Annotated in this window: 52 protein-coding genes, 2 pseudogenes and 1 riboswitch (2 of these 55 running past the window's edge); of the genes and pseudogenes, 28 read left to right on the forward strand and 26 right to left on the reverse strand. The window is 74.1% G+C overall.

The features are described from left to right. Positions 1–1155, forward strand: the end of a protein-coding gene (locus ACH499_RS18920; RefSeq protein WP_399017027.1) for an HAD-IC family P-type ATPase. 1248 nt of this gene lie to the left of the window's left edge; only the last 1155 of its 2403 coding nucleotides appear in the window; its start codon lies beyond the left edge, outside the window; it ends in the stop codon at positions 1153–1155. Positions 1156–1190: 35 nt separating this feature from the next. On the opposite strand, the gene ACH499_RS18925 is transcribed toward ACH499_RS18920, so the two are convergent. Together ACH499_RS18925 and ACH499_RS18930 are read right to left on the reverse strand one after the other, a co-directional pair. Beyond that, the gene (locus ACH499_RS18925; RefSeq protein ID WP_399017029.1) at positions 1191–4319 is read right to left on the reverse strand and encodes a sacsin N-terminal ATP-binding-like domain-containing protein; all 3129 of its coding nucleotides are present in this window, start codon (positions 4317–4319) and stop codon (positions 1191–1193) included. 158 nt (positions 4320–4477) lie between these two features. Further along, positions 4478–5404 (reverse strand): DUF3027 domain-containing protein, encoded by a 927-nt coding sequence (locus ACH499_RS18930; protein ID WP_356198841.1) that lies wholly within the window; start codon positions 5402–5404, stop codon positions 4478–4480. 740 nt (positions 5405–6144) lie between these two features. On the opposite strand from ACH499_RS18930, the gene ACH499_RS18935 reads away from it, so the two are divergent. The 4 genes from ACH499_RS18935 to ACH499_RS18950 are packed head-to-tail and all read left to right on the forward strand — an operon-like array spanning position 6145 to position 9637. After that, positions 6145–7533 carry an MFS transporter gene (locus tag ACH499_RS18935; RefSeq protein WP_356198843.1) on the forward strand — a complete coding sequence of 463 codons (1389 nt, stop codon included), beginning with the start codon at positions 6145–6147 and terminating at the stop codon, positions 7531–7533. A gap of 58 nt (positions 7534–7591) precedes the next feature. Beyond that, complete coding sequence (locus ACH499_RS18940; RefSeq protein ID WP_356198845.1) at positions 7592–8080, forward strand: DUF2771 domain-containing protein; 489 nt, start codon at positions 7592–7594, stop codon at positions 8078–8080. Between the two features lie 11 nt (positions 8081–8091). Next, positions 8092–8799, forward strand: a complete 708-nt coding sequence (locus tag ACH499_RS18945; RefSeq protein WP_399017032.1) for a futalosine hydrolase — start codon at positions 8092–8094, stop codon at positions 8797–8799. Further along, entirely contained in the window at positions 8789–9637 is an 849-nt protein-coding gene (locus ACH499_RS18950) for a 1,4-dihydroxy-6-naphthoate synthase (RefSeq protein ID WP_399017034.1), read from the forward strand. Before ACH499_RS18945 ends, ACH499_RS18950 begins: the two co-directional genes overlap by 11 nt. 7 nt (positions 9638–9644) lie before the next feature. Here the strand turns inward: ACH499_RS18950 and ACH499_RS18955 are convergent, their stop codons facing one another. After that, positions 9645–10028 (reverse strand): cold-shock protein, encoded by a 384-nt coding sequence (locus ACH499_RS18955; RefSeq protein WP_399017036.1) that lies wholly within the window; start codon positions 10026–10028, stop codon positions 9645–9647. 150 nt (positions 10029–10178) lie between these two features. Here ACH499_RS18955 and ACH499_RS18960 point away from each other — a divergent pair, with 150 nt between their 5' ends. Continuing rightward, on the forward strand, positions 10179–10439 hold the full coding sequence (locus ACH499_RS18960) for a hypothetical protein (RefSeq protein ID WP_356198850.1): 261 nt from the start codon (positions 10179–10181) through the stop codon (positions 10437–10439). On the opposite strand, the gene ACH499_RS18965 is transcribed toward ACH499_RS18960, so the two are convergent. Both ACH499_RS18965 and ACH499_RS18970 read right to left on the reverse strand, forming a co-directional pair. Next, positions 10406–11050: an HAD family hydrolase gene (locus ACH499_RS18965; RefSeq protein WP_399017039.1), complete on the reverse strand. Its 645-nt coding sequence runs from the start codon at positions 11048–11050 to the stop codon at positions 10406–10408. The genes ACH499_RS18960 and ACH499_RS18965 overlap by 34 nt on opposite strands. 350 nt (positions 11051–11400) lie before the next feature. Continuing rightward, the gene (locus ACH499_RS18970; protein ID WP_399017041.1) at positions 11401–12432 is read right to left on the reverse strand and encodes a hypothetical protein; all 1032 of its coding nucleotides are present in this window, start codon (positions 12430–12432) and stop codon (positions 11401–11403) included. A 130-nt stretch (positions 12433–12562) separates the two neighbouring features. Here ACH499_RS18970 and ACH499_RS18975 point away from each other — a divergent pair, with 130 nt between their 5' ends. Next, complete coding sequence (locus ACH499_RS18975; RefSeq protein ID WP_356198856.1) at positions 12563–15145, forward strand: helicase C-terminal domain-containing protein; 2583 nt, start codon at positions 12563–12565, stop codon at positions 15143–15145. Positions 15146–15257: 112 nt separating this feature from the next. Then, entirely contained in the window at positions 15258–16901 is a 1644-nt protein-coding gene (locus ACH499_RS18980) for a DNA repair helicase XPB (RefSeq protein WP_356198858.1), read from the forward strand. Between the two features lie 3 nt (positions 16902–16904). Here ACH499_RS18980 and ACH499_RS18985 read toward each other — a convergent pair whose 3' ends face one another. Continuing rightward, a complete protein-coding gene (locus ACH499_RS18985; protein ID WP_189233941.1) occupies positions 16905–17090 on the reverse strand; it encodes a hypothetical protein in 186 nt (61 codons plus the stop codon). Between the two features lie 310 nt (positions 17091–17400). Between ACH499_RS18985 and ACH499_RS18990 the strand changes: the two genes are divergently transcribed. Continuing rightward, complete coding sequence (locus tag ACH499_RS18990) at positions 17401–19452, forward strand: HelD family protein (protein WP_399017044.1); 2052 nt, start codon at positions 17401–17403, stop codon at positions 19450–19452. 287 nt (positions 19453–19739) lie between these two features. On the opposite strand, the gene ACH499_RS18995 is transcribed toward ACH499_RS18990, so the two are convergent. Both ACH499_RS18995 and ACH499_RS19000 read right to left on the reverse strand, forming a co-directional pair. Next, on the reverse strand, positions 19740–20429 hold the full coding sequence (locus ACH499_RS18995; RefSeq protein ID WP_399017046.1) for a copper homeostasis protein CutC: 690 nt from the start codon (positions 20427–20429) through the stop codon (positions 19740–19742). Positions 20430–20536: 107 nt separating this feature from the next. Beyond that, positions 20537–21220: a maleylpyruvate isomerase family mycothiol-dependent enzyme gene (locus tag ACH499_RS19000; RefSeq protein WP_356204509.1), complete on the reverse strand. Its 684-nt coding sequence runs from the start codon at positions 21218–21220 to the stop codon at positions 20537–20539. Positions 21221–21373: 153 nt separating this feature from the next. Here ACH499_RS19000 and ACH499_RS19005 point away from each other — a divergent pair, with 153 nt between their 5' ends. Both ACH499_RS19005 and ACH499_RS19010 read left to right on the forward strand, forming a co-directional pair. Continuing rightward, the gene (locus ACH499_RS19005; protein WP_399017048.1) at positions 21374–22036 is read left to right on the forward strand and encodes a hypothetical protein; all 663 of its coding nucleotides are present in this window, start codon (positions 21374–21376) and stop codon (positions 22034–22036) included. 10 nt (positions 22037–22046) lie between these two features. Next, positions 22047–23114, forward strand: coding sequence for a GNAT family N-acetyltransferase (locus tag ACH499_RS19010; protein WP_399017050.1), 1068 nt, complete (start codon positions 22047–22049; stop codon positions 23112–23114). Here the strand turns inward: ACH499_RS19010 and ACH499_RS19015 are convergent. Then, positions 23096–23377, reverse strand: coding sequence for a DUF4031 domain-containing protein (locus tag ACH499_RS19015; RefSeq protein ID WP_399017052.1), 282 nt, complete (start codon positions 23375–23377; stop codon positions 23096–23098). The genes ACH499_RS19010 and ACH499_RS19015 overlap by 19 nt on opposite strands. Before the next feature lie 10 nt (positions 23378–23387). Further along, complete coding sequence (locus ACH499_RS19020; protein ID WP_356204501.1) at positions 23388–23771, reverse strand: hypothetical protein; 384 nt, start codon at positions 23769–23771, stop codon at positions 23388–23390. A 55-nt stretch (positions 23772–23826) separates the two neighbouring features. Here ACH499_RS19020 and ACH499_RS19025 point away from each other — a divergent pair, with 55 nt between their 5' ends. From ACH499_RS19025 to ACH499_RS19040, 4 genes and pseudogenes are all read left to right on the forward strand, one after another. Next, positions 23827–24783 (forward strand): MurR/RpiR family transcriptional regulator, encoded by a 957-nt coding sequence (locus ACH499_RS19025; protein WP_399017055.1) that lies wholly within the window; start codon positions 23827–23829, stop codon positions 24781–24783. Positions 24784–24831: 48 nt separating this feature from the next. After that, positions 24832–25767 (forward strand): N-acetylmuramic acid 6-phosphate etherase, encoded by a 936-nt coding sequence (murQ, locus tag ACH499_RS19030; RefSeq protein WP_356204496.1) that lies wholly within the window; start codon positions 24832–24834, stop codon positions 25765–25767. 15 nt (positions 25768–25782) lie between these two features. Then, positions 25783–27260: pseudogene (locus tag ACH499_RS19035) on the forward strand (PTS transporter subunit EIIC). After that, positions 27208–27771 carry a hypothetical protein gene (locus ACH499_RS19040; RefSeq protein ID WP_356204491.1) on the forward strand — a complete coding sequence of 188 codons (564 nt, stop codon included), beginning with the start codon at positions 27208–27210 and terminating at the stop codon, positions 27769–27771. The pseudogene ACH499_RS19035 and the gene ACH499_RS19040 overlap by 53 nt, the downstream one beginning before the upstream one ends. A 51-nt stretch (positions 27772–27822) precedes the next feature. Here the strand turns inward: ACH499_RS19040 and ACH499_RS19045 are convergent, their stop codons facing one another. The 6 genes and pseudogenes from ACH499_RS19045 to thrC all read right to left on the reverse strand — a co-directional run bounded on the left by ACH499_RS19045 (position 27823) and on the right by thrC (position 33248). Beyond that, positions 27823–28395 (reverse strand): dihydrofolate reductase family protein, encoded by a 573-nt coding sequence (locus tag ACH499_RS19045; RefSeq protein WP_365596761.1) that lies wholly within the window; start codon positions 28393–28395, stop codon positions 27823–27825. Positions 28396–28490: 95 nt separating this feature from the next. Next, positions 28491–28817: pseudogene (locus tag ACH499_RS19050) on the reverse strand (12-oxophytodienoate reductase); the annotation flags it as partial. A 138-nt stretch (positions 28818–28955) separates the two neighbouring features. Further along, entirely contained in the window at positions 28956–30578 is a 1623-nt protein-coding gene (gene groL / locus ACH499_RS19055; protein ID WP_356204487.1) for a chaperonin GroEL, read from the reverse strand. A gap of 331 nt (positions 30579–30909) precedes the next feature. Beyond that, positions 30910–31113 carry a cold-shock protein gene (locus ACH499_RS19060; protein WP_004929928.1) on the reverse strand — a complete coding sequence of 68 codons (204 nt, stop codon included), beginning with the start codon at positions 31111–31113 and terminating at the stop codon, positions 30910–30912. 439 nt (positions 31114–31552) lie between these two features. Beyond that, the gene (locus ACH499_RS19065; RefSeq protein WP_356204485.1) at positions 31553–31828 is read right to left on the reverse strand and encodes a MoaD/ThiS family protein; all 276 of its coding nucleotides are present in this window, start codon (positions 31826–31828) and stop codon (positions 31553–31555) included. A 118-nt stretch (positions 31829–31946) separates the two neighbouring features. Next, on the reverse strand, positions 31947–33248 hold the full coding sequence (thrC, locus tag ACH499_RS19070) for a threonine synthase (protein WP_399017058.1): 1302 nt from the start codon (positions 33246–33248) through the stop codon (positions 31947–31949). Positions 33249–33266: 18 nt separating this feature from the next. Continuing rightward, positions 33267–33422: riboswitch (SAM riboswitch) on the reverse strand. Positions 33423–33564: 142 nt separating this feature from the next. Here thrC and ACH499_RS19075 point away from each other — a divergent pair. After that, on the forward strand, positions 33565–34509 hold the full coding sequence (locus ACH499_RS19075; protein ID WP_356204481.1) for a glucosyl-3-phosphoglycerate synthase: 945 nt from the start codon (positions 33565–33567) through the stop codon (positions 34507–34509). A 57-nt stretch (positions 34510–34566) separates the two neighbouring features. Further along, positions 34567–35964, forward strand: a complete 1398-nt coding sequence (locus ACH499_RS19080) for a trehalose-6-phosphate synthase (protein ID WP_399017060.1) — start codon at positions 34567–34569, stop codon at positions 35962–35964. A 94-nt stretch (positions 35965–36058) separates the two neighbouring features. On the opposite strand, the gene otsB is transcribed toward ACH499_RS19080, so the two are convergent. From otsB to ACH499_RS19095, 3 genes are read right to left on the reverse strand one after another with little or no spacing between them, the layout of a single operon-like run. After that, a complete protein-coding gene (otsB, locus tag ACH499_RS19085; protein ID WP_356204477.1) occupies positions 36059–36937 on the reverse strand; it encodes a trehalose-phosphatase in 879 nt (292 codons plus the stop codon). A 35-nt stretch (positions 36938–36972) separates the two neighbouring features. After that, a complete protein-coding gene (locus ACH499_RS19090) occupies positions 36973–37197 on the reverse strand; it encodes a DUF3263 domain-containing protein (RefSeq protein WP_356204475.1) in 225 nt (74 codons plus the stop codon). A 39-nt stretch (positions 37198–37236) separates the two neighbouring features. After that, on the reverse strand, positions 37237–38523 hold the full coding sequence (locus ACH499_RS19095) for an ABC transporter substrate-binding protein (protein WP_399017195.1): 1287 nt from the start codon (positions 38521–38523) through the stop codon (positions 37237–37239). Positions 38524–38660: 137 nt separating this feature from the next. Here ACH499_RS19095 and ACH499_RS19100 point away from each other — a divergent pair, with 137 nt between their 5' ends. The 3 genes from ACH499_RS19100 (at position 38661) to ACH499_RS19110 (ending at position 41857) form a co-directional block, all read left to right on the forward strand. After that, entirely contained in the window at positions 38661–39578 is a 918-nt protein-coding gene (locus ACH499_RS19100) for an ROK family protein (RefSeq protein WP_399017197.1), read from the forward strand. Beyond that, positions 39578–40723, forward strand: a complete 1146-nt coding sequence (gene nagA, locus ACH499_RS19105) for an N-acetylglucosamine-6-phosphate deacetylase (RefSeq protein WP_399017063.1) — start codon at positions 39578–39580, stop codon at positions 40721–40723. Before ACH499_RS19100 ends, nagA begins: the two co-directional genes overlap by 1 nt. Before the next feature lie 201 nt (positions 40724–40924). Further along, complete coding sequence (locus tag ACH499_RS19110; RefSeq protein ID WP_356204469.1) at positions 40925–41857, forward strand: 1-phosphofructokinase family hexose kinase; 933 nt, start codon at positions 40925–40927, stop codon at positions 41855–41857. Between the two features lie 15 nt (positions 41858–41872). Here the strand turns inward: ACH499_RS19110 and ACH499_RS19115 are convergent, their stop codons facing one another. Together ACH499_RS19115 and cdgB are read right to left on the reverse strand one after the other, a co-directional pair. Continuing rightward, positions 41873–42835 (reverse strand): carbohydrate-binding protein, encoded by a 963-nt coding sequence (locus ACH499_RS19115; RefSeq protein WP_399017066.1) that lies wholly within the window; start codon positions 42833–42835, stop codon positions 41873–41875. A 117-nt stretch (positions 42836–42952) separates the two neighbouring features. Next, the gene (gene cdgB, locus ACH499_RS19120) at positions 42953–44611 is read right to left on the reverse strand and encodes a diguanylate cyclase CdgB (protein WP_356204465.1); all 1659 of its coding nucleotides are present in this window, start codon (positions 44609–44611) and stop codon (positions 42953–42955) included. Positions 44612–45031: 420 nt separating this feature from the next. Between cdgB and ACH499_RS19125 the strand changes: the two genes are divergently transcribed. After that, the gene (locus ACH499_RS19125) at positions 45032–45523 is read left to right on the forward strand and encodes a flavin reductase family protein (RefSeq protein WP_399017199.1); all 492 of its coding nucleotides are present in this window, start codon (positions 45032–45034) and stop codon (positions 45521–45523) included. A 47-nt stretch (positions 45524–45570) separates the two neighbouring features. Further along, the gene (locus ACH499_RS19130; RefSeq protein ID WP_399017068.1) at positions 45571–46146 is read left to right on the forward strand and encodes a GNAT family N-acetyltransferase; all 576 of its coding nucleotides are present in this window, start codon (positions 45571–45573) and stop codon (positions 46144–46146) included. Here ACH499_RS19130 and arfB read toward each other — a convergent pair. Further along, on the reverse strand, positions 46070–46507 hold the full coding sequence (gene arfB / locus ACH499_RS19135; RefSeq protein ID WP_365596722.1) for an alternative ribosome rescue aminoacyl-tRNA hydrolase ArfB: 438 nt from the start codon (positions 46505–46507) through the stop codon (positions 46070–46072). The genes ACH499_RS19130 and arfB overlap by 77 nt on opposite strands. A gap of 154 nt (positions 46508–46661) precedes the next feature. Here arfB and ACH499_RS19140 point away from each other — a divergent pair, with 154 nt between their 5' ends. After that, positions 46662–47237: a TerD family protein gene (locus ACH499_RS19140; RefSeq protein WP_356204457.1), complete on the forward strand. Its 576-nt coding sequence runs from the start codon at positions 46662–46664 to the stop codon at positions 47235–47237. 60 nt (positions 47238–47297) lie between these two features. Here ACH499_RS19140 and ACH499_RS19145 read toward each other — a convergent pair whose 3' ends face one another. After that, a complete protein-coding gene (locus tag ACH499_RS19145; protein WP_399017070.1) occupies positions 47298–47957 on the reverse strand; it encodes a response regulator in 660 nt (219 codons plus the stop codon). Further along, entirely contained in the window at positions 47954–49180 is a 1227-nt protein-coding gene (locus ACH499_RS19150; protein WP_356204451.1) for a sensor histidine kinase, read from the reverse strand. Before ACH499_RS19150 ends, ACH499_RS19145 begins: the two co-directional genes overlap by 4 nt. Before the next feature lie 254 nt (positions 49181–49434). On the opposite strand from ACH499_RS19150, the gene ACH499_RS19155 reads away from it, so the two are divergent. Continuing rightward, positions 49435–49992 (forward strand): heme-binding protein, encoded by a 558-nt coding sequence (locus ACH499_RS19155; protein WP_399017072.1) that lies wholly within the window; start codon positions 49435–49437, stop codon positions 49990–49992. Between the two features lie 150 nt (positions 49993–50142). Then, complete coding sequence (locus ACH499_RS19160) at positions 50143–51552, forward strand: M1 family metallopeptidase (RefSeq protein ID WP_399017074.1); 1410 nt, start codon at positions 50143–50145, stop codon at positions 51550–51552. Between the two features lie 19 nt (positions 51553–51571). Here the strand turns inward: ACH499_RS19160 and ACH499_RS19165 are convergent, their stop codons facing one another. Continuing rightward, positions 51572–52531, reverse strand: a complete 960-nt coding sequence (locus ACH499_RS19165; RefSeq protein WP_399017076.1) for a GNAT family N-acetyltransferase — start codon at positions 52529–52531, stop codon at positions 51572–51574. 98 nt (positions 52532–52629) lie between these two features. Here ACH499_RS19165 and ACH499_RS19170 point away from each other — a divergent pair, with 98 nt between their 5' ends. Then, positions 52630–53130 (forward strand): hypothetical protein, encoded by a 501-nt coding sequence (locus ACH499_RS19170; protein ID WP_399017078.1) that lies wholly within the window; start codon positions 52630–52632, stop codon positions 53128–53130. A gap of 84 nt (positions 53131–53214) precedes the next feature. Here the strand turns inward: ACH499_RS19170 and ACH499_RS19175 are convergent, their stop codons facing one another. Continuing rightward, positions 53215–53904: a pentapeptide repeat-containing protein gene (locus tag ACH499_RS19175; RefSeq protein WP_399017080.1), complete on the reverse strand. Its 690-nt coding sequence runs from the start codon at positions 53902–53904 to the stop codon at positions 53215–53217. 151 nt (positions 53905–54055) lie between these two features. Between ACH499_RS19175 and ACH499_RS19180 the strand changes: the two genes are divergently transcribed. Then, positions 54056–55216, forward strand: coding sequence for an NAD(P)-binding protein (locus ACH499_RS19180; protein ID WP_399017082.1), 1161 nt, complete (start codon positions 54056–54058; stop codon positions 55214–55216). Positions 55217–55264: 48 nt separating this feature from the next. Further along, positions 55265–55575: the beginning of a zinc-binding dehydrogenase gene (locus tag ACH499_RS19185; RefSeq protein WP_399017084.1), read on the forward strand. 670 nt of this gene lie beyond the right edge of the window; the window shows 311 of its 981 coding nt (coding positions 1–311); the start codon lies at positions 55265–55267; the stop codon falls past the right edge of the window.

Genomic DNA, 55575 nt, shown 5'->3' on the forward strand with positions numbered 1-55575 from the left:
GCCCCCGCCCTCGCCGAGACGGTACGGCTCAACGAGCAGGGCATGCGGGTGCTGCTGCTCGCCCGCGCCACCCGGGACCTCGACGACGCCGAGCCGGCCGAGGGCGCCGTTCCCACCGCGCTGGTGGTGCTGGAGCAGCGGCTGCGCCCGGACGCCGCCGACACCCTGCGCTACTTCGCCGAGCAGGACGTGCACGCCAAGGTCATCTCCGGGGACAACGCGGTCTCCGTCGGCGCGGTCGCCGCCAAGCTCGGGCTGTCCGGCACCGCCGTCGACGCCCGCCGGCTGCCCGCCGAACGGGACTCCATGGCCGAGGAGCTCGACGGGGCCACGGTGTTCGGGCGGGTCACCCCGCAGCAGAAGCGGGACATGGTGGGCGCCCTCCAGTCGCGCGGGCACACGGTCGCCATGACCGGCGACGGGGTCAACGACGTCCTCGCGCTCAAGGACGCCGACATCGGCGTGGCGATGGGCTCGGGCTCGGAGGCCACCCGGGCGGTAGCGCAGATCGTGCTGCTCAACAACAGCTTCGCCACCCTGCCGTCGGTGGTGGCCGAGGGCCGCCGGGTCATCGGCAACATCACGCGGGTCGCCACCCTGTTCCTGGTGAAGACCGTGTACTCGGTGCTGCTGGCGGTCCTGGTGGTGTGCTCGCGGGTCGAGTACCCCTTCCTGCCCCGGCATCTGACCCTGCTGTCCACCCTCACGATCGGCGTCCCGGCCTTCTTCCTGGCCCTCGCGCCGAACAGGGAACGGGCCAGACCTCACTTCGTCCGGCGGGTGATGCGGTACGCCGTCCCCGGCGGCGTGGTGGCCGGGGCGGCGACCTTCGTGACGTACCTGGCCGCCCGGCACCACTACAGCGGGCCGGGGGCGCTGGACGCGGAGACCAGCGCGGCGACGCTGACGCTGTTCCTGGTCTCGATGTGGGTGCTGGCGATCGTCGCCCGGCCCTACACGTGGTGGCGCGTGCTGCTGGTGGCGGCGATGGGCGCCGCGTTCCTGGTGGTGCTGGTGGTGCCGTGGCTCCAGGACTTCTTCGCGCTGAAGCTGGTCGGTGTCACGATGCCGTGGACCGCCGTCGGCGTGGCGGTCGCCGCGGCGGGCCTGCTGGAGCTGCTGTGGAAGTGGGTCGACCGGCGCTTCCCGGCCTGACCGCCTCTCGTGGTCCGGCCGGGTCCGCCCGTGGCTCAGTCGAACCAGCGGTCCCTGGCCAGTTCCTCCGTGCGGGACGGGTCCTCCAGGAGGGCCGCGACCTCGAAGCGGCGGGGCCACTGGCCGGCCGCCCAGGCGAGACCGGCGGCGACGCCCTCCAGGGTCGCGGCGTGCAGCACGCCGTCGGCCGTGAGCCGCCAGTCGATCTCCACGCCGTCGACCACCAGTTCCTCGTGCTCCACGTACGACGCCGGGGTCCGCGCCCCGAGCAGCACCCGGACCGGCTCCGGAACGTCGTGCTCGGTGCCCTCGGAGTGCACCTCGCCAGTGACGGACTCGCTCAGCCGCCGCACCTGGAACAGCTCCGCCAGCTCGGCGGCGAGCACCGGGCGGACCGGCAGCAGCGGCACGCCCGAGGTGAAGGGCAGCAGGTCGGGCGAGTCGACCACCACGGCGTCGGCGGCGTCCACCACCTCGACCCGGCCGTCGCGCACGGCCCGCAGATCGTCCGGCAGGGTGACCTGCTCCGGGTCCAGCCCGGCCAGCGCGCCGTACAGGGCGTGCAGTTGGGCGGCCGTGACCGGGCGATCGGGGTCGGCGAGGCGGTCCAGCAGTTCGGCCGCGCCGCCGGGCTCGTCGAGGAGCGCCGCGACGGAGGTGCGCACGCCGAGCGCCCGCAGCACCTGCTCGTCCTCGAACCCGGTCGCGTCGGCCTCGTCGTACAGGCCGCGCAGCAGCGGGTCGCCGCCGGCCGCGCGCAGTCCGGCCGGGCGCCGCCCGTCGAGCACGGGGTGCCCGCGCAGCCACCACGCGGTGTACGGCGGTACGACCTCGTGGGTGCCGTCGGGCAGCAGGACGCGCACCGGCTGCACCAGCGCGTCCCGCAGCGGGGGCTGGGACAGCAGGGCGAGGGCCTGCGGCCAGCGGTCGTCGGCCACGAGGTCCAGGTCGCGGACGGCGACGATCTCGGTGGCGACCGGGGGGACGGGGCTGTCCGGGAAGCGGTCGAGGACGTCCTCGCTCCACACGTCCACGGCGTCCAGCAGACCGGGGTCGTCCGGCTCGGCGAAGTCGCCCTCGCGGGGCTCCAGTTCGTCCGGGTCGAGGACGACGTCGGTGGCACGGACGAGGGCGAAGGTCACGAGGACGCCGCAGGCGGCGAGCGGCCCGGGGCCCCACCTGTCCGCCAGTTCCGCGTCCACGGCGGCCAGTTCGTCCTCGCGCATCACCTCGGCGAAGGGACCGCCGGGGAAGACGAGTTCGCAGGCCGGGGAGAGTTCGCCGTCCTCGTCGGGCAGGGCGAGCGCGCCGAGCCAGGGCTCGTCGCCCGCGTCGAGCCCGGCGTCGCGGACGAGGCCGAGGACCGTGTCGGCCAGTTCCTCGGCGTCGGGCGCGTCCTCCTCCCAGTTCATGCCGCCCGCGTCGTCCAGGGAGGCGGCGACGGCGGCCCGGACCTGCGGGGTGGTGAGCACGGCCCGCGGGGTGGCCGGGAGGGCGCCGAGCTTCTCCAGGAGCGGATGGGCGGCGTCCGGGTGGGCGACCTTGAGGCCGAGGCGGGTGAGGACGCCGGGGTCGAGGACGGCACCGTCCGGGGACGGCAGCAGCACCTGCCGGGGGCCGATCGTGGTCCGCCCTCCCCCGGCGAGCGGCACCGGCAGCCCGGACAGGCGGTCGGGGTCGACGCCCGCGAGGCTGTCGTAGAGCCGTCGCCACCAGGAGGGGGGCTTCTCCAGTCCGGCCAGCCGGTCGATCGCGTCGGTCAGCGGCACCCGGGCCACGCCCAGCGTGCGCAGTTCGGCGCGGCGCTCCAGGCCGGCGGGGAGCAGGGTGGGCAGCACCTCGGCGAGGACGCGCACGGTCTCGGCGCCCGCGCCCTCGGCCACCTCGGCGTCACGGGGACGCAGGGACCCGGGCAGGCCGTCGGTGTCGTCGTCGCGCGGTTCGGCGGCCGGCGGCAGGAAGGAGGTGCGCGGCAGCCGGTCGAGGATCGCCTGCCGCAGCGCGCCGTCCAGTTCCCCCTTGCCCAGCGGGCCGGGCACGAGGTCGATGATCCCGGCGGTGACCGGGGTCCAGTCGGCGAGGAGAGCGGCGTAGGCGTCCGCCGCGCGCTGGGTCAGGAAGTCGGTCAGCGGGCCCGGCGCGGCGTGCCGGCGGGTGGAGTCCAGCGGGAACGACGCGATGAGCAGGGCGGGGACGCCGAGGGGCTCGTCGCTCGGGGTGGGGGCGTGCACGACGGGGCTGGTGCGGGGCCGGGCGGGGCCGCCGTCGGCGTCCACGGGCACGGCCCACGTCACGGACCAGTGGGGGCGCAGCCGCTCCTCCACGGGCCGGTCGGCGAGGAGGTCGGGGGTGAGCGGGCCGTGCGCGGCGGCGGTGCGCCAGCGGGTGGTGCCCTCCCGCGAGTCCTCCACGACGGTCAGCGGGCCGTCCGTGCCGCGGCGCAGGGTGCGTACGTCGTCCCCCGCCTCGATCACGACCTCCTCGAGGCCGGGCAGGGTGAGCAGCAGCGCGTCGTCCACGGCGCGCAGCAGCCGCTCGGCGAGGTCGGCGGCGGCCGTGTCGCGCAGCGGCAGGATGACGGCGGTGTCGTACGGGCCGGGGGCGCTGCCCTCGGCGGGGAACGGCAGCCTGAGCAGCGGGACGTGGCCGTCGCGGCGGCGGATCTCGTCGCCGAGGCCGGGGCTGTGCCGTGCGGTGCCGGCGGCCAGGTCCCGCGCCTCGGCGAGGGACCAGCGCACGCCGCCGTGCCGGCCGACGACGGCGGGCTCGTCGGTGACGGCCAGGACGGCGGCGAAGCCGACCCCGAACCGGCCGACGGCGCTCTCGGCGGCCCCGCGCTTGGCGGAGGCGCGCAGCGTCGACAGCGACTCGGCGCCCGCCGCGTCCAGCGGGGCGCCGGTGTTGGCGGCGACGAGGACGTCGTCCCGCAGGGTGAGCCGGAGCCGGCCCGGCACGCCCGCGCGGGCGGCGGCGTCGGCGGCGTTCTGGGCCAGCTCGACGACCAGCCGGTCGCGGTAGCCGCCGAGGACGAGGTCCTCCTCGGCGTTGGCGTCCTCGCGGAACCGGGCGGGGCTCGTCACCCAGGCGTCCAGCACCCCGCGCCGCAGACGTGCCGTACCGAACGGGTCGGCGCCCTCCTCGGCGGGCCGCACGAACATACTCACGGGCACTCTCCTCATCGACGGACCATGAAGGTACCGCCCCGGGCCCCGCCGGACGGAACGCCGTCGGGTCCCGGCGCACACCGGCCGGCCCGGGGGCCGGAGCGCTTGCCGGGTGCCCCGTGCCCGCGGTGCCTACGAGTGGTGCCCGCGGAAAGGGCCTACGAGTGGCCGAGGTCGGCCGACGCCTCGTCCTCGGTGACCGGGACCGAGCCGGAGTCCGACGCCGGGCGCAGCGGGAACGGGTCGATCCGCGTCTCGTCGATCACGGGCGGAGCGGGCTGCGGCGCCTTCGGCATCACGGCGGCCTCGGAGTGCCCCCCGCAGCCGTACGCGAGGGACACGACGCGGCCGTCCGCCGGGGAGAACTCGTTGGCGCACACCCCGAAGGCCTGGCCCAGCGATCCGCCGATGCGGGTGAGGAAGCCGCAGGACTCGCAGCTCGCGGGCGCCGCCTGGGCCATCGGCGTGTTGGGCCCGAAGGCGTCCTCCCAGCGGTCGGCGGCGATGCGCAGGCCGTAGCGGGAGAGCACCCGCGCCCGGCGCAGGCCCAGTTCCTCGGCGACGGCCGAGATGGTGCCGCGGGCCGGGACGGTGGGCAGCTCGGCGGGCGGCCCGGACGTCACCTCGGCGTCCTCGGCCTCGACCAGGTCGGCCATCTCGTGGGAGACGGCGGAGTTCGGCGGCGGCTCGTCCTCGCCGGTCCAGCCCGGTTCCAGCCGCAGGTCCTCGGCGTCGGTGGGCAGCAGGTCGCCCGGTCCCATGTCGCCGGGACGCAGCCGCTCGCTCCACGGCACCCACTCGGGGGCGAGCAGGGCGTCGGGGCCGGGCAGCAGCACCGCCTCGTCGACGGTCACGATCCTGGCGCGGGAGGCGCGGGCCACGGTGACGGCCCAGCGCCAGCCCCGGTAGCCGAGCTCCTTGGAGGCGAAGTAGTGGGTGACGACCCGGTCGCCCTCCGACACCATCCCCTCGTGCTCGCCGACGACGCCGGGGGCGGCGGCCTCCTCGGCTGCGGCGCGGGCGAGGTCGACGGCCTCGGCGCACAGGCGGTCAGGGGTGCGGCTTCGCGTTGTCGCTGCGCTCACAGGTATCGCTTCTCTCCATACGCCGTCTCACGAGTGCGCCGCTGCCTGCGAGGGGGCGGACGGAGCGGACCTGTGGACCGCGTCGACGTCCGCGCCCGATCGCGCTCGGGCACACCTACGTCATCCATTCTGCGGGATGGCCGTACGGCGCGCGGCCGAGAACGTTCGCCACGGCGCGCTACGCACGCTACCTGCTCATGTGCGCTGGGCCTACACCGACGGAGGTTTCGGCGAGGGCACGATCCCGCACCGCCCGGCACCCGCGCCCTCGCGCAAGCACCCCGGCCCCCGCGACAGAGCCCCCCAACCCCGCGCCCCGGCACCGGAATTCCCCCCACGACAACGTCACACGCCCCGCACGACGGCTCCCGCAAGCGGCCCCCACCCCCAGCGGGACACTCGGCCGCCCACCGCGAAGCCGGCCCGCCCTGCGGGGCGCGAGGCCCGCCGCCCCGGCGCGGTGGCGGCGCCGCCGGCCGAACCCCGCACCCGCCCCGCACGCGTCCCCGGACCACGCACGCGGCCCCGGCCCCGGCCCGCGAGCCGCCGGGGCCCGAGTCCGGTGCACGGGCGCCTGCCCGAGGGCCTGCCGGGCGCGGCACCCGGGGGCTCGCCGGGGGCGCGACACCCGCCCCCGGCAGTCACCGGCCCCGGCCCCGCAGGGACCCCGCTCGACCCGATCAGCGCCATCCGGGCCGTGACAAGCGCTAGAGCCACGGTTCACGGGGCACTATGACGGGGTGGCAGCCGCACGGACGGAGTTGAAGGGCGGGAGCCGGGGACGTGGGCCCGGGCGGTTCCGCGCGGTCGGCCGTGCTCTGCGCCTGCCGGTGACCGGGACGGTGCGGGGCATCCGCCGGGCGACCCACGCGCACGGCGCCGGCGAGTCCGGCCTCGGCAAGCTGATCGAGCTGCACGGAGTGAACGGCGCCGGCGACGTCATGATCACCGTCGCCCTCGCCTCCACCGTCTTCTTCTCCGTGCCCACCGACGAGGCGCGGGGCCGCGTGGCGCTCTACCTCGCCATCACCATGGCCCCGTTCACACTCCTCGCGCCGGTGATCGGCCCGATCCTGGACCGCGTCCCGCACGGCCGGCGCGCGGCCATGGCGACGGCGATGGGGGCCCGCGCGCTGCTCGCGCTGGTGCTGTCCGGGGCGGTGATCACCGGCAGCATCGAGATGTACCCCGCCGCGCTCGGCGTACTGGTCTCCTCCAAGGCGTACGGAGTGGTGAGAAGCGCCGTGGTGCCCCGGCTGCTGCCACCCGGCTTCTCCCTCGTGAAGGCCAACTCCCGCGTGACCCTGTGCGGGCTGCTGGCCACCGGCGTCGCCGCGCCCGTCGGGGCCGGGCTCCAGCAGCTCGGCCCGCGCTGGCCGCTCTACGGCGCCTTTGTGATCTTCGTCGCGGGGACCGTGCTGTCGTTCACGCTGCCGCACAAGGTGGACTCGGCACGGGGCGAGGACAAGGCACTGCTCGCCGCGGACGAACGGCACCTGCACGGCCCGCACCGCAAGACAGCCAAGCGCCCCGGGCTGCGCACGGTGGGCCCGGCGGTCACCCACGCGCTGGCCGCCAACGCCGCCATCCGCTGCCTGACCGGCTTCCTGATCTTCTTCCTCGCGTTCCTGCTGCGCGTCCACCCGATGACGGGCCAGAGCGCCGCCGTGTCCCTCGGCATCGTGGGCGTCGCGGCCGGCGCGGGCAACGCGCTGGGCACGGCGGTCGGGGCGTGGCTGCGCTCACGGGCGCCGGAGATCATCATCGTGACGGTCGTCGCGCTCGTGCTGGGCGCGGCGGTCACGGCCGCGGTGTTCTTCGGCGCGGTGGTGGTGGCGTGCCTCGCGGCGGTCGCCGGGTTCGCGCAGGCACTGGCCAAGCTGTCCCTGGACGCGCTGATCCAGCGGGACGTGCCCGAGCTGGTCCGCACCTCGGCGTTCGCCCGCTCGGAGACGCTGCTCCAGGTGGCCTGGGTGCTCGGCGGCGCGGTGGGCATCGCGATGCCGCTGAACGGCACGCTGGGCCTGTCGGTGGGCGCCGCGATCGTCGCCGCCGGATGGCTGACCACCGTACGGGGGCTGATCGGCTCGGCCCGGCACGGGCGTACGGCGCGGACGAGGGTGGCGTGACCACGCCACGCCGCCCCCAGGTGGGGGGACGGCCGGAGCCGCCATATAGCCTTCGGCCATGACCACGTTGCAATCCGTTGTGCGACGCCGCCGCGCCGTCGCCGCCGCCGGCGCCGTATCCGCCGGACTGCTCCTGATTTCGGCCTGTGACAAGCCGACCGCCATGTCGACGATCACCGTCGGCAGCTCCTCGGTCAGCTCCGAGGCCACCTGCGGCGGGGAGGGCAAGGCCCTCTCCGACGACCAGATCACCAACTGCCTGAAGGACAAGGACGCCAAGTCCATCACCGTCGGCCAGGACGAGACCGTCCGCTTCGGCGTCGACCCGGAGATCGCCGACGACCACTGGACGATCCTGATGAACGGGCAGCAGCTCCTCGACGACAGCGAGAAGACCTACCGGGCCATCCCGGGCAGCGTCTTCTTCAACGCCCAGTACGGCGCCCAGGGCAACTCGACGAACGTCGCCATCGCGGCCCGGGACGGCAAGGACGGCAGCCAGAAGATCACCGGCGTGTGGGTCTTCAAGCTGAAGAAGGGCGACTGACCACGTCCTCCGTGCGCGTCCTCGTGGCCACCGCGGTCCCCGTCGAACGGGACGCGGTGGCTCGGGCGTTTCCGGGACCGGCCGCTCCGGCCGCCCGGCCCGGCGTGGCGCTCCACCGGCTCCCGGACGGCCCCGACCTGCTGGCCGCCGGAGTAGGCCCCGCGCTCGCCGCCGCGTCCACCGCCGCCGCCCTGACCGCCGCGGCCCTGGAGGGCGCCCCGTACGGCCTGGTCGTCTCGGCCGGCATCGGCGGCGGCTTCGCGCCCGATGCGCCCGTCGGCTCCCTCGTCGTCGCCGACGAGATCACCGCCGCCGACCTGGGCGCCGAGACCGCCGACGGGTTCCTGCCGGTCACCGAACTCGGTTTCGGCACCGTCACCCACCGCCCGCCCGCGGGACTCGTCCGCGCCGTCGCCGCCGCGACCGGGGCCCGCCCCGGCACCGTCCTGACCGGGTCCACCGTCACCGGCACCGCCGAACGCGCCGCGCTGCTGCGCGCCCGCCACCCGTGTGCCCTCGCCGAGGCCATGGAGGGCTTCGGCGTCGCCGAGGCCGCCGCCGCGCACGGGGTGCCCGTGCTGGAGCTGCGCGCGGTCTCCAACCCGGTCGGCCCCCGCGACCGCGCCGCGTGGCGCGTCGGCGACGCGCTCACGGCCCTGACGGACGCCTTCGGGAAGCTCGCACCCGTCCTCGGAAGTTGGAACTCCCATGAGCAGTGACACCTTGCGGATCGCGTACTCGCCCTGCCCGAACGACACCTTCGTCTTCGACGCCCTGGCCCACGGCCGCGTCCCCGGCGGCCCCGCCCTCGACGTGACGTTCGCCGACATCGACATCACCAACGGCATGGCCGAGCGCGGCGAGTCCGACGTGCTGAAGGTGTCGCACGCGGTACTGCCGTACGTCCTCGGCGAGTACGCGCTGCTGCCCTGCGGGGGCGCGCTGGGCCGCGGCTGCGGGCCGCTGGTGCTGACCCGGGAGGCGGGCCTCGACCTGAGCGGCCGCGCGGTCGCGGTGCCGAGCGAGAAGTCGACGGCGTACCTGCTGTTCCGGCTGTGGGCGGCGGACGTGGTGCCCGGCGGGGTCGGGGAGATCGTCGTCATGCCGTTCCACGAGATCATGCCGGCCGTGCGGGACGGGAAGGTCGACGCGGGCCTCGTGATCCACGAGGCGCGCTTCACGTACCAGAACTACGGGCTGCACAAGCTCGCCGACATGGGTGAGCACTGGGAGCACACCACCGGGCTGCCGATCCCGCTCGGCGCGATCATCGCCAAGCGGTCGCTGGGCGCGGAGGCGCTGACCCGGCTCGCCGACTCCGTCCGGGCGTCGGTCCGCGCGGCGTGGGACGACCCGGAGGCGTCGCGCCCGTACGTGATGGAGCACGCCCAGGAGATGGACCCGGCCGTCGCCGACCAGCACATCGGGCTGTACGTCAACGAGTTCACGGCCGACCTCGGCGAGGACGGCTACGCCGCGGTCCGGGGTCTGCTGACCCGCGCCGCGGCCGAGGGCCTGGTGCCGGCCCTCGGCCCGGACGCGCTGGCGTTCCCGTAGCGCGGGGTCAGACGTCGAGCTGGTCGGCCACCGCGCGGAGCAGGCCGGCGATCTTCTTGCCGGCGGCCTTCTCGGGGTAGCGGCCCCGCTCCAGCATGGGGGTGATGTTCTCCAGGAGGGTGGTCAGGTCCTGGACGATGGAGGCCAGTTCGTCGGGCTTCTTGCGCTGCGCGGCGGCGACCGACGGGGCCGGCTCCAGCAGGGCGAGGGACAGGGCCTGGTCACCGCGCTGGCCGGCGACGACGCCGAACTCCACGCGCTGGCCGGGCTTCAGTGTCTCGACTCCGGCGGGGAGGACCGAGGAATGGACGAAGACGTCACCGCCGTCGTCGCGGGAGAGAAAGCCGAAGCCCTTCTCACTGTTGAACCACTTGACCTTGCCGGTAGGCACGTCTGTCCTCGTCCTCGTACTCGTCGGAAAACTGCTCTTGATAGCACTCGGGCGGGTCGTGGGACCCGCCGGTACCCAGGCTAATGGTCTTCAGGCCGGTGACAAGACGTCCCCCGGCCGTTCCTTCGCGCAGGGAACTACCCTGGTCGGGTGCGTGACAAAACCCGAACGAATTCCGCCGCGCCCGGTGACCGGTTGATCCGCGCCGGTGCGATCGTCTTTTTCGCCGGCGCCGTGGCCACCCTCGTCACGGTGGCCCCGCTGTTCCTGGGGACGACGCCCTTTCCCACCTACATGTTCGGGCTGAGCATGCTGATGGGAGTGGGGTTCCTGATCGCCGGGGCGGGCGTGCTCCGGTCGATCGCCGCGGGGCGGCGTCAGGCGCGGGCCGCGGCGGCGCCGTCCCGGTAGCCGGCGAGCCAGTCCGGGAACTGCGTCAGGTCGGCGAGGACGACGTCGGCGCCTGCCTCGCGCAGCTCGTCCGCGCCGCACGGCCCGCTGGCCACGGCGACGGCCAGGGCGTCGGCCGCCCGCGCGCCGCGTATGTCGCCGAGGTGGTCGCCGACGTAGACGTCCGCGCCGTGCTCGCGCAGCGCCACCGCCTTCTGCTCCGCCCACAGGTCGCCGATCACGGCGTCCGGCCGGATGCCGAGGTGCTCCAGGTGCATCCTGGCGTTCGGCTCGTACTTGGCGGTGACGACGATCGCCCGTCCGCCGGCCGCCCGCACCGCCTCCACGGCCTCCCGGGCGCCGGGCAGCGCGGGCGTCGCGCCGACGGCGTACGCCGGGTACATCTCCCGGTACAGCTCGGCGGTGGCCGCGATCCGCTCCGCCGGGAACCAGTGCGCCAGCTCCTCCTCCAGCGGCGGCCCGAGCCGCGTGACGGCCAGGTCGGCGTCGACGTACGTCCCGGTCCGCTCGGTCAGCGCCAGGTAGCAGGCACGGATGCCGGGCCGGGAGTCGATCAGCGTCATGTCGAGATCGAAACCGACGGTGGGCGCGGGACGGGTCGCAGAAGCCATACCCGCCATTGTGCCGGGGCCTCCGGCACACCGACCGGGCCCCGGGCGCCCGGCGGAGGGGCGCCCCGGGGCGGCGGGGCGGGCGAGGCCCGGGCCCCCGGCGGGGTGATGCGGGCCCGGAGGACCGGCGGAGGCGGGCCCGCGGACCGGAAGGGGTCCGCCCAGGCCAGCGGGGGTCACGTGATCCCGGCAGCGCGCGGGCCGGGCGCGCGAAGGGGCGGACGCGGGCCGGGAGGCGCGAAGGCGGACGCGGGGTTGCCGCACCGGCAGACGCGGGCCGGGGCGGCAGACATCAGGCTCTGACCGTGCCCGGTGCCCTGTGGTTGTGGGCGGGGGGCCGCCGGTGGGGGTCAGGATGCCGGGCGGCGGGAGCGCCACAGGAGGTACAGGGCCGTGGCGAGGGCGGCGCAGCGGAGGACCCAGGGCCAGGTCTCGGTGACGGCGTCCGCCATGTGGCCCTCGGGGATCGGGTCGCCCCAGCGGCCCTCCCCGCGGCCCCAGAGCCAGACCACCCCGGCCGCGGCGACCGTGCCGGGCAGCCCCAGGACCGCCCACTTCGACTGGACGGGGGTCAGACGGCGGGAGAGGTAGGCGATCAGCCAGCCCAGGCCGAGCGGGACCAGGCTGCCGACGACGGCGCCGCCGATCAGCAGGGACGCGGCGAGCAGCAGGAGCGGGTTGTTCCAGCCGCCCTCGGGCCACAGGCGGGGCAGGCCGCGCCGGGCCCCGCCCCTGCCCGCCTCGGCCGGCTTCCCGGCGGCGGCGTCGGCCACCGCCTCCGCCTCGGCCTCGGGCTTCGCCTCGGGGGGCGTCTTCCCGTCCCGCTCCTTCGGCGGGGGCTTGAGCAGGTCCGGGATCTCCACGCCGCCGACGAACCCGGGCACGCTGTCGCCGCCGTCCCCGAAGCCTCCGCCCCCGAACGGCCCGTCGTCCACCCGCCACCAGTCCGGCTGCACGGCGCTGTCCCCCAGTTCGTGCGCGCTCGCCAGGTGGGGCGGGGAGGCGGCCGGCTCGGGCGCGGGATCGTGCGCCGCCGGGCGCGGGCGCGGCACGGCGCGCCGCAGGCCCTTGCGCCTCCCGGCGTCGCGCCGCTCGCCGCCCTCCCGCTGCACGGGCACCGCGGCGGACGGTTCCGGCGCCGCCGTCCGCGGTCCACCGCCCCCCGCCGCGTCGACCACGTCGTCCGGGCTGCCCAGCCGGTCCAGGATGCGGCGGACGGCCGCCGGACTGTCGACGGTGGTCCTCGCACGCCGCCGGTCGATCTCGTTGCGCAGCTCGGAGACCAGCCGCATCCGCGCCGCCGACGGAAGCTGACGCTGCTGGGCCACGTCGCCGACACGGCTCAGGTACTCGTACACGACCTGGTCGCTCTCGATCCCCACGGACAACCCCTCCGGGGCGGATGAGTGGTGACACCCCGTCGGACGACGGTACCGAATGTTCCCGTGCCCGGCGGGCCTCCCCCGCGCACGTGCCGCCCCGCCGTCGTACCCACCCGCTAACGTTGGCCGGATGAGCACCGAGGAGAAGTCCGCGGCCCCCCGGTCCCTCGCGGAGGCGCTCCGCGCCAGGGACGACGCCTCGCTGGCCGCCCTCCTGCGCAGCCGCCCCGACCTCATCACCCCCGTCCCCACGGACCTCACCCAGCTCGCCACCCGCGCCGGCACCCGCGCGTCGGTCGTCCGGGCTCTGGAGCGGCTGGACCGGTTCGCGCTGCAGACGGCGGAGGCGCTGGCCGTGGCGGCGGATCCTGCGTCGTACGGCGAACTGCTCGGCCTGATGGCCGGCGACGAGGGCGATGCCGCCGTGGCCGCCGCCCTGCCGCGCGCCGTCGCCCTGCTGCGCGAGCAGGCCCTGGTGTGGGGCGGCGACGACCGGCTGCGGCTGGTGCGCACCGCCCGCGAGCTGCTCGCGCCCTCCCCGCAGCATCCCTCGCCGACGGGTCTGGGCCCCACCGTGCGGGAGGCCACCGCGGGCATGTCGCCCGGCCGCGTCCAGGAGATCCTGACCACCCTCGGACTGCCCTCGACGCACGACTCCGTCACCGCCGTGGCCGCGCTCGGCGCCCTGTTCACGGACCGGAAGCGGATGGCGGGCCTGCTGGGCGAGCTGCCCGCCGGCTCGCTGGAGGTGCTGGACCGCCTGGTGTGGGGCCCGCCCTACGGCCAGGTCACCCACGACCCGGCACCCCACCTGCGCCTGCTGCTGGACCGCGGCCTGCTGCTGCCGACCGCGCCCGGCACGGTCGTCCTGCCCCGCGAGGTGGCCCTGCATCTGCGCGCCGGCCGCGCGCACCGCACGACCGAGCCGGTGCCGCCGCCGGTGGAGGCCGCCGCCGCGCACCGTCCGCAGGTGGTGGACGCCACCGCGGCCGGCCAGGCCCTCACCGCGTCGGCGACCGTCGAGGAACTGCTGAAGGACTGGCACGAGGGCGGCCCGGCGGTGCTGCGGGCCGGCGGGCTGAGCGTGCGCGACCTGAAGCGGACGGCCGTCGCCCTGGACGTGCCCGAGCCGGTCGCCGCCTTCTGGGTCGAGCTGGCCTACGCGGCCGGGCTGCTGGCCTCCGACGGCGAGGCCGACGAGCGGTACGCGGCGACCCCGGCGTACGACGAGTGGCGGGAGCTGCCCGCCGCCGAGCGCTGGGCGCGGCTCGCCGGGGCGTGGCTGACGGCCACCCGGACGCCGGGGCTGGTCGGCGGGCGGGACGCCAAGGACCGTACGCTCTCGGCGCTCGGCCCCGACCTGGACCGTTCGGCCGCGCCCGAGGTGCGGCACCGGGTGCTGACCCTGCTGGCCGGGCTGCCCGAGGGCGCCGCGCCGGAGCCGGAGTCGGTGCTGGCCCGGCTGCGCTGGGAGCGTCCGCTGCGCGGGCCGCGCCGGGACGGCCGCGAGGTCCGGGCGGGCCAGGAGGAGGACCTGCGCACCCGGCTCGCCCGCTGGACGCTGTCCGAGGCGGAGCTGCTGGGCGTCACCGGGCGGGGCGCGCTGGCCTCGCCGGCCCGGGCGCTGATCGGCGCGCCCGAGCCGTCGCGGCCCGCCCCGGAGCCCGAGGAGTCCGAGGGGCCCGGCGCCAAGCTGCCCGTCCACCACCGCGCGCCCGCCGCCGCGCCCGCGCCGCTGACCCCGGCCGAGCAGTCCGCCGCCACGGCCACCGCCGCCCGGCTGCTCGCGCCGCTGCTCCCCGAGCCGCTGGACCACGTGCTGCTCCAGGCCGACCTGACGGCCGTGGCGCCGGGGCCGCTGGAGCGTCCGCTCGCGGACACGCTGGGTGTGCTCGCGGACGTGGAGTCGAGGGGCGGGGCCACCGTCTACCGGTTCACGCCGGGTTCGGTGCGCCGTGCGCTGGACGCCGGGCAGACCGCCGCCGACCTGCACGCCTTCCTCGCCCGGCACTCCCGTACGCCGGTTCCCCAGCCGCTCACGTACCTGATCGACGACGTGGCCCGTCGGCACGGGCGGCTCCGGGTCGGGGCGGCCTCGGCGTACGTGCGCTGCGACGACGACGCGACGCTGGACGAGATCCTGGCCGACAAGCGGGCGGCCGGCCTCGGCCTGCGTCGTCTCGCGCCGACCGTGCTGGCCGCGCAGGCGGACCCGGCGGCGCTCCTGGAGGGGCTGCGCGCGATGGGCTTCGCGCCGGCCGCCGAGTCCGCGGCGGGCGATGTGCTGATCGCCCGCACCGACGCCCACCGCACGCCGCCGCGCACGGCGCCGGAGCCGGTCCCGGACGGGCCGCCGGTGCCGGACGACACGCTGCTGTCGGCGGCGATCCGCGCCATCCGCGCCGGCGACCTCGCCTCCACTGCCCCGCGCAAGCCCGGCCCCGGCGACGAGGGCACCCCGGTCGCGAACGGCGAGCTGCCCCGCACGGGCGCGGCCGAGACGCTGGCCACCGTGCAGGCCGCCGTGCTGACCGGGGAGGCGCTGTGGATCGGCTTCGTCAACGCCGAGGGCGCCGCCAGCCAGCGCGTCATCGCCCCGATCCGGGTGGAGGGCGGCTTCGTGACGGCGTACGACCACACGGCGGACGAGGTGCGCACCTTCCCGCTGCACCGGATCACGGGCGTGGCGGAACTCGCCGGCGACGAGACCTGACCCCGCGAGGCACATCACCGCCCGACGGCCGTCCCCCGTGCCCGGCGATCAGGCACACTGGACGATTGGCCGAGCCGTCGTCCGGCCGTACGCACGCGAAAGGGTGCCCCCCGTGAATGGTCCGCTCATCGTCCAGTCCGACAAGACCCTGCTCCTGGAAGTCGACCACGAGCAGGCCGACGACTGCCGCCGTGCCATCGCCCCCTTCGCCGAACTGGAGCGGGCGCCGGAGCACATCCACACCTACCGGGTGACCCCGCTCGGCCTGTGGAACGCGCGCGCGGCCGGGCACGACGCCGAGCAGGTCGTGGACGCGCTCGTGCAGTACAGCCGCTACCCGGTGCCGCACGCGCTGCTCGTCGACATCGCGGAGACGATGGACCGCTACGGCCGCCTCACCCTCTCCAAGCACCCGGCGCACGGGCTGGTCCTGACGACCACCGACCGGCCGGTGCTGGAGGAGGTCCTGAAGTCGAAGCGGATCGCGCCGCTGGTCGGTGCCCGCATCGACCCGGACACGGTGGCCGTGCACCCCTCCGAGCGCGGGCAGATCAAGCAGACGCTGCTGAAGCTGGGCTGGCCCGCCGAGGACCTCGCCGGGTACGTCGACGGCGAGGCGCACCCGATCGAGCTGGCCGAGGACGGCTGGGCGCTGCGCCCGTACCAGAAGCAGGCGGTGGAGAACTTCTGGCACGGCGGCAGCGGTGTCGTCGTCCTGCCCTGCGGCGCCGGCAAGACGCTGGTCGGTGCCGGGTCGATGGCGCAGGCCAAGTCCACGACACTGATCCTGGTCACCAACACCGTCTCGGCCCGCCAGTGGAAGCACGAGCTGGTGAAGCGGACGAGTCTGACCGAGGACGAGATCGGCGAGTACAGCGGCACGAAGAAGGAGATCCGGCCGGTCACCATCGCCACGTACCAGGTGCTGACGACCCGCCGGAAGGGCGTCTATCCGCACCTGGAGCTGTTCGACTCCCGCGACTGGGGGCTGATCGTCTACGACGAGGTGCACCTGCTGCCCGCACCGGTGTTCAAGTTCACCGCCGACCTCCAGGCGCGGCGCCGGCTGGGGCTGACCGCGACCCTCGTCCGGGAGGACGGCCGCGAGTCGGACGTGTTCTCGCTCATCGGCCCCAAGCGGTTCGACGCGCCGTGGAAGGAGATCGAGGCGCAGGGCTACATCGCGCCCGCCGACTGCGTCGAGGTCCGCGTCAACCTCACCGACTCCGAGCGGCTCGCGTACGCCACCGCCGAGGCGGAGGAGAAGTACCGCTACTGCGCGACGACCGACACCAAGCGGAAGGTCACCGAGGCGATCGTGCGCCGGTTCGCCGGTCAGCAGATCCTCGTCATCGGCCAGTACATCGACCAGCTCGACGAGCTGGGCGAGCACCTGGGCGCCCCGGTGATCAAGGGCGAGACGTCCAACGCCCAGCGGGAGAAGCTCTTCGACGCCTTCCGGCAGGGCGAGATCAGCGTCCTCGTCGTCTCGAAGGTCGCCAACTTCTCCATCGACCTGCCGGAGGCGACGGTCGCCATCCAGGTGTCCGGCACCTTCGGTTCCCGGCAGGAGGAGGCCCAGCGCCTGGGCCGGGTGCTGCGCCCCAAGGCGGACGGCCACCAGGCGCACTTCTACTCGGTCGTCGCCCGCGACACCCTCGACCAGGACTTCGCCGCCCACCGCCAGCGCTTCCTGGCGGAACAGGGCTACGCCTACCGGATCATGGACGCGGACGAACTGCTGACGGAGGGCTAGCCGTCACCTGCGGCGGACGCCGGCCTCCTCGCCGTACTCACCGAGGACGACCACGTCGAAGGCGGCGCCCGCGAAGACCTTGACGGCGCGCAGGGCGTCACCGAGCCGGTGCCGGTGACTGCCGGCCACGGGCGTGGCGCCGGAGGGGCGGCCGGGTGCCGGGGCGGGGGAGATGGTTGCTGCGCTCATGTCTCCATGGTGCGATTGCGGACATAAGGCTGTCATCCGTCTCCGGGACCGGCCCGGCGCCCGTTCCCTACGACCCCGGAGGGAGCGCACCCCCCGGAGCGGAGGACGCGGTCCCCTAGGGGTCCGGCCGGGAGAGCCGTCGCCGGGGCCGGACCGCGCGGAATAAGCGTTGGCCCCCGCCGCGCCCGTTCCCCTAGAATCTCCGCTCTTGCCCGCCTCCCCACGGAGCGCCGCCGCCCGGACGGAAACCGGTCGGCCCACCGCGCGCAGCCCGCGCCCACCACACAGCAGGTCATCCGGAGGCACCCCCTTGTCCACGCCCGTCCACGACGACCCCCTGTCCCGCGAGCGCGCCCACCTGGCCGCGTCCCGGTCCGCGCTGCGCGCCATGCGGGAGGACGTCGAGTCCCTAGACATCACCGACGTCACCGCGAACTGGGTCAACGCCGCCGTCCTGGAGAGCCAGATCGAGGACCGCATCAAGGCGCTCGCCGACCTCAGCGACACCCCGCTGTTCTTCGGCCGGCTCGACTACCTGCACGCCCCGGGGGCGGAGCAGGCCGAGGGGGCGGACGGGGAACGCTTCTACATCGGGCGCCGGCACGTCCACGACGCGGACGGCGACCCGATGGTGATCGACTGGCGGGCGCCGGTCTCGCAGCCGTTCTACCGGGCGTCGAAGAAGGACCCGCTGGACGTCGGGCTGCGCCGCCGCTTCGGCTACACCGGCGGGGAGCTGACGGCGTACGAGGACGAGCACCTGTCCGACCCGGCCGAGGCCGCGGCCACCAGCAAGCTGCTCCAGCGGGAGATCGAACGGCCCCGTGTCGGCCCGATGCGCGACATCGTGGCGACGATCCAGCCCGAGCAGGACGAGATCGTGCGCGCGGGGCTCGCCGGTTCGGTCTGCGTGCAGGGCGGCCCCGGCACCGGCAAGACCGCCGTCGGCCTGCACCGGGTCGCCTACCTCCTCTACGCCCACCGCGAGCGCCTCGCCCGCACCGGCACCCTGGTCATCGGGCCGAACAAGTCCTTCCTGCACTACATCGAGCAGGTGCTGCCGGCCCTCGGCGAGCTGACGGTCCGCCAGGCCACCGTGGACGACCTGGTCGCGCACGTGGAGGTGCGCGGCACGGACGACGCCGCGGCGGCCGTGATCAAGGGCGACGCGCGGATGGCGGAGGTGCTGCGCAGGGCGCTGTACTCGCACGTCACCCCGCCTACCGAGGGGGTCGTCGTCGTGCGCGGATCACGCCGCTGGCGGGTGGCGGCGTACGAGCTGGAGGACATCGTCCGCGAACTGCTCGCCCGCGACATCCGCTACGGCGCCGCCCGCGAGGCCCTTCCGCAGCGGATCGCGCACGCGGTACTGGTGCAGATGGAGCGGGCCGGGGAGGCGCCGGACGACCGGGTGCAGAACGCGGTGGCGCGCAACGCCGCGGTGAAGGCGGCGGTGAAGGCCGTCTGGCCGCAGGTCGACCCGGCGAAGCTGGTGCTGCGGCTGCTGACGGACGCGGACTTCCTCGCCGAGCACGCCGAGGGCATCCTCAGCGAGGACGAGCGGAAGGCGATCCTGTGGGTGAGGCCGGCCCGCTCGGTGCGGTCCGCCAGGTGGTCGCCCGCGGACGCGGTGCTGATCGACGAGGCGACCGACCTGATCGAGCGCACGCACTCCCTCGGGCACGTGGTCCTCGACGAGGCGCAGGACCTCTCCCCCATGCAGTACCGGGCGGTGGGCCGGCGCTGCACGACCGGCTCGGCGACCGTCCTCGGCGACCTCGCGCAGGGCACGACGCCCTGGGCGACGCGGAGCTGGGAGGAGGCGCTGGGGCACCTGGGCAAGGACGATGCCGTGATCGAGGAGCTGACGGCCGGTTTCCGCGTGCCGACGGACGTCATCACGTACGCGTCCCGGCTGCTGCCGTACATCGCGCCGGGGCTGACGCCGGTGGCGTCGATCCGTGAGAACCCCGGTTTCTTCGAGGTCCGGGCGGTGGACGCCGGGACGGCCGACGTGGTGGCGGCCTGCCGGGAGCTGCTGTCCCGCGAGGGCTCGGTCGGTCTGATCGCCGCCGACGCGCGGGTGCCGGAGCTGGCGGACGCGCTCACCGCCGCCGGGATCGGGCACCTCGGCCCGGGCGAGGAGACGACGCGGGCCACCCGCCTCACCCTGGTCCCGGCCTCCCTGGCCAAGGGCCTGGAGTACGACTACGTGGTCCTGGACGAGCCCCGGGCCGTGGTCGACGCGGAACCGGACGAGCGCACCGGGCTGCGCCGCCTGTACGTCTGCCTGACCCGCGCGGTCTCGGGCCTCCTGGTGACCCACGCCACGGACCTGCCTGCGCAACTGACGGCCGCATAGCCCCTGGCACGGCGCCGTCGTGGCCGCGGGCACCACGCCGTGCTCGCTGTCGGCACGGCACCGCCCCAGCCACGGGCACCGCGCCGTCGGTACCCGCGGGCGCCGCACCGTCATAGCCGCCGGCGCCACGCCGTGCTCGCTGCGGGCGCCACGCCGTCATAGCTGCGGGACGGGCGACGACATGCCTCAGGCCAGAGGAGTGGCCGCGGCTGCGGGGCGGGACGACGACGACGCTCAGTGCGGCACGACGACGCGGCTTCGCCGCGAGACGGCGTCGCGGCCGGCGGCTACCCGTCCAGCACGCCGCGCCACTGCGCGACCGCCTCCGCCGACACCGGCCCCTCCCACCCGGAGGGCCTCGCCGCGCCGCCGATGTGGAAGCCGTCGATCCCCGCGTCCAGCAGCGTGGGCAGGTGCTCCAGCCGCAGCCCGCCCCCCACCAGGAGCTGCTGCTCGTACCCCGGCTCCCCCCGCCGCCGCGCCTCCGCGAGCAACGTGGGAAGGCCCTCGCCCACACCCCCGGCCGCCCCGGCCGTCAGATATGTGTCCAGCCCGGGGAAGTCGGCGAGCTGCTTGCGCACCGCGTCCCGGTTCACGGCCCGGTCGAGGGCCCGGTGGAACGTCCACCGGCATCCCTCGAGCGCCCCCGCGACCCGCTCCACCGCCGAGAGGTCCACGTCCCCGTCCGCGTCGAGGAACCCGAGCACGAACTGCTCCGCCCCGGCCGCCCGCATCTCCCCGGCGACCCCGGCCAGCCGCTCGACGTCCCCCGCAGCGAACCCGTCCGCGAGCCGCAGCATCACCCGTACGTCGATGTCGACGGCGGCGCGGATCGCGGCGACGGTCCCGGGCGACGGGGTCAGCCCGTCGGCCGCCATGTCGGTGACCAGTTCGAGGCGATCCGCGCCTCCGGCCTGGGCGGCGACCGCGTCCTCGACGTCGAGGGCGATCACCTCCAGGACTGCACGCTTGCTCATGGGGCCCCATTCGTCAGGCTTCTCGGACCACTACAGGTCTAGAGGTCTAGTCCAATCCGATCCAAGCCTACGCCGGACACGGGTGGCCAGGGGCCCGCACCCCGTGATCAGCCGCCGAAGATGTTCAGCTCCGCCGCCTCGACACCCGCCAGCTCGTACCCGGCCCCGCCGTCCACCTCGCGGCCCGCGTACAGCCGCACCAGCGTCGCCGCGTCCCCGATGAACCGCCCCGGCGGCCGCTCACCGCTCGCCTCGCCCAGCTTCAGCGGTTCGTCCACGTCGTCGAGGTCGGCGTGCAGGGGGACGTGGCCGCGGGCCCGGGTGACCGTGGTCAGCAGCGTGAGCGCCTCCGGCAGCCCGCGCCCCGCGTAGGCCCCCGGCGCCTGGAGGGCGACCCGCACATCGCCGGCGTGCACCCACTCGCCCAGGGCGATCTGGTCCAGCACACCCCCCGCACGGGCGATCGCCGGGCCGGCCTCGGTCATGCCGCGCTCCAGCTCGTCCACGATCCGGGCGTTGCTCCAGTCCGCCCGCTCGGCGATGTCGCGCTCATTGGCCTCGGGCGAGAAGACGCCCTCCCCGAGCCGGCCCTCCACCACCCGCACCAGCGCGGACGAGCAGTGCGCCAGCACGTCCCGCACGCTCCAGCCCGGGCAGGCGGACACGGGCAGCGCGAAGTCCCCCTCGTCCAGGGCCCGCAGCAGCGGCACCCACTCGTCCCGCTCGACGACCAGCAGCCGTCCGGGAAGCTCGGGGTCTCGTACGTCGTACACGTCAGCAGGTGTCGTCATGGCTCCACGGTAGGGCCGAGGAGCGGGCCGCCCCCGAAGGAACGGCCCAGGAACCGGCACGGCCTCACACCGAGGCGCCGGGGGACGCCGCCGGGGAACGCGGACCGGGCGGCAGGGCGCCACCGCGAGGGCTCTTGCGGGAACAATGGCCCCATGGCCGACACCGACGCCCTGCGCATCCGCTTCGCCCGTGCCCTGACCGGAGTCCGGGGGTCCGCCGACGGGCCGGACCCGGCGCCGTACGCCGCCCATCTGCTCGCCCGGTGGCAGGAGCCGCAGCGCCGGTACCACACGGTCGCCCACCTGACCGCCGTGCTGGACCGCGTCGACCTGCTCGCGGAACACGCCGCCGACCCGGACGTCGTACGCCTCGCCGCCTGGTTCCACGACGCCGTGTACCTGCCCGAGCGGTCCGAGAACGAGGAGCGGTCGGCCCGGCTGGCCGAGCGGGCGCTGCCCGAGGCCGGGGTTCCGGAGGCGAAGACCGCCGAGGTGGCCCGGCTGGTGCGGCTCACCGTCTCCCACGACCCGGCCGCCGACGACCGCGACGGGCAGGTGCTGTGCGACGCCGACCTGGCGGTCCTCGCCTCGCCCCCGTCGGCGTACGCCGCCTACACGGCCGCCGTCCGCGAGGAGTACCACTTCGTGCCGAGCGACGCCTTCCGTGAGGGCCGCTCCGCCGTCCTGCGCCAACTGCTCGCCCTGCCGCGACTGTTCCACACGCCGTACGGGCAGCGGGAGTGGGAGGCCACCGCGCGCTACAACCTCCGCGGCGAACTGGAAATGCTCTCGCCCGGGGAGAGCCCGGCCCCGTAGCCTGCCCGGCATGCGAACCATGGGCGGGGAACAGGTGGAAGAGGCCGTGGCGGGCGCGGTGGCGCTGCTGCGGACGTTGGTGGACCGGGACTGGGAGGCGGCGCGGGCCGGGCGCCTGGAGTGGAGCTGCCGGTACACGGCGGAGCACATCGCGGGCGATCTCCTCGCCTACGCCGGGCAGTTGGCGGGACGGGCGACCGACGCCTACGTGCCCTTCGAGATCACCCTCGACGACGGCACCGGCAACGAGGACGTGCTGAACGTCATCGAGACGACCGGCGCCCTGCTCGCCGCCACCCTCCGCACCACCCCGCGCGAGGTCCGTGCCTTCCACCCGTACCCCTTCCGCAGCGCCAACCGCGAGGGGTTCGCCGCGATGGGCGTCACCGAAGTGCTCGTGCACACCCACGACATCGCCGAGGGGCTCGGCCTGGCCTACGAGCCGCCCGCCGGGCTGTGCGAGGACGTGCTGACCCGGCTCTTCCCGCACGTCCAGCCCGCCACCGACCCCTGGCGCACCCTGCTGTGGGCCACCGGCCGCGGTGAACTGCCCGGACGCGCCCCGCTCACCGCATGGCGCTGGAACAACAACCTCGTGATCCCCGCCGGACGCCTCACCCTCCAGGGCGTCACCCCCGCGGCCGCGACGGACCTGGCCGCGGGCGGCGACGGCGGCTTCGTCTGGGTCGAGGGCGGGCCGTTCCAGGGCACGCGGGACGCCGCCGGGATGCTGCTGAAGGCGTACGAGGCCGGCGTGCACCGCCCCGAGTGGGGCATGTTCGTGCTCGTCCGCGCCGAGGACGGCCGCGCGGTCGGCGGCATGGGCTTCCACGGCGCGCCCGGCGAGGACGGCCGGGTGGAGATCGGCTACGACCTCGCCGTGTCGGCCCGCGGCAACGGGTACGCCACCGAGGCGCTGCGCGCGCTGTCCGCGTGGGCGCTGGAGCGCGAGGAGGTCGCGTCCGTGTTCGCCACGACCGACCCCGGCAACACGGCGTCCCAGGCGGTCGTCCTGCGCGCCGGTTTCACCCGGGTCGCCGACGACGAGGAGCAGTTCGCCTACGAGCTGCGCCGCTGACGCTCGTCGCCCTTGCGCCGTCGCAGCCCCGCCCCGTGCAGCAGCCGCACCACCTCGCGGCTGCTGATCTCCAGGGCTCCGGCGGCGACGGCGTCCGGGTACCGGTGGCTCGGGATGTCGTAGTGATCGCGCTCGAAGGCGCGGCGCGGCACGCCCAAGGTCTCGGCGAACGCGTGCAGTTCGGCGTAGGAGAGGTCGCTGACGAGATGCGACCACATGCGGCCGTGGCCCGGCCAGTCGGGCGGGTCGATGTAGACGGTCACCGGGGCGCCCCTACGAGGACTGCGTGCCGCCCGTGGCGGCGCCCAGCGAGCCGACCGCCGCGACCTTCACGCCCGCCTTGCCGCACACCCAGTGCGGATCCGGGCCGAGTTCGGGCTCGACGTCCAGCGCGTGCGGGTCGCCGGAGCCGCACACCGGGCACAGCGGCCAGCGGCCGTACCGCTCCAGCAGGGCGTCCTGCACGTCCTGCGCCACCAGACCGGCCACGAACTCCGCGCCCTCGGGCCACTGCTCGACCCACCAGCGCCGCTGCACGACGGCCTCCTCGACCAGCGACACGACGTCCGCCTCGGCGACCTCGCCCGCCACGAGGTCGGCGAGCACCAGGGCGCGTGCGGCGTGCAGTGCCTGTTCCAGGGGGCTGATGGGGTCCATGTCCCCATTGTGCGCACTCTTGACCCGCGGACCGAAACGAAAATATCTTTCATGAGTGACCGATGACGTGAAGGAAACTTTCGCGGACGCCCCCGGTGGCCGCCGCACCGCGACAGGCGGGGGCGCGCCGCCCGCGCCGGCCGCCCTCGCGGCCAAGGTGCGGACGCTGGCGCCGTCGATGACCCGCTCCATGCAGCGGGTCGCCGAGGCCGTCGCGGGCGACCCGGCCGGCTGCGCGGCCCTCACGGTCACCGGTCTCGCGGAGCTCACCGGCACCAGCGAGGCCACCGTCGTACGCACCGCCCGGCTGCTCGGCTACCCCGGTTACCGCGATCTGCGCCTCGCGCTCGCCGGGCTCGCCGCGCAGCAGCAGTCCGGCCGCGCGCCCGCCATCACGACCGACATCGCGGTCGACGACCCGATCGCCGACGTCGTCGCCAAACTGGCCTACGACGAGCAGCAGACCCTCGCCGACACCGCCGCCGGCCTGGACACCGTCCAGCTCGGCGCGGCCGTCGCCGCCCTCGCCGCCGCGCGCCGCACCGACGTGTACGGCATCGGCGCCTCCGGGCTGGTCGCCCAGGACCTCACGCAGAAGCTGCTGCGCATAGGGCTGATAGCGCACGCCCCGAGCGACCCGCACCTCGCCGTCACCAACGCGGTGCAGCTCCGCTCCGGGGACGTCGCCCTCGCCATCACGCACTCCGGGTCGACGGGGGACGTCATCGAGCCGCTGCGGGTCGCCTTCGAACGCGGCGCCACGACCATCGCCATCACCGGCCGCCCCGACAGCCCCGTCACGCAGTACGCCGACCACGTGCTGACCACGTCCACGTCGCGGGAGAGCGAGCTGCGGCCGGCGGCGATGTCCTCCCGCACGAGTCAGCTCCTGGTGGTGGACTGCCTGTTCGTGGGCGTGGCGCAGCGGACGTACGAATCGGCCGCGCCGGCTCTGGCAGCGTCGTACGAGGCGCTGGCGCACCGGCACGGGGGGTCGCACGGCAGACCGTAGGACCGTGTCGTAGGTACAGGAACCTGAGTCGAAAAGAGCCGCTCCGTCATGACCTCAACCCCTCACCACCCCGACCTGCGCTCCCAGTTGGAGACCCTGACCACCGAGGCGTTCCGGCCCGAGCTGGCCGAGATCGACCGGATGCCCACCCTGGAGATCGCGCGGCTGATGAACGGCGAGGACACCACCGTCCCCGCCGCCGTCGCGGCCCGGCTGCCCGAGATCGCCGCCGCCGTCGACGCCGTCGCCGCCCGGATGAGCCGCGGCGGCCGGCTGGTCTACGCGGGCGCCGGCACGGCCGGGCGGCTCGGTGTGCTGGACGCCTCCGAGTGCCCGCCCACCTTCAACACCGCGCCCGGGCAGGTCGTCGGCCTGATCGCGGGCGGCCCGGACGCCATGGTCAGCGCCGTCGAGGGCGCCGAGGACTCCGCCGAACTGGCCCGCGCCGACCTCGACGCCCTCGGCCTCACCCCCGACGACTCGGTGGTCGGCATCTCGGCGTCCGGCCGCACCCCGTACGCCATCGGTGCCGTCGAGCACGCCCGCGCGCTCGGCGCCCTGACCGTCGGCCTGTCCTGCAACGCGGGCAGCGCGCTCGCCGCCGCGGCCGAGCACGGCATCGAGGTGGTCACCGGACCCGAGCTGATCACCGGCTCCACCCGGCTGAAGGCGGGGACGGCGCAGAAGCTGGTCCTGAACATGCTGTCGACGATCACGATGATCCGGCTCGGCAAGACGTACGGAAACCTGATGGTGGACGTGCGCGCCTCCAACGAGAAGCTGCGGGCCCGCTCCCGCCGCATCGTCGCCCTGGCCACGGGCGCGGCGGACGACGACATCGAGCGGGCCCTGACCGCGACCGACGGCGAGGTCAAGCACGCGATCCTGGTCCTGCTGGGCGACGTGGACGGCCCGACGGCCGCCCGCCTTCTGGAGGACTGCGGCGGCCACCTGCGCGCCGCGCTGGCGGCGGCGAACGGCTGACCGCAGGCTCGGGGGGTGCACAAGGACCCCCACGCCACGGCCGCCGCGCTGCTCCCCCTCGTCGGCGGCCCCGCGAACGTCACCTCCGTCGCCCACTGCATGACCCGTCTGCGCCTCGGTCTCGCCGACCGTTCCCGCGTGGACGACACGGCCCTGCGCGCCGTCCCCGGCGTGCTCGGCGTAGTCGAGGACGCCGGGTCGTACCAGGTGGTGCTGGGACCGGGACGGGTCGCCCGGGTGACGGAGGCGTTCGAGACACTGCTGGGCGCCGGCACGGGCGGGGAGACGCCGGGGGGAAGCGGCGCACCCGTCGGGGACGACACCGCGGCCCGTCTCGCCCGGCGCGGGGCCGAGCTGAAGGCCCGGCAGAAGCGGCGCGACGCCACGCCGCTGAGGACGGCGCTGCGGCGCGTGGCGAACGTCTTCGTCCCGCTGATCCCCGCCCTGATCGGCTGCGGCATCGTCGCGGGCGTCGGCGGGCTGCTCACCAACCTCGGCCTGCTCCCCGGCCTCACCCCCGCCCTGACGGCCGTCTCCTCCGCCTTCATGGCGCTGATCGCGGTGTTCGTCGGCGTCAACACGGCGAAGGAGTTCGGCGGGACGCCCGTCCTCGGCGGCGCGGTCGCGGCCGTCGTCGTGTACCCGGGCGTGGCGAAGGTCACCGCGTTCGGCGTCGCGCTCGCCCCCGGCCAGGGCGGTGTCCTCGGCGCGCTGGCGGCGGCGCTGCTCGGCACGTACGTCGAGAAGTGGTGCCGCGCCCGCTTCCCCGGCACCCTCGACGTCCTGCTCACTCCCACCCTGACGGTGCTGGTGTCCGGCCTGGTCACGCTGTACGTGCTCATGTACGCGGCCGGCGCGGTCGCCACGGCCGTCGGCACGGCGGCGACCTGGCTGCTGACGACCACCGGCGTCCTGGCCGGGCTGGTCCTCGGCGGCCTGTTCCTGCCCCTGGTGATGCTGGGGCTGCACCAGGCCCTCATCCCCCTGCACACCACGCTGATCGAGCAGCAGGGCCACACCGTCCTGCTGCCCGTCCTCGCCATGGCGGGCGCGGGCCAGGTGGGCGCCGCGGTGGCGGTCTACGTGCGGCTGCGCCACGACACGTCCCTGCGCACGACGATCAGGTCGGCGCTGCCCGCCGGGCTGCTCGGCGTGGGCGAACCGCTGATCTACGGCGTCTCGCTCCCCCTCGGCCGGCCCTTCCTCACCGCCTGCGCGGCACCGACGTGGGGGCGACGGCGATCGGCCCGTCCGGCTGGGCCCTGTTCCCGCTCCTCGCGGGCGGCGGAGGCTGGGCGGCGACGGCGGCCGTGTACGGCGGCGGGCTGCTCACGGGATACCTGGCCGGATTCGCGGCGACGTACTTCTTCGGCCTCGGCGACCATGTGCGGGCCGTGCGCGCGGGCGGGGAAACCGGCGCCGTGTGCGACCCTGAACACCATGAACCACGCCCGGCTGACCGCCCTGGGCCGCGCCCTGCGCCTCCTCGGTGAGCACGGCGAGGCCCTGACCGCCGACACCACCGACGCCACGCTGCACGAGATCCGCGCGGACCTGAAGCGCGCCCTGGACCGGCTGGAGGAGAGCGTCACCACGGCCGCCCCCAGCACGCGCTGCCCCGAGCATCCGAACGGTCCGGTCGACGAGGCCGCCCCCGACCTGTGCCTGCTGTGCGAGACCCGCCGCCGCGCCGCGCGCCGCGCCGAGTACAACGGCGGCCCCCTCCCGGCCCGGCAGACCGAGCCGGTGCAGTCCCGGTACGGGATGCGCGGCGACCGGCCGCAGCCCCAGCAGCGCTGGCTGCCGGAGGCGTGGAACGGCCAGGCGTGGCAGCTCTGCGGCACCCCGCGCCGCGACCGCCGCGAGGCCGAGCTCTACATCGCCGCCCAGCTCCGCGCCCCGCGCGCGGCCATGGCGTACCGGCTGGTGCACGAGTTCACGGACTACGAGGTGCTGCGGGTGTGGGGGACGCCGGTACGGGTGGACATCGAACCGATGGGCTGAGGACGGCCCCCCGGCCCCGGCCCCCCACTCGGCCCTCCGCCGCGGCCGGCCTCAGCGGACCACCTCGAACACGTTCTTCTGGATGCCGTTGGCGTACGCCTCGTGCTCGACCAGCCGCAGCTTCTGCGTGTCCTTGTCCGTGTCGCTGAACAGCCGCTTGCCCGCACCGAGCAGCAGCGGGAAGACCAGCAGGTGGTAGCGGTCGATGAGCCCGGCGTCCGAGAGGGACCGGTTGAGGGAGGCGCTGCCGTGGACGATGATCGGGCCGCCCTCGGTCTCCTTCAGCGCGGCGACGTCGTCGAGCGAGCGCAGGATCGTGGTCTCGCCCCAGTTCGTCACCAGGTCGCCGTCGGTGAGGGTGGTGGACACGACGTACTTCGGCATCACCTTGTAGTCGGCGAAGTCCGCCATGTCCGGCCAGACCGCGCTGAACGCCTCGTAGCTGACCCGGCCGAGCAGCATGGCCGCGGCCTCCTTCTGCTCCCGGCCCTTGATCTCGTAGGCCTCGGGGAGGAAGTCCACGTCCTTGAAGGTCCAGCCCGAGTTCCGGTATCCGGGCTCCCCGCCGGGAGCCTCCACGACTCCGTCGAGCGAGACGAAGGCGGTGCTGATCAGCGTGCGCATCAGAGGTCTCCTGGGTTCTCGTGCCTGCGAGCGTTCCATTGTCGCCGTTCACGGGGTCAGACCGCGCGGGACACGAGAACTCATCGGTCGCCGGTTCAGCTCAGCGTCCTGAGGGCCGCCGCGTCGAACGGCGCCAGCTCGTCGAAGCGGCCGGCCAGGACCTTCTCGGCCCACAGGGGGTCCTGGAGGAGGGCCCGGCCGACGGCCACGAGGTCGAACTCGTCGCGCTCCATGCGGTCCAGCAGCCCGTCGAGGCCGCCCAGCCCCGCGCCCTCGCCCTGGAACGCCCTGCCGAACTCGCCGTCGAGGCCCACCGATCCGACCGTGATGGCCGCCTTGCCGGTGAGCTTCTTGGTCCAGCCCGCGAGGTTGAGGCCGGAGCCGTCGAACTCCGGGAGCCAGTGGCGGCGCGTGGAGGCGTGGGCCGTCCGCCGTCAGTGGCCCGGCTCATACGCAAGGGCCGAGCCGTGGTCCGGACACGCCCGAGGGCGGCACCCCCGGCCTGGGCCAGGGGTGCCGCCCTCGGTACGTGAAGGACGGTCGATCAACCCGGGGGTCGATCAGAAGTCCATGTCACCGCCCGGCATGCCGCCCGGAGCGGCCGCGGCGGCCTTCTCCGGCTTGTCGGCGATGACGGCCTCGGTGGTGAGGAACAGCGCCGCGATGGAGGCGGCGTTCTGCAGGGCGGAGCGGGTCACCTTCGCCGGGTCGATGATGCCCTCGGCGATCATGTCGACGTACTCACCGGTCGCGGCGTTCAGGCCGTGGCCGACCTGGAGGTTGCGGACCTTCTCCACGACGACGCCGCCCTCGAGACCACCGTTGACGGCGATCTGCTTCAGCGGGGCCTCCAGGGCGAGCTTCACGGCGTTGGCGCCGGTGGCCTCGTCACCGTCGAGCTCCAGCTTCTCGAAGACCTGGGAGGCCTGGAGCAGGGCCACGCCACCACCGGCGACGATGCCCTCCTCGACGGCCGCCTTCGCGTTGCGGACGGCGTCCTCGATGCGGTGCTTGCGCTCCTTGAGCTCGACCTCGGTGGCGGCACCGGCCTTGATGACGGCCACGCCGCCGGCCAGCTTCGCCAGACGCTCCTGGAGCTTCTCGCGGTCGTAGTCCGAGTCGCTGTTCTCGATCTCGGCGCGGATCTGGTTGACGCGGCCGTTGACCTGGTCGGTCGAGCCGGCGCCGTCGACGATGGTGGTCTCGTCCTTGGTGATGACGACCTTGCGGGCGCGGCCCAGGAGGTCCAGGGTCGCGTTCTCCAGCTTGAGGCCGACCTCCTCGGAGATGACCTCGCCGCCCGTGAGGATGGCGATGTCGCCGAGCATGGCCTTGCGGCGGTCGCCGAAGCCAGGGGCCTTGACGGCGACGGACTTGAAGGTGCCGCGGATCTTGTTGACGACCAGGGTCGACAGGGCCTCGCCCTCGACGTCCTCGGCGATGATCAGCAGCGGCTTGCCCGACTGCATGACCTTCTCGAGGAGCGGGAGCAGGTCCTTGACGTTGGAGACCTTGGAGTTGGCGATCAGGATGTACGGGTCGTCGAGGACGGCCTCCATACGCTCCATGTCGGTGGCGAAGTACGCCGAGATGTAGCCCTTGTCGAAGCGCATACCCTCGGTGAGCTCCAGCTCCAGACCGAAGGTCTGGGACTCCTCGACGGTGATGACGCCTTCCTTGCCGACCTTGTCCATGGCCTCGGCGATGAGCTCGCCGATCTGGGTGTCGGCGGCGGAGATGGAGGCCGTGGAGGCGATCTGCTCCTTGGTCTCGACGTCCTTGGCCTGCTCGAGCAGGGCGGCGGAGACGGCCTCGACGGCCTTCTCGATACCGCGCTTCAGGGCCATCGGGTTGGCGCCGGCGGCCACGTTGCGCAGACCCTCGCGCACCAGGGCCTGGGCGAGGACGGTCGCGGTGGTCGTACCGTCACCGGCGACGTCGTCCGTCTTCTTGGCGACTTCCTTGACCAGCTCGGCGCCGATCTTCTCGTACGGGTCCTCGAGCTCGATCTCCTTGGCGATGGAGACACCGTCGTTGGTGATCGTGGGCGCGCCCCACTTCTTCTCGAGGACGACGTTGCGGCCCTTGGGGCCGAGCGTCACCTTGACGGCGTCCGCGAGCTGGTTCATGCCGCGCTCGAGGCCGCGCCGCGCCTCCTCGTCGAACGCGATGATCTTGGCCATGTGAAGTGGTCCCTCCAGGACTGGGGGTGATTCCTTCGGACCGCGCCCGCGCCCGCGACGGACGGCTCGCCGGCCTCGTGGTTCCTTCCCCACCCGGCCCGCGGGCCTCACCGACCCGGTCCTTCGTTGTCACTCTCACCTTCAGAGTGCTAACGCAATGATTAGCACTCGCCCCTGTCGAGTGCAAGCGCCCGCCGGGGATCGGGCCGCCGTCTCCGCCGCCCGCGAACACCGTCCGGGCCCGCCGCGGCCGGACAGACCGAAGGGCCCGCACCCCCAGTGGGGTGCGGGCCCTTCGGAGAAGACCGCCGGCTTGCGCGGCCGCACGTTCTCAGGCGCTGAGGCGGACCATGTCGGCCTGCGGGCCCTTCTGACCCTGCGAGATCTCGAACTCGACCCGCTGGCCTTCTTCGAGGGTGCGGTAGCCGTCCATCTGAATCGCGCTGTAGTGGACGAAAACATCCGCACCACCGTCGACCGCGATGAAGCCGTACCCCTTCTCCGCGTTGAACCACTTGACGGTGCCCTGAGCCATGCCTAACTCCCCTATTACTGGCCCTTGCACAGATCCACACTTCGCGGATCCGGGTCAGACCTCGCCCCCCGATGGGTGGGGGCGTGCGCCGGAACGCGTCGACCGCGGCTGAATGTATCTGTCCAACTGCCGTCTGCAACAGGTCAATCGGACGAGAAATCTGGACGCACCCGGTCCGGAATGTGGCCGAAATTCGCCTTAATTCAGGGCAAGTCGGGCCGCACAAAGCGAACAAAAGCCGCGAAATACGCCCACACTTTGGCTACTTCTTGTCGGGCGGACGGCAGAAATTCATGGGCGCCGATCTGGAGATCAGGGCCGCGTTCCCCAACTCTACCGCGCTCAATCACATGGAATTGCCCCCTCCGCTTCTCTCACGGAGGGGGCAATTCGATGAACTCTGCGTCACGCCGATTACCAAAGGTAACGGACGGGACCGTCAGCCGCCGGCGACGGCCGGGATGATGGACACGCCGGCGCCGTCCGGCGTCGCCGTCTCCAGGCCCTGCTCGAAGCGGACGTCGTCGTCGTTGACGTAGACGTTGACGAAGCGGCGCAGCTTGCCCTGGTCGTCCAGGACGCGGGCGGCGATGCCGGTGTGGTTCTTCTCCAGGTCGGAGATGACCTCGGCGAGGGTGGCGCCGTCGGCGGCGACCTCCGCCTGTCCGCCGGTGTAGGTACGCAGGATGGTGGGAATGCGAACGGTCACGCTCACGTGGAAACCTCCGGTCTGGTGACGACCCCGGGGGCGCGGGGCAGTGTGGGACATGCGGCTGTCGTCGCGGGCACGGCCGGCCGGCGACGGCCCGCGGACGGGTACGGCGGGACGGCCGCTAGACGAGCCCCGCCTCGCGGAACGAGTCCAGGCTGGGACGGATGGTCGCGGTCAGCCCGGTGCCCGCCACCGCGTCCAGCGTCTTGAGGCCGTCACCCGTGTTGAGGACGACCGTGGTCAGCGACGGGTCCAGGACGCCGTTCTCGATCAGCTTCTTGGTGACGCCCACCGTCACACCGCCGGCGGTCTCGGCGAAGATGCCCTCCGTGCGGGCGAGCAGCTTGATCGCCTCGACGACCCGCGCGTCGTCGACGTCCTCCACCGCGCCGCCGGTGCGGCGGGCGATGTCCAGGACGTACGGCCCGTCGGCCGGGTTGCCGATCGCCAGCGACTTGGCGATGGTGTTCGGCTTCTGCGGGCGCACCACCTCGTGCCCGGCCTTGAAGGCGGTGGACACCGGCGAGCAGCCCTCGGCCTGGGCGCCGAAGATCTTGTACGGCTTGTCCTCGACCAGCCCGAGCCCGATCAGCTCCTGCAGACCCTTGTCGATCTTCGTGAGCTGGGAGCCGGAGGCGATCGGCACGACGATCTGGTCGGGCAGCTCCCAGCCGAGCTGCTCGCAGATCTCGTACGCGAGGGTCTTGGAGCCCTCGGCGTAGTACGGCCGCAGGTTGACGTTGACGAAGCCCCAGCCCTCGCCGGCCGGGTCGCCGATCAGCTCGGAGCAGAAGCGGTTCACGTCGTCGTAGTTGCCCTCGATGCCGACCAGGTCACCGCCGTAGACGGCGGCCATGACGACCTTGCCCTGCTCCAGGTCGTGCGGGATGAACACGCAGGAGCGGAAGCCGGCCCGGGCGGCGGCGGCGCCGACGGCACCGGCCAGGTTGCCGGTGGAGGAGCAGGACAGGGTGGTGAAGCCGAAGGCGCGGGCGGCCTCCAGGGCCTGGGCGACGACGCGGTCCTTGAAGGAGTGCGTCGGGTTGCCGGAGTCGTCCTTGACGAACAGCCCGCCGGTGACGCCGAGTTCCCGGGCGAGGTTGTCGGCCTTGACCAGCTTGGTCCAGCCCGGGTTGATGTTCGGCTTGGTCGCCACGTCGGCGGGGACGGGCAGCAGGGGGGCGTAGCGCCAGATGTTCGCGGGGCCCGCTTCGATGCGCTTGCGCAGTTCCTCGGTGTCGTAGGCCGAGAAGTCGTAGGCGATCTCCAGCGGGCCGAAACACTCCTCGCAGGCGAAGACCGGACCGAGGGGGACGCGGTGGCCGCATTCCCGGCAGGAGAGCGCCGTGGCGGGGCCCAGATCGACGGGGGAGGCGGAGTCAGCGGGGGTGTCGGTGGTGCTTGCGACAGTCTGCACAGCCATGTGAGGCGAGGCCCTTTCTCCTCATCTTCCTCACGACGCATCTCGCCGTGAGACGGATTTGGCACCTTCCCTAGCCGGGAGCCTCGCGCTGCGATCGTCCGTGATCTGCGAGAACCGACTGGAGGGTTGCCGGGGCTTCATCGGGCCGTGTCCCTCTGCCCCTCTGGATGAGCGGTATGTGGTTGTTCTGCACTGGTTCACGCGTCGACCCCGGCATGTGCGGGTCCTCCGCGTTGTTCAAGACTGTAACCGACGCCCACGACAGTTGAGATAGTCGTCCGTACAGCGAGATGGATCACGAAGGAGCCCACCGACCGTGCTGGAAGAAGTCGAGCGCTGGCTGGGCGCGCGGTCCTGGTCCGTCGCGGACCGGCCGCTCGCCCGGATCATGGCCGCCAAGCGCGCCACCGGCCAGACGGTCAGTGTGGTGCTGCCCGCGCTCAACGAGGAGGCGACCGTCGGCGACATCGTCGCGGTGATCCGCCGCGAGCTGGTGCGCGAGGTCCCCCTCGTGGACGAGATCGTGGTCGTGGACTCCGGATCGACCGACCGCACGTCGGCGGTGGCCGCCGCGGCCGGGGCGCGGGTCGTCCACCGCGACGAGATCCTGCCCCGCCTGCCCGCGGTGCCCGGCAAGGGCGAGGTGCTGTGGCGCTCGCTGCTGGTCACGAGCGGCGACATCGTCTGCTTCGTCGACGCCGATCTGCGCGACTTCTGCGCGGACTTCGTCTCCGGCATCGTGGGCCCGCTGCTCACCGATCCCGAGGTGCACCTCGTGAAGGCCATGTACGACCGCCCGCTCGGCACGGCCGCCGGCGGGGGCGGCCGGGTCACGGAGCTGATGGCGCGCCCGCTGCTCAACATGCACTGGCCGCTGCTGGCCGGCTTCGTCCAGCCGCTCGGCGGCGAGTACGCGGCCCGCCGCTCGCTGCTCGAACGGCTTCCCTTCCCCGTCGGATACGGGGTGGAGCTGGGCATGCTGGTCGACGCCCTGCACATGGTCGGCCTGGACGCCCTCGCCCAGGTCGACGTCGGCGTCCGCAGGCACCGGCACCAGGACGGCCGGGCGCTCGGCCGGATGTCCGCCGCGATCTACCGCACCGCCCAGCTCCGGCTCGCCCGCGGCCATCTGGTGCGCCCGTCCCTGACCCAGTTCGAGCGGGGCGCGGCCGGTTTCGAGCCGCGCACCTACTCGGTGGACACCGAGGAGCGGCCGCCCATGGCGCAGATCGCGGAGTACGCGGCGCGGAGGGTGGCCTGACCCACGCCGGCGCCGGGGCACGTTTGAGCTTTTCGGGGCCGGGCTAGGTTGAGGCGTATGGCTTCAACCTTCGGTGCTGCTCAGGTACTGGTCGCCTCCAACCGGGGGCCCGTCTCCTACCAGGTGCGCGAGGACGGTTCGCTGCACGCCAAACGGGGCGGCGGCGGGCTGGTCTCCGGGCTGTCGGCCATCGGGCCGGACGCGGGGGCGCTGTGGGTCTGCTCCGCGCTCAGCGACGGCGACCGCGAGGCGGTGCGGCGCGGGGTCGGCGAGGACGGCGTCAGGATGCTGGACGTCCCGGCCGACGTGCACACGGACGCGTACAACGGGATCGCCAACTCGGTGCTGTGGTTCGTGCACCACATGCTGTACCAGACGCCCCTCGAACCCGTCTTCGACGCGGAGTTCCGGCGGCAGTGGGCGTCCTACGAGGCGTACAACCGGGCCTTCGCCGAGGCGCTGGCGGAGGAGGCCGCCGAGGGCGCGGTCGCGATCGTGCAGGACTACCACCTGACGCTGGTGCCGGGGATGCTGCGCGAGCTGCGGCCCGACCTCAGGATCGGGCACTTCTCGCACACGCCGTGGGCGCCGGTCGACTACTTCCGGATGCTGCCGGACGACATCGCCGAGCAGGTGCTGCGCGGGATGCTGGGCGCCGACCGGCTCGGGTTCCTCACCCGGCGGTGGGCCGACGCGTTCACCGCCTGCTGCGACGCGCTGGTGGGCGGGACCGGGGACACCGAGATCGGCGTGCACGGGCTGGGCGCGGACGCGGACTTCCTGCGCAAGCGGTCCCACGAGGCCGACGTGGACGAGCGGATGGCCGCGCTGCGGGAGGAGATCGGCGAGGGGCGCCGCACGATCGTGCGCGTGGACCGGACCGAGCTGTCCAAGAACATCGTGCGGGGCCTGCTGGCCTACCGGCGGCTGCTCGCCGACCGGCCGGAGTGGCGCGAGCGGGTCGTGCACGTGGCGTTCGCCTACCCGTCGCGGCAGGACCTCGCCGTGTACCGGGAGTACACGGCCGAGGTGCAGCGGGTCGGGCAGGAGATCAACGCGGAGTTCGGGACGGAGGGGTGGACGCCGGTCGTCCTGCACGTCGAGGACGACTTCGCGCGGTCCCTGGCGGCTTACCGGCTGGCGGACGTCGCCCTCGTCAACCCGATCCGCGACGGGATGAACCTCGTGGCGAAGGAGGTGCCGGTCGTCTCCGACGAGGGGTGCGTGCTGGTGCTCTCGCGCGAGGCGGGGGCCTTCGAGGAGCTGGGCGAGGACGCGGTGGTGGTGAACCCGTACGACGTCACCGGGACGGCACAGGCGCTGCACGAGGCGCTGTCCGTGGGGGCGGCGGAGCGGGCGGAGCGGTCGAAGCGGCTGGCCGCGGCGGGGACGGCGCTGCCTCCGGCGCGGTGGTTCCTGGAGCAGCTGGAGGCGTTGCGGGGCGCCCGGCGCTGACGCCGGGCAGGGCGGGTGCGCCGACCCGGTGTCGCCTGGTGCCTCCCCCCGTTCTCGGCTTCGCGCGAGCGGGGGGAGGCACGATCGCCCGCCGCTAGGACGGAAGGTGCTCGGCCAGGGTCCGCAGGAGGGTGACCACGCCCGCGGGGCCGTCGACCACCAGGTCCGCCTGGTTGCGCAGTTCCGTCACCTCGTCGCTCCCGCTGCACACGAGGACGCCCGGAGTGCCCGCCGCGCGCAGGCCGGCGACCGCCGCGAAGGCGGGCAGGTCGCCGAGGTCGTCGCCGGCGAACAGCACCGCCCCGGCACCCACCTCCCGGACGTACTCCCGCAGCGCGACCCCCTTGTCCACGCCGGGCGGCCGCAGCTCCAGCACCAGCCGCCCCGGCTCGACGACGAGGCCGTGCCGGGACGCCAGCCCGGCGAGCGGCGCCCGCAGCGCCTCGAAGGCGCCCTGCGGATCGGCGGCCCGCCGCGTGTGCACGGCGACGGCGCGCCCCTTCTCCTCGATCCACGCCCCGTCCCCGCCGTCGGCGGCCGCCAGCAGCCCCGGCAGCTCGGCACGCGCGGCGTCGACGCCCGGATGCGGAGGCGGCGCCGTGACGGCCCCGGTCGCGGCGTCCCAGCGCTCGGCGCCGTAATGGCCGAGCACGACGAGGTGGTCCAGGCCCGGCACGTCCGCGAAGCCCCCGTGGCGTACGGCGACCTCGGCCGGACGGCCGGTGATCACCGCGACGGAGGCGACCTTCGGGGCGAGCGCCGCGAGGGCGGGCACCGCGTCCGGATGGGCGCGGGCCCGGTCGGGATCGGGCACGATCGGCGCGAGCGTGCCGTCGAAGTCGAGCGCGATCACCGCACGGCCGGGACCGGCGAGGAGGGCGTCGAGCCCCTCGCGGCCGGCCGCGGTCACGGGCGTCGGCAGACGGTCCGGGGTGACCTGGGAATCGGGGGTGGAATCCTTGTGGCTGCCCATACGGCGAACCTATCCCCGCGAAGCGCGGAGCAACCTCACCGCTCGCCGCGCCGCGACTCCCGCACCCGGCGCAGCCGGTTGACCGTCACCGGGTCCAGGGCCAGGGCGCGGGGGTCGTCCAGGAGGGCGTTGAGCAACTGGTAGTAGCGCACGGGCGCGAGGCCCAGCTCCTCGCGGATCGCGCGTTCCTTCGCGCCGGGCCCCGGAAACCCGCGGCGCTCCAGCGCCAGGACGGCGCGCTCCCTTGCTCCCAGCTCCATGCGGGAAACCGTAGCGCCCGCCACCGACACCTGCGCCCGCTACTCCGCGCTGCCGGCCCGCATCGCCGTCGCCTGGATCCGGCCGAGCACCTGCGAGGGGTCGGCACCGGGGGCGACGGCCTGGCCGATGCGCTTCTTCACGTCCGCGCTGACCGAGGCCCAGGAGGTCTTGCCGACCGGGTACAGCTCGGACAGCAGCAGCTCGTCGAGGAAGGGCCTCAGGTCCTCGTCCTCGGCGGCCGCGCTCATCTCCTGGGACGCGGAGCTGGTGACCGGCAGCAGGTCGTACCGGCGGGAGAAGTCCAGGACGTTCTCGTCGTCGTAGACGAAGTCGAGGAAGTCGCCGATCTCCTCCTGGTGGCCGTTCTTCCTGAAGGCGGTCATCCAGTCGGTGACGCCGAGCGTGTTCCTGCTCACGCCGTCGATGCCGGGGGTGGGCACCATGCCGAACTTCACGCCCTTGCCGGCCGCCGCCTTCATCAGCGAGGGGTGGCCGTTGAGCATCCCGACCTCGCCGTCGGCGAAGGCGGCGAAGGCGTCGGCCCGGTTGAGCCTGCCGGGGGCGACGGGGCCGGTGAGGCCCTTGCCGACCAGTTCGTCCCGCAGCCAGGTGAACGCGGTGACGTTCTGCGGCGAGTCGACGGAGTAGGTGCCGGCGTCGTCGGTGTAGCCGCCCCCGCCGCTGAGCATCCACTGCATCGTCTCGGCCTGCGCCTCCTCGGGGCCGAGCGGCAGGGCGTACGGGTACTTCACGCCCTCCGCCTCGAGCGCCTCGGCGGCGTCGGCGAGCTCCTCCCAGGTCTTGGGCGGGGTGACGCCCGCCTTCTCGAAGAGGGTCTTGTTGTAGAAGAGGACGCGCGTGGAGGCCGCGAAGGGCAGCCCGTACTGGACGCCGTGGACCTGGCCCGCGGCGGCCAGCTGGGAGACGAAGCCCGCCTGGACGGGGATGGAGAGCACCTCGTCGGCCCCGTAGAGCAGGCCCTTGTCGGCGTAGTCCGAGTAGGCGCCGATCTGCGCCAGGTCGGGGGCCTCGCCCGCGTCGACCATCTCGCGCACCTTGCGGTCGACGTCGTTCCAGGAGTACACGGTGACGTGCACGCGCACGCCGGGGTGCTCGGCCTCGTAGGAGGTGGCCAGGTCGTCCCAGTACCCCTGGGAGCTGTTGGCCTCGGTGTCGCCGTAGTCGGCGGCGACCAGTTCCAGTGTCACCTCGTCGGAGCCGCCGGTGATCCCGCAGCCGCCGAGGACCGCCGTCAGCCCGAGGGCGGACACCGCCGCGATCGTTCCCGTCCTGTGCCGCCGCACCGTTCCCGCCCCGCCCTGCATGTGTTCGCTCACCGGTCCACTCGTCCGCTTACCGGACTAAGGTCTACACCACGTGAGTGGACTAGACCTCTCGTGGGTGCACGGGCCACACTGTCCCCGTGAGACATGTCATCGCCCTCGATGTGGGCGGCACCGGGATGAAGGCCGCCCTGGCGGGGCCGGAAGGCGAGCTGCTCCACCAGGCCCGCCGCGCCACCGGACGCGAGCGCGGACCCGAGGCCGTGGTCGCGGGCATCCTGGACTTCGCCGCCGAGCTGCGCGCCCTGGGCGCCGACCGGTTCGGCGAGCCCGCCGTCGCGGCCGGTGTCGCCGTCCCCGGCATCATCGACGAGGAACACGGCACCGCCGTGTACGCCGCCAACCTCGGCTGGCGCGACGTCCCGCTGCGCGCGCTGCTCAGCGAGCGGCTCGGCGGCATCCCGGTCGCCCTCGGCCACGACGTGCGCACCGGCGGGCTCGCCGAGGGCCGCATCGGGGCCGGGCGGGGAGCGGACCGGTTCCTGTTCGTGCCGCTGGGCACCGGCATCGCGGGCGCCATCGGCATCGACGGCCGGGTGGAGGCGGGCGCCCACGGCTTCGCGGGCGAGATCGGCCATGTCGTCGTACGCCCCGGCGGCACCCCGTGCCCCTGCGGACAGCGCGGCTGCCTGGAGCGGTTCGCGTCCGCGTCGGCCGTCAGCCAGGCCTGGGCCGAGGCCTGCGGCGACCCGGACGCGGACGCCGCCGACTGCGCCAAGGCCGTCGAGTCCGGCGACGCCCGCGCCGCCCGCGTGTGGCAGGACGCCGTGGACGCGCTCGCCGACGGGCTGGTCACCGCGCTCACCCTGCTGGACCCGCGCGTGCTGATCATCGGTGGCGGCCTCGCCGAGGCCGGGGAAACCTTGTTCACACCGCTGCGGGACGCCGTCGGACGGCGCGTCACCTTCCAGAAGCTGCCGGAGCTCGTCCCCGCGGCCCTCGGGGACACCGCCGGCTGCCTCGGTGCCGGGCTGATGGCCTGGGACCTGCTCGACACTCCTTCCACGACCGCGACTCCCCCGGAGGTAACCACCTGATGGCCCCAAGCAAGGTTCTCGCCGGCGCCCGGGTGGTACTGCCCACCGGCACCGTGGACGGCGGCCGCGTGATCGTCGACGGCACGCGGATCGCGGACACGGCGCCCCCGGACGCGGAGACCGTCGAACTCGGCGGGCACTGGGTGGTCCCCGGCTTCGTCGACCTCCACAACCACGGCGGCGGCGGCGCCTCCTTCGCCGGCGGCACCCACGAGGACATCCTCACGGGCGTCCGCACCCACCGCCTGCACGGCACCACCACGGTGGTCGCCTCCGCCGTCACCGGCGACCTGGACTTCCTCGCCCGGCACGCCGGGATGCTGGCGGAACTGGCCCAGCAGGGCGACATCGCCGGCATCCACTTCGAGGGGCCGTTCATCTCCCCGTGCCGCAAGGGCGCCCACGACGAGCAGTTGCTGCGCGATCCCGACCCGGCCGAGGTGCGCAAGCTCATCGACGCGGCGCACGGCCACGCGAAGATGATGACCCTGGCCACCGAGCTGCCGGGCGGCCTGGACTCCGTACGGCTGCTCGCCGAGCACGGTGTGATCGCGGCCGTCGGCCACACCGACGCCAGCTACGAGCAGACGCTCCAGGCCATCGACGCGGGCGCGACCGTCGCCACGCACCTGTTCAACGCGATGCCGCCGCTCGGCCACCGCTCACCGGGCCCGATCACCGCCCTGCTGGAGGACGAGCGGATCACCGTCGAGCTGATCGACGACGGCACCCATCTGCACCCGGCCGCGCTCCAGTTGGCCTTCCACCACGCGGGCGCCGCCCGGGTCGCCTTCATCACCGACGCGATGGACGCGGCGGGCTTCGGCGACGGCCGCTACATGCTCGGCCCGATGGAGGTCGAGGTCGCCGACGGCGTGGCCCGGCTGGTGGAGGGCGGCTCGATCGCCGGCTCCACGCTCACCCTGGACCGCGCCTTCAAGCGGGCGGTGACGGTGGACGGGCTGCCCGTCGAGGACGTCGTCGCCGCGATCTCGGCCAACCCGGCCCGGCTGCTCGGCCTCGACGACCGCATCGGCTCCCTGGAAGCGGGCAAGTACGCCGACCTGGTGGTCCTCGACGCCGGATTCGACCTGGTGGGCGTGATGCGCCGGGGCGCATGGGTGGTCGATCCCCGAGTGGGCTGATCCGTCCCGGAGTCCGGTGCCCGGCACCGGCCCCGTCGGCCGCCCCGGACGGCCGGCCGGGTCCGACCGGGGGCTGGGCCGACGGCCGTCCGTTTGGCATGATCGTGTCTCCGGAATACGACGTCGGCGCCCGCCCGCGACGACGACGCCGAAAGCGCCGTGGAACACCGGCGGAAGGGCCATCGGGGGAGGTCGGCACGGGTGATAGTCACGGTCACACTGAACACCGCTCTCGACATCACCTACCGCGTCCCGGGCCTGCGGCCGCACGCCTCCCACCGGGTCACCGACGTGACGGAACGCCCCGGCGGCAAGGGGCTGAACGTGGCCCGCGTGCTCGCGGCCCTCGGGCACGAGGTGACGGTCACCGGCTTCGCCGGCGGCACCACCGGGGACGTCGTGCGCGACGGGCTGACCGGGGTGCGCGGGGTGACCGACGCGCTGGTGCCGGTCGCCGGGGCGACCCGGCGCACCATCGCCGTCGTCGACGAGCACTCCGGCGACACCACCCAGCTCAACGAGCCGGGCCCGGCCGTCTCCCCCGCCGAGTGGAACGCCTTCCAGGACGCCTACGAGGACCTGCTCGCCGATGCCGCCGCGGTGGCCCTGTGCGGCAGCCTGCCTCCGGGCGTGCCGGTGGGCGCCTACGCGGGGCTGGTGCGCACGGCGCGGTCGGCGGGCGTACCGGTGCTGCTGGACACCGCCGGGGAGCCGCTGCGCCGGGGCGTCGCCGCCCGCCCGGACATGATCAAGCCGAACGCCGACGAGCTGGCCGAACTGACCGGCTCGCACGAGCCGCTGCGGGCCACGCAGGACGCCCGTCGGCGCGGCGCCCGGTCCGTGGTCGCCTCCCTGGGCGCCGAGGGGCTGCTCGCGGTGACGCCCGAGGGCCGCTGGCGGGCGGCGCCGCCCGCGCACATCCGCGGCAATCCGACCGGCGCGGGCGACTCGGCGGTCGCGGGCCTGCTGTCGGGCCTGGTCGAGCACCTGCCGTGGCCGGACCGTCTGGCCCGCGCGGTCGCCCTGTCCGCGGCGACGGTCCTGGCCCCGGTGGCGGGCGAGTTCGACCGGGCGGCCTACGAGGAGCTGCTCGGCAGGGGCATCGCCGTGACGGCCGAGGCCGACGCGGCGTGACCCGAACGACGGGCCCTAGTCCTTGACGTTGCCCTTCTTCAGGGAGAGCTGGTCCAGCAGGACGTTGCACTTGTCGCCGTCCCCGCAGGACAGCGAGATCGTGTTGGTGCCCTTGTTGAGCGTGGGCCAGGCGAACGTCTTGGTCCAGCCCTTGGCGAAGTCGCCGTCCTCGGCGCGCGCGAAGTTGCTCAGGTTCATCTTGCTGCCGAACGGCTTGCCGTTGACCGTGAGCGTCATGGACTGGTCCTCGCCGGCCGTGCTGTAGCGCGCGAAGAGGGTGTAGGCGCCGTCCTCGGGGATGCCGTCGACGGTCCAGGTGACCGAGGCGCCGGGCTGGTTGAGGTTGGCCACGTAGACGCCGCCGTCCGACTGGGCGCCCTCGATGTCCGAGGCCGTCGTCACGCCGGGCGACAGCCGCAGCGTCTTGGCGTCGGTCGTCGGCAGCTTCACCTCGGCCTCGGAGCTGCTGCTCGTCGTCGGGCTCGGGTCGGTGCCCTGCGACTGGGTCGGGGCGGTGTCGCCGCCGGCCTCGTTGCCGGTGTTCTCGTCGTCCGCGCCGTTGCTCGTCATCGCCACCGCGATGCCGACGACGACCGCGGCGACCACGGCGACCGCGCCGATCAGCAGGCCCTTGGTGTTGGGGCCGCGGCGTCCGCCGCCCGCGCCCGCGCGGCCCGGCTGTTGCGGTGCGGTGGGGGCGCCGCCGCCGGGGAGGGTCTCCGGCGCGGCGTAGTGCGCGTTCGGCCTGCCGTAGGCGCCCTGCTGCTGCGGGGCCGCCTGGCCGTACGCGGCGGTGGGGGCCTGGGCCTGCGGTGCGCCGTACTGCCGTGTTCCGACGGGACGCACCCGGTTGACGGAGTTCGGGTAGCCGTAGCCACCGGACGGAGGCTGGGCTCCGTTGGCCTGCCCGTCGGCATACAGGTAGCCGAACGGGTCGTCGTCCTCGGGCGTGCTCGCGCCGTTGTTGCCGGGCGTCATCCCTAGGTCTCCTAACCAGATGCGGTGCGTTGCGTACAGGTGGTGAGAGGGCGAGCCTACCTGCTCCCACTGACCCGAACGGGTGACTCGGACCGCCTCAACGCGCTGACCTGGGGATCATCCGGCACGGCGGTGCTGTTTGGGACGAGATCGTTTCTCGACGTACATCCGTTCGTCGGCGGACTTCAGCACTTCGTCCGCCGTCATGCCGCAGTGGGCCCACCCGATGCCGAAGCTGGCGCCCACGCGGACGGCCCGTCCTTCGGCGCGGATCGGCTGGATGATCTCGTTGCGCAGCCGTACGGCGAGGTCCTCCGCGTCGGCGCGGCCGAGTCCGTCGGCGAGGATCACGAACTCGTCGCCGCCGAGCCGGGCCACCGTGTCGCCGTCGCGCACGCCGCCGCCGAGGCGCCTGGCGACCTCGATGAGGACGGCGTCGCCCGCGTTGTGCCCGAACCGGTCGTTGATCGACTTGAATCCGTCGAGGTCGCAGAAGAGGACCGCGAGCCCCTTGGTGCCGTCGTCGCGGTCGCCGGGGGCCACGGTGTGCACGTGGTGGTCGTACGCCCCGTACGGGTCGGCGCCGGAGCCGAGGTCGAAGGTGTGGCCCCCGGAGTCGGTGAGGGGGTGACCGTAGGCGGCGTCCATCGCGTCGGCCACGGAGTCGTGCGGGGACTGCGGGCGCCGGCACAGCCGGGCGGAGAGCCGGGCGCGCAGCTCGGCCGAGTTGGGCAGGCCGGTGAGGGAGTCGTGGGAGGCGCGGTGGGCGAGCTGGAGCTCGCGGCGCTTGCGTTCCTCTATGTCCTCGACGTGGGTGAGCAGGAAGCGCGGCCCGTCGGCGGCGTCGGCGACGACGCTGTTGCGCAGGGAGACCCAGACGTAGGTGCCGTCGCGGCGGCCGAGGCGCAGCTCGGCCCGGCCTCCCTCGGCGGAGGTGCGCAGCAGGGTGCCGATGTCCTCGGGGTGGACGAGGTCGGAGAAGGCGTAGCGGCGCATCGCGGAGGCGGGGCGGCCCAGCAGCCGGCACAGGGCGTCGTTGGTGCGCAGGATGCGGCCGTGCTGGTCGCCGCCCATCTCGGCGATGGCCATGCCGGAGGGGGCGTACTCGAAGGCCTGCCGGAAGCTCTCCTCGCTCGCCCTGAGGGCCTGCTGGTCGCGCTCCAGCCGGATGAGGGCGCGCTGCATGTTGGAGCGGAGCCGGGCGTTGCTGATCGCGATGGCGGCCTGGAAGGCGTACATCTGGAGGGCCTCGCGGCCCCAGGCGCCGGGGCGTCGGCCGTTGCGGGGCCTGTCCACGGACAGGACGCCGATCAGCTCTCCGCTGTTCCTGCCGCCCTGCGGGCCGGGCGCGTACATGGGGGCGAAGAGGCGGTCCGAGGGGTGCCACTCGTCCTCGAAGCGGGGCGCGGGCCCGTCGGTGTACCACTGGGGGACGTCGTCGTCGTCGAGGATCCAGCCCTCGGTGTGGGGTATGAAGATCAGGTCTCCCCACTGCTCGCCCATGTGCAGCCTGCGGTCCCAGGAGTCGCGGGAGCCGACCCGGCCCGTGATCAGGGCCTCGGCGGCCTGGTTCCCGGAGAAGGCGGCGACGACGAGGTCGCCGTCGGGGCGGACCAGGTTGACGCAGGCCAGCTCGTACCCGAGGGCCCGCACGACGCCGTCGGCGACGGTCTGGAGGGTGTCGGCCAGGCTGCGTGCGGTGTTCATGTCGGCCATGACCTGGTGAAGCTGCCGCAGGGACGCAAGGCGGACGTAGGGCTCCGACTCGGTCTCCATGCTCGCCCTCCCCCCGAGACCTCGCAGCGAATCAAGGGTTCTCTTCGGCGTATCGTCCTACCAGCTTCCCGCCACTGAATCACAGCGCGCTCCCCACTCGGTACACAGGGTCAACAATTAACGCCCCTTGTGACTCAAGTCACAGGCAAAGGTGAACAATTGACCGGTGTTTCCGCATTTCAACGGCTGTTTCCCCTCTTCGGGGTTTCGCGCGGACGGCGCGACTCCTCCCCGGGTCCTAGGCCGGTCCTAGGACCCGGTTCGGACCGGGGGCCTATACCGGGCCGCCGGGCCGGCGTCTAGCGTGTGGGGGTGTCGAAGACTCCCGCTCTCACGTCCCCCGCCTCCCCCACGATCCCGTCGCCCTCCCCCGCGTCCGGGCATGCTGAGGGGGTGAGCAACGACGAGTTCCGTGCCGTGATGTCCCGGCTCGCCTCGGGCGTCGTCCTCGTGACCGCGCAGGAGCCGGCGCTCGACCCCGACGACCCAGGGGCGCCGCGCGGCGAGGACGTCGGGATGACGGCCACCGCCTTCATGTCGGTCTCCCTGGACCCGCCGCTGGTCCTGGTCAGCCTGCGCGAGGGCTCCCGCATGGACGACCTGCTCGACGAGCAGCCCGTCTGGGCGGTCTCCGTGCTCTCCGAGAGCCAGCGGCACATCGCCGGCCGGTTCGCCATGAAGGGCCGCGTCAGCGACCGCCTCCTGTTCGAGGACATCCCCTACATCCGCGGCGAGGTGTCCGGGGCGCCGCTGGTCGGCGGTGCCCTGGCGACCCTGGAGTGCCGTACCGAGCAGCGCGTGCGGGCCGGGGACCACACCCTGGTCGTCGGCCGCGTCCTGTCCGCCGCCGTGCCCAGCGCGGACGGAGGGCCGCTGATGTACTTCCGGGGCCGCTACCGGCAGTTGGGCTGAGCGGTAATCCGCTCGTCCGGCGCCAGGCTCCCGCCTAGGGTGCGCGCATGACGAGCAGCACCGCTCTCCGCCTGGAGAAGATCACCCCCGCGAACATCGAGGCCGCCCTCGCCGTACGGGTGCGCCCCGAGCAGGAATTCGCCGTCGACCCCGTGGTGAAGTCCCTCGCGGAGGCCTACGTCCACCCCGGCAAGGCCTGGCCCCGCCTGATCCTCGACGGCGACCGTCCCGTCGGGTTCCTCATGGGCTTCTTCGACATCGACTGGTACGACGACGGCAGCGCGCTGCGCTCCGGGCTGTGGCGCCTGAACATCGACGCCGCGGAACAGGGCCGGGGCTACGGCCGCTTCGCCGTGGAGTCGGTGGCCGCGGAGATCCGCCGCCGCGGCGGCAAGGAGTTCTACGTCACCTGGCACCCCGGCGAGTGGGGCCCCGAGAACTTCTACCTGGGCCTCGGCTTCCGCCCGAACGGGGAGAAGGCCGAGGAGGAGACGGTGGGCGTGCTGGAACTGGACGGCTGGACGTCTCGGCACGACGGTGCGGTGGTCAGTCCCAGTTCTTCGGGGACCGGCCCCGCTTGGTCTCCGAGCGCTGCTTCTTCTCCCGCAGACGGCGCTCGTTGATGCCGCGCGGTACGCGGGTCGGCCTGCGGGGGCGCGGCGGCGGCGCGGTGGCCTCGGCGAGCAGGGCCGCGAGGCGCACGGCGGCGGCCTCGCGGTTGCGCCACTGGGAGCGGTGCTCGGAGGCCCGCACGGTGACGACCCCGTCGGTGAGGCGCCCCGCCAGCCGCTCCAGCGCCCGCCGCTTCCACACCTCGGGCAGCGCCTCGGTGCGCGCCAGGTCGAAGCGCAGCTCCACCTGCGTGTCCGTCGTGTTGACGTGCTGTCCGCCGGGTCCCGAGGAACGCGAGAAACGCCAGACCAGCTCCGCCTCGGGCAGGGAGACGGAGCCGCGAATGACATGGGGACCGGACATGCCGTCCATGTTCCCGTCCCCCCGCGGCCCACGTCACCCGAATATCCTCGGGCCCGGGTAAAGAAAGTAAAGAGAGCTGGAACCTTGCGTACCCCTCTCGTCGTTCATGGGGGTAGCTGTAGCTTTCTTGCCGTACGTAAACGAGGGAAGGGACTCCCAAACAATGGCTGTAAGCCTGTCCAAGGGTGGCAACGTCTCGCTCACCAAGGAGGCTCCGGGCCTGACCGAAGTCACCGTGGGCCTCGGCTGGGACGTCCGCACCACCACCGGCACCGACTTCGACCTCGACGCCTCCGCGATCGCGGTCAACGCGCAGGGCAAGGTCTACTCCGACGCCCACTTCGTGTTCTTCAACAACAAGCAGACCCCGGACAACACGATCGTCCACACCGGTGACAACCGCACCGGCGAGGGCGCCGGCGACGACGAGGCCATCAACGTCAACCTCGCCGCCCTGCCCGCCGACATCGACAAGATCGTCTTCCCGGTCTCCATCTACGACGCCGAGAACCGTTCGCAGAACTTCGGCCAGGTGCGCAACGCCTACATCCGCATCGTCAACCAGGCCGGCGGCGCCGAGATCGCCCGCTACGACCTGTCGGAGGACGCGGCCACCGAGACGGCGATGGTCTTCGGCGAGCTGTACCGCAACGGCGCCGAGTGGAAGTTCCGCGCCGTCGGCCAGGGTTACGCCTCGGGCCTGGTGGGCATCGCCCAGGACTTCGGCGTCAACGTCTGACGTCCGCCTGCCTCCTGGCCTTGCGAAGGCCCCCCGGCCCGTGCCGGGGGGCCTTCGGCGTCACGGCAGCAGGCGTTGCTCCTTCGCCACGGCCACCGCGCCCGCGCGGGTGTCGACGCCGAGCTTGTCGTAGATGCGGCGCAGGTGCGTCTTCACCGTGGCCTCGCTGATGAAAAGGGCCCGCGCGATCTCCCGGTTGCCGAGGCCGGTGGCGAGCTGGGCGAGGATGTCGCGCTCGCGGTCGGTGAGGGAGGGCCGCGGGCTGCGCAGGTTGGCCATCACCCGGCTGGCCACCGGCCCGGACAGCGCCGTACGTCCCCGCGCGGCGGCGTGGATGGCGGCGAACAGCTCCTCGGGACGCTCGGCCTTCAGCAGATAGCCCGTCGCCCCGGCCTCGATGGCACGGGTGATGTCGGCGTCGGTGTCGTACGTCGTGAGGACCAGGACGTGCGGGGACGGGCCGGGGGCGGCCGTCAGGCGGCGGGTGGTCTCCACGCCGTCGATGCCCTCGCCGAGCTGCAGGTCCATCAGCACCACGTCCGGCACCAGGCGCGCGGCCAGGGCGAGCGCCTCCTCCCCGGTCCCGGCCTCGCCGACCACCTCGATGCCGGGGGCGCTGTCGAGCAGGGCCAGCAGCCCGGCGCGCACCACGACGTGGTCGTCGCAGACGAGGATGCGCACGGGCGCCCGGGCGGGGTCCTGGCCGGCCTGGTCTGTCATCGGGGTGCCTCCAGCGGGTCGGCCGGGTCGGTTCGGGTCGCGTCCAGGGGGACGGCGGCGGACAGGACGGTGCCCTCACCGGGGGCCGACTCCACGGTCAGGGTGCCGCCCAGGCCGCGCAGCCTGGCGCGCATGGCGGGCAGCCCGTGCCCGCGCACCCCGGACGGGGTGCCGGGCAGCGCCTGCGGGTCGAAGCCGTGGCCGTCGTCGCTGACGTCCAGTACCGCCTGGTCGTCGAGGAGGGTGAGGGTGAGCGCGGCGGTGGACGCGCCCGCGTGCTCGCGCACATTGGCCAGGGCGCCCTGGGCGATCCGCAGCAGGGCCGACTGGACGCGGTCGGGCAGCAGCGGCGCCCGGCCGCCGTCGTCGACGTGCACCCGCACGGTGAGGTGGTCGCCGGACTCCCGCTCGGCCAGCGCGTGCAGCGCCGCCACCAGGCCGCCGCCGCGGGCGAGGTCGGCCGGCGCGAGGTCGTGGACGAAACGGCGGGCCTCGGCGAGATTGTGCTCGGCGACGGACGCGGCGCCCCGGACGTGGGTGCGGGCCTTGCCCGGGTCGGACTCCCAGACCCGCTCGGCCGCCTGGAGCAGCATCCGCTGGCTGGACAGGCCCTGCGCGAGGGTGTCGTGGATCTCCATGGACAGCCGCTGGCGTTCGGCGAGGGTGCCCTCGCGGCGTTCGGCGGCGGCGAGTTCACGGCGGGTGCGGATCAGGTCGTCGATCAGTGCTTGCTGCCGTGCCGCCTGCCGTTCGGTGTGCAGGAACACCGCGGCGGCGATGGCGGCGACGGCGGGCGGCGCGAGCAGCAGGTTGGGGTCGAAACCGCCGGCGAGTTCGAGCTGCGCGGCGACGACGAACACCGTCAGGACGGTCACCAGCACCAGCGCCGCCCGCGCCGGCAGGGTGCGCAGGCCGGTGTAGAAGAGGGGCACCGCGCACCAGGAGAAGCTGGGTGCGAGCACGACCAGCACCATCCACACCACGACCACCGTGCCCAGCCAGACCAGGCGCCGTCGGGTGGGCCGCGCGCCCGGGCCGTTCAGGGCCGGCCCGAGCAGGTGCAGCACGGCCAGGGCGACGGACAGGGCGATGATCCAGGGCGTGCGGGGCTCGCCGGGGTGGCGCAGCAGGAAGCGGGCGAGGGCGCCGCCGAGCAGCAGGAAGAACGCCGCGTGCATGACGGCGCCGAGCCACCGGGTGTCCGGGTCGTACGGCTTCGGCATCCGCGCGCGCCTCCTCTCCACCGTTGTGTCCTACCACGCTGAACTGCGCGTTCACTCCCATGGTGACCTGCCGGTACGGCCCGTGGGTCAGCCGATCGGACGACCCCGCCGTCACCCGTTCCGCCGCCGACGAGCAGCCGGAACGGCGACCGTACTCCCCGGGTGCGGGGCGGAGGGTGGAGAGCAGAGGACGGAAGCGGCCACAAGGGGCCTCGACTCGGACCGTCCGCCCTGACCGGAGGAGCAGATCCAGCATGAAGAAGACCCTTTCCCGGCGCGCCCGCCTCGCCGCCGGCGGTGCCGTCCTCGCCGCCGTCGCCGCCGGCACCTTCGGCACGGTGTCGGCGAACGCCTCGGCCCCGCAGGCCGCCCCGGCCGCCGCCCAGGCCGTCTCCGCGGACAGCGGTGACACGACCACGACCCGGCACCTGACCATCGACGCCGCGACGAAGGCCGCCGAGGCCACGCTGAAGGCCGCCGAGAAGGAGGGCCAGCGGGTCACCGTCGCCGTCGTGGACCGCAACGGCAACACGATCCTCACCATGCGCGGCGACGGCGCCGGCCCGCAGTCCTACGAGTCCGCGATCAGGAAGGCGTACACCGCCGTCTCCTGGAACGCCACCACCACCGAGCTGGAGGGCCGCCTGGAGAACGCCCCGAACCTGAAGGACATCCCCGGCACGCTGTTCCTCGGCGGCGGCGTCCCGGTCACCGCCGACAAGGCCCCGATCGCCGGCATCGGCGTCGCGGGTGCCCCGTCCGGCGCGCTGGACGAGAAGTTCGCGCAGGCGGGCGCGGAGGCGCTGAACTAGCAGGCGCTGACCGTCCGGCCCGGCGCCCCGGCGCCCCGGCGCCCCGGGGCCGACGGCCGGCGTCGGCGGGGCCTCGCGCACCGGTGCCGACGAGGCCCGACGGCCGGTATCGACAGGCGTTTCACGTGAAACGCCCCATAGGATCACGACGTGCGCCTCCCCCGTCTGCTCCTCGCCGCCGCCACCCTCACCGCCCTCACGGCGTGCAGCGGTGGCGGCGGCGGTGGTGTCGACGGCACTCCGGGCGCCGCGGGCCTGCGCGATCCGTACTTCCCGAAGGCGGGCAACGGCGGCTACGACGTCGGCCACTACGACCTGACCCTGGCCTACGACCCCGACGCCGAGCACCTCACCGGCACGGCGACGATCACCGCACGCGCCACCCAGGACCTGTCCGCCTTCAACCTCGACCTCAAGGGCCTGGACGTCGAGAACGTCACCGTCGAGGGCCGGGAGGCCCGCTTCAACCGGGCCGGACAGGAGCTGACCGTCCGCCCGCCCGACGAACTGGACGACGGCGAGACGTTCCGCGTGCGCGTCCGCTACTCCGGCGAGCCCGAGACGATCACCGACGCCGACGACTCGGAGGAGGGCTGGCTGCCCACCGACGACGGCGCGGTCGGACTCGGCGAGCCCGTCGGCTCGATGGCCTGGTTCCCCGGCAACCACCACCCCTCCGACAAGGCGACGTACGACCTCGCGGTCACCGTCCCCGAGGAGTACGGGGTCGTCTCCAACGGGGAGTTGACCGACGAGAGCACCAGCGGTGGCCGCACGACCTTCCGCTGGCACACCGCCGAGCCGATGGCCAGCTACCTCGCCACGGTCGCCGTCGGCGACTGGAAGGTCAGCCGCTCGGCCACCGGGGACGGCCTGCCCGTCTACACCGCCGTCGACCCTGAGCAGGAGGCGGCGAGCCGGCCGGTCCTCGCCCAGCTCCCCGCGATCATGAAGTGGGAGCAGGACACCTTCGGCCCGTACCCCTTCTCCTCGACCGGCGCGATCGTCGACCGCCGGGGCGACGCCGGTTACGCCCTCGAGACCCAGCACCGGCCCTACTTCCCCGGTGCCCCCGACACCGGGACCCTCGTCCACGAGCTGGCCCACCAGTGGTACGGCGACTCCGTCACACCGAAGAGCTGGCGCGACATGTGGCTGAACGAGGGCTTCGCCACCTACGCGGAGTGGCTGTGGTCGGAGGACCACGGGGGAGACAGCGCCCAGGAGATCTTCGACGCCCTCTACGACGGCGACTACTTCGACGACGCGGCGGCGAACGAGGCCGTGTGGGCGTTCCCGCCCGGGAAGCCGCCGGATGCCGCCCACATCTCCGACAGTCCCGTCTACCAGCGCGGCGCGATGGTGCTGCACCGCGTCCGGCGGACGGTCGGTGACGACGCTTTCCGCGCCCTCCTGCGCGACTGGGCCGCCGCCCACCGCCACGGCAACGCGGACACGGACGACTTCACCGCGTTCGTGGAGGAGTCGGCGCCGGAGAAGGACTTCACGGAGATCTGGGAGGACTGGCTGTTCGGGGACGGGAAGCCGGAACGCCCCTGAGGAGTGCCGTGCGGCCGCCTCATCCCTCGAAGGCGTCGAGGAGCTGCGGCAGGTCCGGCGGCCACAGGGCCTCGGACGCCCCGGCGAGTTCCGCGCGGGTCCACCAGCGCCAGGTGAGGATGCCGTCCGCGGCGTGCGCGGCGGCGAGGTGGGGGCCGGTGGGCTCGCGCCGGGGGCCGTGGGCGACGTAGATGTGCTCGTGCTGGCGGACCCGGCCGACGCTCAGGTGGGTGAAGTCGTGTTCCCACGTGCACAGCAGCGGGCCCGGCTCCAGATCGGTCCAGCCGGTCTCCTCGCGCAGTTCGCGCAGGGCGCCCGCGCGGGGGCTCTCGTCCGCCTCCAGACCGCCGCCGGGCATCGCCCAGTGCACGCCGACCTCGACGTTGTCGTAGCGGAGGAGGAAGACCGCGCCCTCGGGGTCGAGCACGGCGACGCGGGCGGCGCGGCGGGGGATGCGCGATCCGTCGCCGAGGCTCTTGCGCAGGACCGTGCAGGGGCGCCCGGCGCCGAGGTCGCGCCGGTGGCCGAGGGCGGTGTAGCCGAGGGCGGTCCAGAAGGCGAGCCCGTCGGTGTTGCCGTCGAGGACGGCGAGGCGTACGGCGGTGCGGCCGACGGCCCGGAAGCGGTCCTCCACGAGGGACGCGAGCCGTCTGCCGTACCCCCGCCGCCCCAGAGCCGCGTCCACCATCAGCAGGCCGATCCACGGGTCCGGGTCGGCCGGGTCGGGATGCCGGGCGAGGGTGATCGCCACGCCGACCAGCCGCCCCGCGTCCCGGGCGAGCAGCACCTCCGCCCCCGGCCGCGCCAACTCCTCGGCCAGCGCCGCCGCCACCTGCTCCGGCCGGATGTCGTCGGGGTCGGGAAAGTCACCGCTGAGGGCCTGAAAGGCCCGGTGGGACGCGTAGAGAGCGGTCAGCTCGGTGAGCAGCGGACCGGGGATGTCGTGGTCGGGGGAGGCCGTGAGCGGGGTGAGGATCACGCGGGCAACCTATCCGTTCCGGGGGGCCGGGGGCGGCCGGGTCGTAGGGCGTGACGGTGCGGCGGTGGCCGGGGTCCGGGCATGACACCATCACCTGCGTGCTCGACATCGGCTACGCCCTCTCCAACCGCTTCCCCGACCCTCCGCAGACCGACTACCGCCGCGCGGACGTCCGTGCGCTGCGGCACGACCTGTTCTGCGGAGACGTGTACCTCGCGGACACCGAGGAGGACCGGGAGATCTCCACAGCCTGGGGATGGGTGCCGGTGCTCGACTTCGCGTGGGCGCTGTGCGACATCGTGGAGCACGTCGACCGGGACCCGGCCGGTTCGCGTGCCGCCCGGCCGCAGCAAGCCGAGCTGGACTTCACCGAGTCCACCGACCGCCTCCTGTTCGAGCGCCGCTTCGGCTGGGTCGACATCGAGGCGGAGTGGCTGCCCGCGTCCGAGCCGCCGCTGTCCTTCTCGCACGCCGAACTGCGCAGGGAGGCCCGGGACTTCCTCCACGACCTGATCGCCGACCTCACCGACATGCACGAGGACCTGGCGGAGAACCCGGCGATCTGGACCCTCCAGGCCCGCTTCCCCCGCATCACCTGACCCGAACCGGCCGACGCGCTCCGGCCCGGCCGACCCGCTGCCCCAACCCCCGAGCCCCTGTACCCCGCGGCACCCCGGGGCGCCCTACTCCCCCGCCAGCACCCGCACCCCCAGCTCCGCCGCCAGTACCGGTGCCAGGTCCAGCAGCTGGGCCGGGCTGATGACCGCGCCGGCCAGCCGGTCCGCCCCGCGGGCCAGTTCCAGCGGGGCGGCGCCGCGCAGGTCGACGTCCGTGAGCGTGGCCGCGCCGAGGTCGGCCCCCTTCAGGGCGCAGTCCACGAAGGCGACCCGCTCCAGACGGGCACCCCCGAAGTCCGGCTCGACCAGGACGCAGCCCTCGAAGACCACGTCCTTGAGCCGGGCCCGGCGCAGATTCAGATAGTCGATCTTGCCCCCGCGGACCAGCACCCGCTCCAGCACGGCCCCGTGCACCTGGGTACCGCCCAGCCGCGCGTCGACCAGCTCCACGTCGCGCAGGGTCGCCTCGGACAGGTCGGTGCCGACCCCCCGTACGCCGGTGAGGACGGAGTCGAGCAGCCGGGCGCGCCGCAGCGACGTCTCGTCCAGCGCGCACTCCGTCAGCGCGCAGTCCATGAAGCGGGCGCCCGCGCCGTCCTGCCCGGCGAGGTCCGCCCGCCGGAACTCCAGCCCGTCGTAGTCGCCGTCGGGCTCCAGCTCCCCGCCCTCGAAGGGCGCCGTCGGCGGCAGCCGCACCTCGGGCCGCCGTGCCGGACGCACCGTCGTCGTACCGCCGTCCACCGCTCTCCTCGCCATGGCGCCATGCTGCACCCCACCACTGACAACGCCCCCCCACCTGCGACACCACCCCCGTTCCCGGCCGCGTGTCACGTTCGGCGGCCCCGCGGACGTCGTATCGGCAGGAACGGCCACGCAAGGCGAACCGACCCGAGGGAGACACCCAGCCATGCACCGCATCACCGTCGTCGGCGGCGGCTTCGCCGGACTGACCGCGGCCATCACCGCCGCCGAGGCGGGCGCCAAGGTCACCGTCCACGAAGCCCACCACACGCTCGGCGGACGGGCCCGCACCGCCGACGGCCCGTACCGCACCAACGAAGGCCCGCACGCCCTCTACAACGGCGGCCCGCACTGGGCCTGGCTCCGGCAGCGCGACCTGATCGGACCGCTCGCGCCCCTCCCGCCGCTGGAGGCGGCCCGGCTGCGGCTGCGCCACCGGGGCGCCCTGCGCCGCACCCCGCCCTTCGCCATGCTCAAGCTGCTGCGCCCCGGCGTGGGCCGGGCGCCCGTCGACACCGACTTCCTGAGCTGGGCCACCGGCATCGCGGGCGAGGAGGGCGCGCGGGCCGCCGCCCACTACTGCGCCGTGGCCCTCTACCACCACGACCCCGGTTCGCTCTCGGCCGCCTTCGTGCAGGAACGCCTGCGCCGGGCCACCAAGCTGCCGCCCGAGGCGCACTACCCGCGAGGCGGCTGGGCCGGGGTCGTCGACCGGATGGCCGCCCGGGCATGGAACCTCGGCGTCCGGATGGAGACGCTGTCCCGCGTCGACACGCTCCCGACCGACACCCCGGTCGTCGTCGCCACCTCCCTGGCCGCCGCCCGGCGGCTGCTCGGCGACCCCTCCCTGACCTGGCCGAGCGGGCGCACCACCCTGATCGACCTGGCCGTACGGTCGCGGCGCGGCGACGCGTTCGCCCTGTCCGACCTGGACGCGCCGGGCTGGATCGAGCGGTTCACCGCCCAGGACCGCACCCTGGCCCCGGCGGGCGAGCAGCTCGTCCAGGGACAGATCCCGATCGCCCCGCACGAGTCGAAGGCGTACGGCACCGCCCGCGCGGAGGAACTGCTCGACCTGGGGTTCCCGGGCTGGCGCGAGCGGGTCACCTGGCGGCGCGAGTCCGTGGCGAACGGCAGGACCGGCGCCGTCGACCTGCCCGGCACCACCTGGCGGGACCGGCCGGCCGTGGACCGCGGCGACGGCGTCTACCTCGCCGGGGACCAGGTCGCCGCGCCGGGTCTGCTGTCGGAGGTCTCCTTCAACAGCGCCCTGACGGCGGTGTCCCTGGCACTGGGCCGGAAGGAGCTTGACCTCAAGGGCGCTTGAGGTCGTTGGGTGGGGGCACACACCGCATCTCACCCTGGGGGGACCTCCATGCGCGCCATCCGGCTGCACGCCTTCGGCCCGGCCGAGAACCTCGTCCTCGAAGAGGTCGGGGACCCGTCGCCGGGCCCCGGCCAGGTCCGGGTCGCCGTCCGCGCGGCCGGCGTCCATCTGCTGGACACCGCCCTGCGGGAGGGGCTGCCGGGGCCGGCGCCACGGCTTCCCGACCTGCCCACGATCCCCGGCCGCGAGGTCGCCGGCGTCGTCGACGCCCTCGGCGAGGGCACCCCGGGGAACTGGCTCGGCCGGCGGGTCGTCGCCCACCTCGGCTTCGCTCCCGGCGGATACGCCGAACTCGCCGC

The organism is Streptomyces sp. NPDC018947, from assembly GCF_044390505.1.
Classification (GTDB): Bacteria; Actinomycetota; Actinomycetes; order Streptomycetales; family Streptomycetaceae; genus Streptomyces.

What these genes read in the sequence shown, in the direction of transcription:
- ACH499_RS19005 (WP_399017048.1), top strand. Translation starts at nt 21,374, where the DNA reads ATGGCCGACACCGACGCCCTGCGCATCCGCTTCGCCCGTGCCCTGACC.
- nagA (WP_399017063.1), top strand. Translation starts at nt 39,578, where the DNA reads ATGGCCCCAAGCAAGGTTCTCGCCGGCGCCCGGGTGGTACTGCCCACC.
- otsB (WP_356204477.1), bottom strand. Translation starts at nt 36,937, where the DNA reads ATGGGCAGCCACAAGGATTCCACCCCCGATTCCCAGGTCACCCCGGAC.
- ACH499_RS19080 (WP_399017060.1), top strand. Translation starts at nt 34,567, where the DNA reads ATGGCTTCAACCTTCGGTGCTGCTCAGGTACTGGTCGCCTCCAACCGG.
- ACH499_RS19060 (WP_004929928.1), bottom strand. Translation starts at nt 31,113, where the DNA reads ATGGCTCAGGGCACCGTCAAGTGGTTCAACGCGGAGAAGGGGTACGGC.
- ACH499_RS19115 (WP_399017066.1), bottom strand. Translation starts at nt 42,835, where the DNA reads ATGACGCCCGGCAACAACGGCGCGAGCACGCCCGAGGACGACGACCCG.
- ACH499_RS18965 (WP_399017039.1), bottom strand. Translation starts at nt 11,050, where the DNA reads ATGGCTTCTGCGACCCGTCCCGCGCCCACCGTCGGTTTCGATCTCGAC.
- ACH499_RS19095 (WP_399017195.1), bottom strand. Translation starts at nt 38,523, where the DNA reads ATGCAGGGCGGGGCGGGAACGGTGCGGCGGCACAGGACGGGAACGATC.
- ACH499_RS19130 (WP_399017068.1), top strand. Translation starts at nt 45,571, where the DNA reads ATGACGAGCAGCACCGCTCTCCGCCTGGAGAAGATCACCCCCGCGAAC.
- ACH499_RS19155 (WP_399017072.1), top strand. Translation starts at nt 49,435, where the DNA reads ATGAAGAAGACCCTTTCCCGGCGCGCCCGCCTCGCCGCCGGCGGTGCC.
- ACH499_RS19090 (WP_356204475.1), bottom strand. Translation starts at nt 37,197, where the DNA reads ATGGAGCTGGGAGCAAGGGAGCGCGCCGTCCTGGCGCTGGAGCGCCGC.
- ACH499_RS19000 (WP_356204509.1), bottom strand. Translation starts at nt 21,220, where the DNA reads ATGACGACACCTGCTGACGTGTACGACGTACGAGACCCCGAGCTTCCC.
- ACH499_RS18950 (WP_399017034.1), top strand. Translation starts at nt 8,789, where the DNA reads ATGAGCAGTGACACCTTGCGGATCGCGTACTCGCCCTGCCCGAACGAC.
- ACH499_RS19175 (WP_399017080.1), bottom strand. Translation starts at nt 53,904, where the DNA reads ATGGCGAGGAGAGCGGTGGACGGCGGTACGACGACGGTGCGTCCGGCA.
- arfB (WP_365596722.1), bottom strand. Translation starts at nt 46,507, where the DNA reads ATGGACGGCATGTCCGGTCCCCATGTCATTCGCGGCTCCGTCTCCCTG.
- ACH499_RS19045 (WP_365596761.1), bottom strand. Translation starts at nt 28,395, where the DNA reads ATGCGCACGCTGATCAGCACCGCCTTCGTCTCGCTCGACGGAGTCGTG.
- thrC (WP_399017058.1), bottom strand. Translation starts at nt 33,248, where the DNA reads ATGGCTGTGCAGACTGTCGCAAGCACCACCGACACCCCCGCTGACTCC.
- ACH499_RS19040 (WP_356204491.1), top strand. Translation starts at nt 27,208, where the DNA reads ATGAACCACGCCCGGCTGACCGCCCTGGGCCGCGCCCTGCGCCTCCTC.
- ACH499_RS19140 (WP_356204457.1), top strand. Translation starts at nt 46,662, where the DNA reads ATGGCTGTAAGCCTGTCCAAGGGTGGCAACGTCTCGCTCACCAAGGAG.
- groL (WP_356204487.1), bottom strand. Translation starts at nt 30,578, where the DNA reads ATGGCCAAGATCATCGCGTTCGACGAGGAGGCGCGGCGCGGCCTCGAG.
- ACH499_RS19125 (WP_399017199.1), top strand. Translation starts at nt 45,032, where the DNA reads ATGTCCCGGCTCGCCTCGGGCGTCGTCCTCGTGACCGCGCAGGAGCCG.
- ACH499_RS19020 (WP_356204501.1), bottom strand. Translation starts at nt 23,771, where the DNA reads ATGGACCCCATCAGCCCCCTGGAACAGGCACTGCACGCCGCACGCGCC.
- ACH499_RS19010 (WP_399017050.1), top strand. Translation starts at nt 22,047, where the DNA reads ATGCGAACCATGGGCGGGGAACAGGTGGAAGAGGCCGTGGCGGGCGCG.
- ACH499_RS18975 (WP_356198856.1), top strand. Translation starts at nt 12,563, where the DNA reads ATGAGCACCGAGGAGAAGTCCGCGGCCCCCCGGTCCCTCGCGGAGGCG.
- ACH499_RS18940 (WP_356198845.1), top strand. Translation starts at nt 7,592, where the DNA reads ATGACCACGTTGCAATCCGTTGTGCGACGCCGCCGCGCCGTCGCCGCC.
- ACH499_RS18995 (WP_399017046.1), bottom strand. Translation starts at nt 20,429, where the DNA reads ATGAGCAAGCGTGCAGTCCTGGAGGTGATCGCCCTCGACGTCGAGGAC.
- cdgB (WP_356204465.1), bottom strand. Translation starts at nt 44,611, where the DNA reads ATGGAGACCGAGTCGGAGCCCTACGTCCGCCTTGCGTCCCTGCGGCAG.
- murQ (WP_356204496.1), top strand. Translation starts at nt 24,832, where the DNA reads ATGACCTCAACCCCTCACCACCCCGACCTGCGCTCCCAGTTGGAGACC.
- ACH499_RS19180 (WP_399017082.1), top strand. Translation starts at nt 54,056, where the DNA reads ATGCACCGCATCACCGTCGTCGGCGGCGGCTTCGCCGGACTGACCGCG.
- ACH499_RS18985 (WP_189233941.1), bottom strand. Translation starts at nt 17,090, where the DNA reads ATGAGCGCAGCAACCATCTCCCCCGCCCCGGCACCCGGCCGCCCCTCC.
- ACH499_RS19150 (WP_356204451.1), bottom strand. Translation starts at nt 49,180, where the DNA reads ATGCCGAAGCCGTACGACCCGGACACCCGGTGGCTCGGCGCCGTCATG.
- ACH499_RS19100 (WP_399017197.1), top strand. Translation starts at nt 38,661, where the DNA reads ATGAAGGCCGCCCTGGCGGGGCCGGAAGGCGAGCTGCTCCACCAGGCC.
- ACH499_RS19145 (WP_399017070.1), bottom strand. Translation starts at nt 47,957, where the DNA reads ATGACAGACCAGGCCGGCCAGGACCCCGCCCGGGCGCCCGTGCGCATC.